The organism is Pseudomonas sp. NPDC087614, from assembly GCF_044743485.1.
In the GTDB taxonomy this organism is placed as follows: domain Bacteria; phylum Pseudomonadota; class Gammaproteobacteria; order Pseudomonadales; family Pseudomonadaceae; genus Aquipseudomonas; species Aquipseudomonas baetica_A.
In genome coordinates, this window is sequence record NZ_JBIUWN010000029.1 from 1 (window position 1) to 57,671 (window position 57,671).

Annotated in this window: 46 protein-coding genes and 2 pseudogenes (1 of these 48 running past the window's edge); 28 read left to right on the top strand and 20 right to left on the bottom strand. The window is 58.3% G+C overall.

Annotated features, from left to right (window positions below; translation table 11 throughout):
• On the bottom strand, positions 1–600 hold a 600-nt coding region (locus tag ACIOWA_RS13105), incomplete at its 3' end, for a pyruvate kinase (protein WP_401160146.1).
• A 192-nt stretch (positions 601–792) separates the two neighbouring features.
• Between ACIOWA_RS13105 and ACIOWA_RS13110 the strand changes: the two genes are divergently transcribed.
• Positions 793–1,179, top strand: coding sequence for a tetratricopeptide repeat protein (locus ACIOWA_RS13110; RefSeq protein ID WP_339431008.1), 387 nt, complete (start codon positions 793–795; stop codon positions 1,177–1,179).
• A 231-nt stretch (positions 1,180–1,410) separates the two neighbouring features.
• A complete protein-coding gene (locus tag ACIOWA_RS13115) occupies positions 1,411–1,770 on the top strand; it encodes a PilZ domain-containing protein (RefSeq protein WP_339431007.1) in 360 nt (119 codons plus the stop codon).
• 147 nt (positions 1,771–1,917) lie between these two features.
• Here the strand turns inward: ACIOWA_RS13115 and ACIOWA_RS13120 are convergent.
• Positions 1,918–2,055 (bottom strand): annotated as a pseudogene (locus ACIOWA_RS13120) (DUF6124 family protein); the annotation flags it as partial.
• Positions 2,056–2,281: 226 nt separating this feature from the next.
• Between ACIOWA_RS13120 and ACIOWA_RS13125 the strand changes: the two are divergent.
• The 4 genes from ACIOWA_RS13125 to ACIOWA_RS13140 all read left to right on the top strand — a co-directional run bounded on the left by ACIOWA_RS13125 (position 2,282) and on the right by ACIOWA_RS13140 (position 17,486).
• Positions 2,282–5,452 (top strand): hypothetical protein, encoded by a 3,171-nt coding sequence (locus ACIOWA_RS13125; protein ID WP_401160149.1) that lies wholly within the window; start codon positions 2,282–2,284, stop codon positions 5,450–5,452.
• Positions 5,453–5,596: 144 nt separating this feature from the next.
• Positions 5,597–9,334 (top strand): Tc toxin subunit A, encoded by a 3,738-nt coding sequence (locus ACIOWA_RS13130; protein ID WP_401160151.1) that lies wholly within the window; start codon positions 5,597–5,599, stop codon positions 9,332–9,334.
• A complete protein-coding gene (locus ACIOWA_RS13135) occupies positions 9,331–13,437 on the top strand; it encodes a neuraminidase-like domain-containing protein (protein ID WP_401160153.1) in 4,107 nt (1,368 codons plus the stop codon). Before ACIOWA_RS13130 ends, ACIOWA_RS13135 begins: the two co-directional genes overlap by 4 nt.
• Complete coding sequence (locus ACIOWA_RS13140; protein ID WP_401160155.1) at positions 13,434–17,486, top strand: hypothetical protein; 4,053 nt, start codon at positions 13,434–13,436, stop codon at positions 17,484–17,486. Before ACIOWA_RS13135 ends, ACIOWA_RS13140 begins: the two co-directional genes overlap by 4 nt.
• Before the next feature lie 25 nt (positions 17,487–17,511).
• Here the strand turns inward: ACIOWA_RS13140 and ACIOWA_RS13145 are convergent, their stop codons facing one another.
• From ACIOWA_RS13145 to ACIOWA_RS13170, 6 genes are read right to left on the bottom strand one after another with little or no spacing between them, the layout of a single operon-like run.
• Positions 17,512–18,843, bottom strand: a complete 1,332-nt coding sequence (locus tag ACIOWA_RS13145) for a DUF58 domain-containing protein (RefSeq protein ID WP_339495163.1) — start codon at positions 18,841–18,843, stop codon at positions 17,512–17,514.
• Complete coding sequence (locus ACIOWA_RS13150) at positions 18,840–19,841, bottom strand: AAA family ATPase (protein ID WP_401160157.1); 1,002 nt, start codon at positions 19,839–19,841, stop codon at positions 18,840–18,842. The genes ACIOWA_RS13145 and ACIOWA_RS13150 overlap by 4 nt, the downstream gene beginning before the upstream one ends.
• On the bottom strand, positions 19,838–21,001 hold the full coding sequence (locus ACIOWA_RS13155; RefSeq protein WP_339431000.1) for a DUF4350 domain-containing protein: 1,164 nt from the start codon (positions 20,999–21,001) through the stop codon (positions 19,838–19,840). The genes ACIOWA_RS13150 and ACIOWA_RS13155 overlap by 4 nt, the downstream gene beginning before the upstream one ends.
• On the bottom strand, positions 20,998–22,545 hold the full coding sequence (locus ACIOWA_RS13160; protein WP_339430999.1) for a DUF4129 domain-containing protein: 1,548 nt from the start codon (positions 22,543–22,545) through the stop codon (positions 20,998–21,000). Before ACIOWA_RS13160 ends, ACIOWA_RS13155 begins: the two co-directional genes overlap by 4 nt.
• On the bottom strand, positions 22,532–23,509 hold the full coding sequence (locus tag ACIOWA_RS13165; RefSeq protein WP_401160160.1) for a stage II sporulation protein M: 978 nt from the start codon (positions 23,507–23,509) through the stop codon (positions 22,532–22,534). The genes ACIOWA_RS13160 and ACIOWA_RS13165 overlap by 14 nt, the downstream gene beginning before the upstream one ends.
• Positions 23,506–24,231 (bottom strand): RDD family protein, encoded by a 726-nt coding sequence (locus ACIOWA_RS13170; RefSeq protein ID WP_401160162.1) that lies wholly within the window; start codon positions 24,229–24,231, stop codon positions 23,506–23,508. The genes ACIOWA_RS13165 and ACIOWA_RS13170 overlap by 4 nt, the downstream gene beginning before the upstream one ends.
• A gap of 181 nt (positions 24,232–24,412) precedes the next feature.
• Here ACIOWA_RS13170 and sbcB point away from each other — a divergent pair, with 181 nt between their 5' ends.
• Positions 24,413–25,843 carry an exodeoxyribonuclease I gene (gene sbcB / locus ACIOWA_RS13175; protein ID WP_401160164.1) on the top strand — a complete coding sequence of 477 codons (1,431 nt, stop codon included), beginning with the start codon at positions 24,413–24,415 and terminating at the stop codon, positions 25,841–25,843.
• Between the two features lie 97 nt (positions 25,844–25,940).
• On the opposite strand, the gene mvaT is transcribed toward sbcB, so the two are convergent.
• Entirely contained in the window at positions 25,941–26,318 is a 378-nt protein-coding gene (mvaT, locus tag ACIOWA_RS13180) for a histone-like nucleoid-structuring protein MvaT (protein WP_339430995.1), read from the bottom strand.
• 311 nt (positions 26,319–26,629) lie between these two features.
• On the opposite strand from mvaT, the gene purU reads away from it, so the two are divergent.
• Together purU and ACIOWA_RS13190 are read left to right on the top strand one after the other, a co-directional pair.
• Complete coding sequence (gene purU / locus ACIOWA_RS13185; protein WP_221730666.1) at positions 26,630–27,478, top strand: formyltetrahydrofolate deformylase; 849 nt, start codon at positions 26,630–26,632, stop codon at positions 27,476–27,478.
• A gap of 86 nt (positions 27,479–27,564) precedes the next feature.
• Positions 27,565–27,759 carry a hypothetical protein gene (locus ACIOWA_RS13190; protein ID WP_339430994.1) on the top strand — a complete coding sequence of 65 codons (195 nt, stop codon included), beginning with the start codon at positions 27,565–27,567 and terminating at the stop codon, positions 27,757–27,759.
• On the opposite strand, the gene ACIOWA_RS13195 is transcribed toward ACIOWA_RS13190, so the two are convergent.
• The 5 genes and pseudogenes from ACIOWA_RS13195 to ACIOWA_RS13215 all read right to left on the bottom strand — a co-directional run.
• Positions 27,725–28,723, bottom strand: coding sequence for a lysylphosphatidylglycerol synthase transmembrane domain-containing protein (locus tag ACIOWA_RS13195; protein WP_339465239.1), 999 nt, complete (start codon positions 28,721–28,723; stop codon positions 27,725–27,727). The genes ACIOWA_RS13190 and ACIOWA_RS13195 overlap by 35 nt on opposite strands.
• Positions 28,720–29,496, bottom strand: a complete 777-nt coding sequence (locus ACIOWA_RS13200) for a DUF2334 domain-containing protein (RefSeq protein WP_401160167.1) — start codon at positions 29,494–29,496, stop codon at positions 28,720–28,722. Before ACIOWA_RS13200 ends, ACIOWA_RS13195 begins: the two co-directional genes overlap by 4 nt.
• Positions 29,489–30,601 (bottom strand): glycosyltransferase family 4 protein, encoded by a 1,113-nt coding sequence (locus tag ACIOWA_RS13205; protein WP_401160169.1) that lies wholly within the window; start codon positions 30,599–30,601, stop codon positions 29,489–29,491. Before ACIOWA_RS13205 ends, ACIOWA_RS13200 begins: the two co-directional genes overlap by 8 nt.
• Positions 30,602–30,838: 237 nt before the next feature.
• Complete coding sequence (locus ACIOWA_RS13210) at positions 30,839–31,603, bottom strand: methyl-accepting chemotaxis protein (RefSeq protein WP_401160180.1); 765 nt, start codon at positions 31,601–31,603, stop codon at positions 30,839–30,841.
• A gap of 93 nt (positions 31,604–31,696) precedes the next feature.
• Positions 31,697–32,728: pseudogene (locus tag ACIOWA_RS13215) on the bottom strand (cache domain-containing protein); the annotation flags it as partial.
• Between the two features lie 188 nt (positions 32,729–32,916).
• Between ACIOWA_RS13215 and ACIOWA_RS13220 the strand changes: the two are divergent.
• Positions 32,917–34,404, top strand: a complete 1,488-nt coding sequence (locus tag ACIOWA_RS13220) for a helicase HerA-like domain-containing protein (protein WP_339465241.1) — start codon at positions 32,917–32,919, stop codon at positions 34,402–34,404.
• A 44-nt stretch (positions 34,405–34,448) separates the two neighbouring features.
• On the opposite strand, the gene ACIOWA_RS13225 is transcribed toward ACIOWA_RS13220, so the two are convergent.
• Positions 34,449–34,904 carry a DciA family protein gene (locus tag ACIOWA_RS13225; RefSeq protein ID WP_339430990.1) on the bottom strand — a complete coding sequence of 152 codons (456 nt, stop codon included), beginning with the start codon at positions 34,902–34,904 and terminating at the stop codon, positions 34,449–34,451.
• Between the two features lie 307 nt (positions 34,905–35,211).
• Between ACIOWA_RS13225 and secA the strand changes: the two genes are divergently transcribed.
• From secA to ACIOWA_RS13245, 4 genes are all read left to right on the top strand, one after another.
• Positions 35,212–37,947 (top strand): preprotein translocase subunit SecA, encoded by a 2,736-nt coding sequence (gene secA / locus ACIOWA_RS13230; protein WP_339430989.1) that lies wholly within the window; start codon positions 35,212–35,214, stop codon positions 37,945–37,947.
• 122 nt (positions 37,948–38,069) lie between these two features.
• On the top strand, positions 38,070–39,287 hold the full coding sequence (argJ, locus tag ACIOWA_RS13235) for a bifunctional glutamate N-acetyltransferase/amino-acid acetyltransferase ArgJ (protein WP_401160172.1): 1,218 nt from the start codon (positions 38,070–38,072) through the stop codon (positions 39,285–39,287).
• Positions 39,288–39,378: 91 nt separating this feature from the next.
• Complete coding sequence (locus tag ACIOWA_RS13240) at positions 39,379–40,011, top strand: glutathione S-transferase family protein (protein WP_401160174.1); 633 nt, start codon at positions 39,379–39,381, stop codon at positions 40,009–40,011.
• Positions 40,008–40,952, top strand: a complete 945-nt coding sequence (locus ACIOWA_RS13245) for a Nudix family hydrolase (RefSeq protein ID WP_339430986.1) — start codon at positions 40,008–40,010, stop codon at positions 40,950–40,952. The genes ACIOWA_RS13240 and ACIOWA_RS13245 overlap by 4 nt, the downstream gene beginning before the upstream one ends.
• A 118-nt stretch (positions 40,953–41,070) precedes the next feature.
• On the opposite strand, the gene ACIOWA_RS13250 is transcribed toward ACIOWA_RS13245, so the two are convergent.
• From ACIOWA_RS13250 to ACIOWA_RS13260, 3 genes are read right to left on the bottom strand one after another with little or no spacing between them, the layout of a single operon-like run.
• On the bottom strand, positions 41,071–41,655 hold the full coding sequence (locus tag ACIOWA_RS13250) for a cob(I)yrinic acid a,c-diamide adenosyltransferase (RefSeq protein WP_339465244.1): 585 nt from the start codon (positions 41,653–41,655) through the stop codon (positions 41,071–41,073).
• Positions 41,656–41,658: 3 nt separating this feature from the next.
• Positions 41,659–43,695, bottom strand: a complete 2,037-nt coding sequence (locus ACIOWA_RS13255) for an ATP-binding protein (RefSeq protein ID WP_401160175.1) — start codon at positions 43,693–43,695, stop codon at positions 41,659–41,661.
• A gap of 45 nt (positions 43,696–43,740) precedes the next feature.
• Positions 43,741–44,658 (bottom strand): putative 2-dehydropantoate 2-reductase, encoded by a 918-nt coding sequence (locus ACIOWA_RS13260; RefSeq protein ID WP_221730680.1) that lies wholly within the window; start codon positions 44,656–44,658, stop codon positions 43,741–43,743.
• A 140-nt stretch (positions 44,659–44,798) separates the two neighbouring features.
• Here ACIOWA_RS13260 and ACIOWA_RS13265 point away from each other — a divergent pair, with 140 nt between their 5' ends.
• Complete coding sequence (locus ACIOWA_RS13265; RefSeq protein ID WP_027619814.1) at positions 44,799–45,284, top strand: YajQ family cyclic di-GMP-binding protein; 486 nt, start codon at positions 44,799–44,801, stop codon at positions 45,282–45,284.
• A gap of 184 nt (positions 45,285–45,468) precedes the next feature.
• Positions 45,469–46,311 (top strand): mechanosensitive ion channel family protein, encoded by an 843-nt coding sequence (locus ACIOWA_RS13270; RefSeq protein WP_339430982.1) that lies wholly within the window; start codon positions 45,469–45,471, stop codon positions 46,309–46,311.
• Positions 46,312–46,467: 156 nt separating this feature from the next.
• On the opposite strand, the gene ACIOWA_RS13275 is transcribed toward ACIOWA_RS13270, so the two are convergent.
• The gene (locus tag ACIOWA_RS13275; RefSeq protein WP_401160177.1) at positions 46,468–47,739 is read right to left on the bottom strand and encodes an OprD family porin; all 1,272 of its coding nucleotides are present in this window, start codon (positions 47,737–47,739) and stop codon (positions 46,468–46,470) included.
• Positions 47,740–48,634: 895 nt separating this feature from the next.
• Here ACIOWA_RS13275 and ACIOWA_RS13280 point away from each other — a divergent pair.
• Together ACIOWA_RS13280 and ACIOWA_RS13285 are read left to right on the top strand one after the other, a co-directional pair.
• Complete coding sequence (locus ACIOWA_RS13280) at positions 48,635–49,060, top strand: HIT domain-containing protein (protein ID WP_339465270.1); 426 nt, start codon at positions 48,635–48,637, stop codon at positions 49,058–49,060.
• Between the two features lie 3 nt (positions 49,061–49,063).
• Complete coding sequence (locus tag ACIOWA_RS13285) at positions 49,064–49,270, top strand: SlyX family protein (protein ID WP_339430979.1); 207 nt, start codon at positions 49,064–49,066, stop codon at positions 49,268–49,270.
• A gap of 75 nt (positions 49,271–49,345) precedes the next feature.
• Here the strand turns inward: ACIOWA_RS13285 and ACIOWA_RS13290 are convergent, their stop codons facing one another.
• Positions 49,346–49,948, bottom strand: coding sequence for a cold-shock protein (locus ACIOWA_RS13290; protein WP_221730684.1), 603 nt, complete (start codon positions 49,946–49,948; stop codon positions 49,346–49,348).
• A gap of 311 nt (positions 49,949–50,259) precedes the next feature.
• Between ACIOWA_RS13290 and ACIOWA_RS13295 the strand changes: the two genes are divergently transcribed.
• The 10 genes from ACIOWA_RS13295 to tolQ form a co-directional block, all read left to right on the top strand.
• Complete coding sequence (locus ACIOWA_RS13295; protein WP_339430978.1) at positions 50,260–50,730, top strand: Dps family protein; 471 nt, start codon at positions 50,260–50,262, stop codon at positions 50,728–50,730.
• 182 nt (positions 50,731–50,912) lie between these two features.
• Positions 50,913–51,227, top strand: coding sequence for a ribbon-helix-helix domain-containing protein (locus tag ACIOWA_RS13300; protein ID WP_339465273.1), 315 nt, complete (start codon positions 50,913–50,915; stop codon positions 51,225–51,227).
• 156 nt (positions 51,228–51,383) lie between these two features.
• Complete coding sequence (locus tag ACIOWA_RS13305) at positions 51,384–51,605, top strand: FmdB family zinc ribbon protein (protein ID WP_064119106.1); 222 nt, start codon at positions 51,384–51,386, stop codon at positions 51,603–51,605.
• Positions 51,606–51,713: 108 nt separating this feature from the next.
• Complete coding sequence (gene aspS / locus ACIOWA_RS13310; RefSeq protein WP_038366634.1) at positions 51,714–53,489, top strand: aspartate--tRNA ligase; 1,776 nt, start codon at positions 51,714–51,716, stop codon at positions 53,487–53,489.
• A 129-nt stretch (positions 53,490–53,618) separates the two neighbouring features.
• Positions 53,619–54,365: a YebC/PmpR family DNA-binding transcriptional regulator gene (locus ACIOWA_RS13315; RefSeq protein ID WP_122589593.1), complete on the top strand. Its 747-nt coding sequence runs from the start codon at positions 53,619–53,621 to the stop codon at positions 54,363–54,365.
• A gap of 158 nt (positions 54,366–54,523) precedes the next feature.
• A complete protein-coding gene (ruvC, locus tag ACIOWA_RS13320; RefSeq protein ID WP_007962095.1) occupies positions 54,524–55,051 on the top strand; it encodes a crossover junction endodeoxyribonuclease RuvC in 528 nt (175 codons plus the stop codon).
• Positions 55,052–55,165: 114 nt separating this feature from the next.
• Positions 55,166–55,774: a Holliday junction branch migration protein RuvA gene (gene ruvA, locus ACIOWA_RS13325; protein WP_123467207.1), complete on the top strand. Its 609-nt coding sequence runs from the start codon at positions 55,166–55,168 to the stop codon at positions 55,772–55,774.
• A complete protein-coding gene (gene ruvB / locus ACIOWA_RS13330) occupies positions 55,775–56,836 on the top strand; it encodes a Holliday junction branch migration DNA helicase RuvB (protein ID WP_221730687.1) in 1,062 nt (353 codons plus the stop codon).
• 128 nt (positions 56,837–56,964) lie between these two features.
• The gene (gene ybgC / locus ACIOWA_RS13335) at positions 56,965–57,432 is read left to right on the top strand and encodes a tol-pal system-associated acyl-CoA thioesterase (protein ID WP_339430976.1); all 468 of its coding nucleotides are present in this window, start codon (positions 56,965–56,967) and stop codon (positions 57,430–57,432) included.
• Positions 57,422–57,671: the beginning of a protein TolQ gene (gene tolQ, locus ACIOWA_RS13340; RefSeq protein WP_007912733.1), read on the top strand. Its footprint extends 446 nt past the window's final position; 250 of the gene's 696 nt are visible here — the first part of the coding sequence; it begins with the start codon at positions 57,422–57,424; the stop codon falls past the right edge of the window. The genes ybgC and tolQ overlap by 11 nt, the downstream gene beginning before the upstream one ends.

The following is a 57,671-nucleotide window of genomic DNA, read 5'->3' on the forward strand; positions in this document are numbered from 1 at the left end:
GGCGGCGTCACGCGGGAAGGACACCGCCAGGTAGTCGACTTCCTTTTCAGCGGCGAGCTTGATGTCGGCCTTGTCTTTTTCAGTCAGGGCCGGAGCGGTCAGGCCGCCACCGCGACGGTTGATGCCTTTGTGGTCGGACAGCGGGCCGCCGATGGTCACGACGCAATGCAGTTCGGTGGCCGTGGCGGTTTCAACGCGCATCACCACGCGGCCGTCGTCGAGCAGCAGCTCGTCGCCCACGCCGCAGTCCTTGACCAGATCCGGGTAGTCGATGCCGACCACTTGCTGGTTGCCTTCGGTCAACGGATGGCTGGTGGAGAAAGTGAACTTGTCACCGATCTTCAGCTCGATCTTTTTGTTGGCGAATTTGGCGATACGAATTTTCGGGCCTTGCAGGTCACCCAGCAGGGCGACGAAGCGGCCGTGCTTGGCAGCGAGGTCACGCACCAGTTTCGCGCGAGCCTTGTGCTCGTCGGGGGTGCCGTGGGAGAAGTTCAGACGGGCAACGTCCAGGCCAGCCAGAATCAGCTGTTCGAGAACTTCCGGCGAGTTACTGGCCGGGCCAAGGGTAGCGACGATTTTGGTACGACGGACGGACATGCAAAGACTCCTGAGTTCAAGCGCTAGCGAAGGCTACTATGCTCGAGGGGTGTAGTCATTGTTCGTTTGCACTACTTTTTGCGAAGCGCTTCGTTCTAATCTTTTCTTTATTGAACTCGGCAACTTTGGGACAAACGCGCCTGAAGATTTCCGAGCAGGGGTCGATACAGAGCACAAGACAGGAGAACCCTCATGCGATTGTTGCCCATTGCCGCCCTTGCCCTCAGCGTCCTCGCCGTCACGGGCTGTACCCGTTGGTCGATGAACCATCATTTGAACAACGCCTACAGCGCCTATGATCGCGGCAATTGCGAGCAGGTCATGCTTGAACTGTCCAAGGTCGAACGCGCCAGCCGTGCCCGCCCGTACGTGTGGCCGGAAGTGTCGATGATGCGCGGCCAGTGCCTGGAACGTCAGAAAATGTTTGTCGACGCGGCGCAGACCTATCAGTTCATCATCGCCTCGTACCCCAACAGCGAATACGCCTACCGCGCACGCGCGCGCCTGGAAACCTTGCAGAGCCTGGGCCATTACCCGATCCCGGTCGCCACCCCCGCCGTGCGGCCAACCCGCTTTTAATGGAAGTTGTCAGACAAAATCTGGCTGTGTGTACAAGCTGAGCTATAGTCGATTAACCCGGGTTTAGAGCCGAATCTGTAAACCCGGAGCAACACCTGCGACTGGCAAGTGGTCAGGTGACGGCGACGTAGCGACCGTCACACCGGAAGCGGGGAGAGCGTGCCTGCGACTCAGGCACGTTCCGAAGCAAAGGTGCGGCTCTGTGACGGAGCCTTGCATGGCGAACTGCGCATGTTTACCGACCGCCGGATTGAACGGCATCAGCTGCCGTATTTCCTTAGAGTGTTCAATAGCGTTACCGACAAGCCCATCGGTTTTCTCGGCAACGTGTCCGCAGACGGGCTGATGCTGATCAGCCATTTGCCCATGATGGTTGGCGTGGATTTCCAGTTGCATCTGAAAATCCCCGCCAGCGATGGCTGCCAGCAAGTCATCGACTTCACCGCGTATTGCGTGTGGTGCCATGAAGACGCCACGCCGCTGCATTACGACGCCGGGTTCGTTGTGCAGCGACCGCCGCCGGAATATGGGGAACTGGTGCAGGCGTTGCAGCGTTATTTCAGTTTTCAGCCGTTGCCGGCTTCGGCTTGATTTCGGCGGCGCTCGCTGTTGCCATCGCTGGCAAGCCGCCTCCCACAGTTTTGCATTGTGCATGGATGTTGCTGTCGACGCAGACCCTGTGGGAGCGGGCTTGCTGGCGATGGCGTCTTCAAAGGCGCCCGTGATCCAAAACCAGGCCACCGCGATCGCCCGCTCCTGATCCAGCGCCTCTTCCGCCAGCAATAACCCCATCTCACTCATCTGATAGATCGCCATCGCCAGATGCCTTGGCCTGTCATCGAGGTTGTCGGCCAGGTCGAGCAGCAGAATGCTGACCGGGGCAACTTTAAAGCGCACAAGCCGGCGGATTCTGAGTGAGTTGTCGGCAACTGCGCAACCTGGTGTAGCCGGGTGTTAGTAGCTGAAGGACATCCGTATGTTGTAGCGTGAGAAAAGTTACCGTTGGTCGGGACTGTCAAAGTTGACAGGTGCGCGCGTAAGTCAGGCCGCCGTAACTTGGGACGACCCGCCACTAGCGACGCCGACAACTGGAGCCCCGTGAATGACTTCCGACGACAGCGACAAATCCAGTCTGGAAATTTCCGGGCAGCAAGACAAAGAACTCGTCAATCAAACTGATCTTCGCGAAGTAACTGAAGATGCATTGGTTTCTGGCGCGGGGCCGCAACAATCGAGTGATGATCTTGCTTCCTCTATGTCGAAACCTCCCCCAGTAGAGTTGTTAGCGCCATATAGCTCTGTCATTCAAGGATGGGCGTTCAAATTGGAGTTCCGAATTCCTTGGGACGGAACCCATCAAGTATGGATAGATTACATGGTCGATGGCGTCATTCATCATCAGGTTTCCGAGTGGTTTCCCGGGCGTGTTGTTAATGTCGTCAATACAGCGTATACGAGCGACGGCGCAAGGTCGCTACGCATCCAGTGGCGTCTCGGAGATGAATTTTCGGATTACAGGTATCTCGATTACTACATTATTCATGACGTTTTAAGTTTCGAAGATATTTCAGAAGACTTTACCATTCGCGGTTATGGGGGGGGCGGAACGACGGCTTTTGCGTTGGAGGTGGGTCCCGGGAGTCACAACGCACTTGGTGCTGAAGTGGATTGTGGTCAGACTTGGGTTGCGCCGCTTGATACGGTGTACCCCCCAGGAAAAAAATCCATTGGGATGTTCCAAACGGCTCGTTATAAGAATCGTCAGTACTTTCGCTTATCTGCAGTCAGAGAAATGTTTTATTTATATTTGCCAAAGCTGGAGTCTCCCCGGCAAGGGCAAGTCTTGCGAACGTCCGAGTTGAGTTTCAGTGGCAAGGGGCATCGCGGATTAAGACTTCAGGTAGTGAGTCGAGATGATCACTATGACGTATTAAGTGAAGCTTCAGTAACTGCTTCCGATTCTTGGAAGTTGGCACCATTAAAAGAACGCATCCGATCTGGGGAACTCACTGTTGAAGTACAGTATACACACCCCAATATCAGCCACGGATACTCAAGAGCGGTCACGTTTGTTGCCGTCGGCGTGCTTGAAGTGCTCAAACCAGGACCCTCTTCTACGCAGGAGCCGAATTTTGTGTTGGAAGGGGACAACGGTGTAAGCGGCGCCAGTATTTCGGTGTATTTGGATCTCACCAATTCGCTGGTCGGCTCGGCGGTTGTGCCTGAGAAAGGTAGTTCGTGGGTTGCTTCTGTCGCTGATTTGCCACCAGGGCCGATCAGTCTCGTTGTCGAACAGGATCTGGGCGGTGTGTCATCCGAACGCAGTGCACCGCGAGCCTTCAGAATCCGCCCTCCCGAACTGGAAAAACCTGATGTCACCTTTCTTCCTGATACAAGCTTGACGTTCTCCGGCACGGGCCATTTCGATCAAAACCTCTCCACCGAAATCCAGTTCTCTGCCAGCGACAGCTCGCTGCCTTTACCTCCCAACATCCGCGTCGATGGGCTGGGTCAGTGGGAAACCGCCCCCGTTGTCTGGCCTCTTGGCTCCTACAAGATGAAGGTGATTCAAAAAATCGCCGACAACGCCAATGGCTGGATCGAATCGCTGCCGCTTGAATTCGAAGTCCACAACAACATGCCGGATATCACCGAGGCGAGCTACACCGAGGAGTATCTACCCGTCTTCAGCGGTGAAGGTTACACAGGCGCCACCGTCTCGCTCAGGTTTCCCGATACAACCGAGGCTGCACGAAGTGTAGCGGTCGTGAACGGCAAATGGTCGACCCCGGCATTGGTGAAGTGGGGGCCAACCAACAAGCGGGAAGTCCACATTACACAGCATCTGGGAGACCATCCCTCGCAACGTCCTTTCATACTGCACGTCACGATTCCACCGCTGGCGCCAGGCCTGGATGATCCTTCCGAGGAGGGGCTGGAGCCGATGTTCAGTGGCACTTGTTGGTCTGAAGCGGTGGTGAAGCTCCGGTTCAGCGACGACGGCTCGGAGTACGAAGCGGATGTGGAGGGTGAGCGCTGGGCATTTCAGCGAACCAAAGCATTTGAACCGGGAGTCCTCCACCGCGTCACCGTTACCCAGATCGTTGTCGATGTCCCTTCAGTGCCGGCATCGAAAACCTTCACTGTCCACAGAGTCATGTTGCAACCGCTCATCGTCGCGCCGGCATCCGGCTCAGAAGTGGGGTACGACGTCACCATTGAAGGTGATAACGGCATGCAGGGCGCGATGATGCAATTGCATGACAGCCAGATGGGAGGAACGCTGGGTGCTCCGCTCGAATTGCTTGAGGAGGGCAAATGGTCGATAGGACTACGCGATCTGGAGCTGAGGCAGTACTTCCTCCACGCGCAACAGATACTTAACGGGCAAGAGTCGACCAACAGCGCTGTGCACGAACTCAAGGTGGTGGTGCCGCCGCCTCGATTCACGACGCCGATCCCTGGCGGGAAAGCGCCGCGCACCTCGAAAATTGCTGGCACTGGCCGACCTGGCGCGCGGGTGGAGGTCTGGCTGGAAGGCGCTACTGAGCCATTGCTGACGGATATTGAAGTGAACGCGTCAGACAGCTGGGAAGCCGAAGTGAGTCTGCCGGTGGGAAACACAACCATCTGGGCTTTTCAAACCTTCGTCCACAATGGCACTCCACAACGCTCTCAGCCCAATGAGCGTTTGCGTTACAAGGTCGTGCCGGCGGCTCCGTTTATCGAAACCCCGACTGCCGATGACCATGTCGGCCGACGGGTCGTGGTGTCGGGTTTCGCGACGCCCGGCGACACCGTGACCGTGACGCTGGGTAGCGACCAGGCAAGCGTCGAGGTGCGGGAAAACCGGACGTGGTCGGTAACGCTGAAGCCTGGGCAAAACGAAGGCAATCATGAACTCGAAGTTGTGGCGGCTTACGAAGGGTTTGAATCCGATAGCGCGAAACGCACGCTTCAGCTGGCAACTTATCTGCCCACCATTGAGATACCCGCGCCGGGACGCTGGGTCAGCAACCCGGTGCTGTTTGCCGGCACAGGCCGTCAAGGTGTCGGTGTTCTGGTCGACCCCTTCAACCCGGACAAGACATGGGCAGCGTCGATTCAGGTCGACCCTGACTGGCAAGGCCTGTCTGACCAAGCGCTACCGTTGGGTGGCAACTGGTGCCGTTTCAAGCTGCAACCAAGCGATAGCGATCCGCTGGGTTCCGACTGGGTCGCCAGTGAGCGGTTTGAAATCGAATCAGCACCGACGGGTAAATCACACTTGTAAAATTCCGATGAACGGGCATTAAACCTGTCATTTATGACAGTTGGCGGCTGCTGCGTTCAAGCGCTAAATCCTTATGGAACGCTGGGTCCGCCTGACACGACAGTCAGGCGGGCCGGGCCCGTTATCGACTCAAGGAATGTGACCATGGCTGATTCACTCCGTCCCGCTGCGCAGTTGTTCATTCAGCTGTTTGGTCAGCAAACGTCCACTGCGCAAAACCGGCTTTCGAAACTCTGGAGTTACGTTGAGGAAGGGGGATCGTTTTTCCCACTGGTCGAAAAGGGTATTCCGGTGCTGGTCGGCGAGTACGGACTTGAGCAGGAAGAGGCGCGACGTTTTTTGCGCCGGGCCAACAGCCTGGCGAGCTATGTGCGGCGTCGGTTTATTGAACATCACGTGGAGAGGGACAAAGCCGGGTCGATAGGACCGTCCAGTGGTTTGATGTCGCTCGTTGACGGGCCGCAACTGGAGCGAATATTCGATCTGCAATTGAGAGCCAAGTGCCCCTCGGATTCTCTGGAGTCCATGTTCGGGCCTTCGGCGTATCTGGTCTTTTTGTATCGCTTGATTCGCGACTTGATCGAATCCGTTGGTGACGACACCCAGCTGCCGTTGCATGAGCGTCGCACGGATTTGATGACGTTGACGGTCGACAGTAAAGCGGTGAACGCGCCGGAGTCATCAGTCGACGTGATCGTACGCGTGCTACAGGCGTTCATCGCTGCGAACACGGTAGTTCCAATTGAACAGGCATTGATCACAGCACGCTATCCCAACGGTCTGCCGTATTACCAGCATTGGGTCACGGTTGATGGGGTTGCGGGTTTCAGCGGACGATCAGTGGGGGATTTTGCCAACATCGTTGACAGGAAATTCCCCAACTTCTTGCACTCCGCGTCCCTGACCAGGCTTGCCGCTGCTGCTCTGGCTCATGCCTCTCGGCTGGGCCCTTACCAGCAGCAGCTTCTTACTGAGGAATACACATATCCCGAGGATATGTATCAGTTCTATCTGGAGAACTTTGGCACCGAAGACACTGAGTATCTGAATCTCAATCAGATATTTTATTTGGCTCAACGTACAAATCTTGTGGCCGAGGAGATTACAAGTCTTTTTTCGGTTGGGGACTACGCGCCGCGGCGTTCGGCCAATGTGAATTACTCCAGTGAGCCCGATGTCCCGGAAGGCGGCCGATCCGGCTCGGTTTACATCAATGATAATGCTCACCCCGCTATCGGTATCACCACGCAGTCAGGGAATAGTTTTCATCGGATAATCGTTAATCCCAATACCCCAAGAGGCTTGAATACATTTGATCGACTCAACCGCAAGTTGCGCCTGGACAAATGGCTGAATCTGTCCCCTGAGCAGACTGACGCCCTGTTGGTGGCAGCGATCAGGGCGCAAGCGCGTGGAGCCGAAAAGCCTGAGGTGTGGGCGATTTCGGTCAACGTGATCCATGCATTGGGCCTGTTTCAGCGACTGCGTGAACGCTACAACTGCACGGCAGCGGATTTCGCCGTGTTTCTCGATGAACTGTCACTGTACGGTCGCGGTGATGCACTGTCGCAGTTCGATCAGGTCTTCAACAATCAAGATAATTATCGCGAGCCGCTGAGACTCGACGGCACACCGTTTGCGCTGATACCGACATCGGACCAAGACAATCTGACGGTCAGCCAGCTATGCAGTGGTTTGGGCATTGATCTTCAGACTTACCACTACCTGGCGTTGGCGATAGCCCAGGCTCATGATCTTACCGATAGTCTGGTGCGCAGTTCGCCGGTCATTTCCAGTTTTTACCGTCTGGTAAAACTGCCCCGGCTGTTGAATATCACGCCGATCGAAGGCGTGTTGATGCTCAGTGTGCTGGGGGGAGAAACCTGGCTCAAAGGGCTGGCGGGCACGCCGTGTATTGTCGACGTGGCGGGTGATGACAGCCGCATTGACGCCACGGCTGGCGATCCGGGTGTGCTGAGCCTGATCGAAGCCATGCAGGCCTGCGTGCAATGGTGCGAGCAAAGCAACATGTCGGTGCTGTGGATGTTGCAGCACGTGAGTGCACCACTGCGTCTGAGCGATTTCTCCCAGCAGGACCAACAGTTCTTCGACAAGATCGGCACCCTCCTGCCCAGCGCGCGGTTATCCAATAATTCTTTTCTCGTAGCCGGTATTCCGCCGGCCGGAGAAAGCGACTGGCTGGATTTACTGTCGATTGACAGTGAGGGGCTGGCGCCGGTTGTCGATGTCAATGGGCTGATACTGGCCACTGCCATGACGCCGGAGGATTATTCGGCCTTTGCCCGCGAGAAGCTTGAATGGGCCGTCAGGAACGGCCTGGACATTGAGGACGCCCAGGTCAGCGTCTTGGCCGAGATCATGCTCGCCGTTCTTCTGCAGGCCAGAGACGCTCAAGTGTCGCTGGTCAGGGAGTCGCTGGCAGTCTACGCCGGCATTGAGGGCGAATTGGCCGTTCTGGTGCTGAACTGGGTCGATGCTTCGGTGTACCAACTGTTGCGCCAGGTGTATGACCGCACTGACCTCGAACCGCCAGCGACGCAGCGCAGGCGCGACGAACCTTCAGATCCGTTACTCCAATTGCTGGCTGTTGTGCGCCAGCGCGCCGAAGTCGTTTCAATGCTGGGTTTGAGTGCGGCCCTGCTCCGGGATTATCTGGATTATGGATATGAGGCGTGGGTCGACCAAAGCATCATCGATCCCTCTCAAAAATATGAGTTCTCGGTGCGCATACTTTACGCGATGACCACGCTGACCCGCGCGTTCAGCATGAGTGCACAGCCGGAGCAGAAATTGCTGGACTATCTGCGTCAGGTCCATTCGCTTCCTGCCCGACCCAGCGAGGATGCATTGCGGATGGTGCAGCAGGCAGCAGCCATCAAACTGGCTGAATTCTTTGCCTGGAGCGCGCAGGAAGTCAGCGAATGTGTTCGCCATATCGATCCTGAAACCCAAGTGTTGAAAACCCTGGAACAACTGGATCTGCTGATACGCGTTTACCAGTTGTCGATGCAGACCGGTATGGATGCCCGGACCATTTTGCGGATCGGTACCTTGCCGGAGACAACCGATGCCAGCGAGGCCTATGCCCAGGCAGCTGAACTGGCTTTGCTCAGTCAGACCCAGACGCCTGTGCCTGTCGTGCAAGCACCGGGCGAACTGAAGCAGTTGGTCAGGATGACTTGCGCAGTAGAACCGACGGAAGTCTTCGCTAGTAAAAAAGATGAGAAAGCGATCATTACGATGACGCTCACCGACGCCCGAGGCGCAGCGTTGAAAGGCATCGCTGTTGATTGGCACTCCGAGCTAGGGACCATCAAATCGGGCATCACCGATCCCAATGGAGTCCTCACGGCTGAGTATTTTCCGGGCACAGTCTTGGGCACGGACAGCCTTTATTTTTCCATGAGCCTGCTCGAGCCTGAGTGGGCAGTGAGCATCAACGTCATCGCTCACGCCGAGAGCATGAGTTTCCCGACCGGGCTGATGTCTCCGGTGCCAACGGAGGTCGTGCCGCTTGGTCAGGAAATCACACTCTACGCCACGATGGTGGACCAGTACGCAAACCTTGGGGCCAACATGCTGGTGGACTGGGCCTGGGAAGGAGATACAGATCCCGAAGAACGACCAACGATCCGTCCGGCACAGGGTTTCACCAATCAGCAAGGTCAAACCACGGTTTATATCACCAGCGATTTCAGCGGTGAATTCGAAGTCGGTATACGCAGCCTGGCAAGCGGGTTGGGGACACTCTTCGAACCCATCAGGTTTGGGGTGACGCAAGGCCGCAGCCACTCGCTTGAACAAGCGTCAACGCCTTCCGCCAGTGACTCGGGAACCTCTTCCACGGAGCAAGGATCATGACATCGAACAACATTGGTCTGTTGCAGGAAAAACGTCGTACCGCGTTGCTTGAGTATTGCATCGGGCAAGTAAAGGCTGAGCGTTACCCGCCTTTGCGGACCCCGGAGGACGTGTTCGAATTGCTGCGCATCGACCCGTTGGACAGTGCTCGAGTGCAGACGTCGGGGGTGGCCGAAGCGATCAGTTGTGCGCAGCAATATATCAGTGCGGTGTACAACAAAATGGAGCCCGGTTTCGAAAACCACGAGTTTCCCCCTGAACAGCTGGAAAACTGGGCGCTGTACAACAACTACTCGGACTGGGCCGCAGTGCAGATGATCGCGCTCTACCCGGAAAACTACATCAATCCGTTCGTCCGTCAGCGTAAGACGGATCTGTTCAAGGCCCTTGAAAACAACCTCAACCAGGCCCGTTTGAACAGCGATTCGGTTCAAGCCGCGCTACAGCATTACTTGCAAGCCTTCGAACAGATCTGCGATCTGGATGTTGTCAGTGGCTACATGGACGGCACGACCCCGGAGCGCGCCGATTATTACTTTCTCGGGCGTCAGCGGGTGCCGCCGTTCCAGTACTTCTGGCGCAAGGCGCAAATCGAGATCACGCCCACATGTGTGGCCGTCAACCCGGCGGCGTGGAGTGAATGGAAAGCGGTGGATGTTCAACCTGCCGGGCGGGTGCTGGATATGCGTCCGGTGGTCTGGAATGGCCGACTGTGTCTGGTCTGGGCGCAGTGGCGGGACAAGGTCGGCGAGCTCATCAAAGCCGTCCCCGCGGATCCCTCAAAGGACGACAGATCCCGATTCGTGCCCCATCAGCTGGATATCAATGTGGCCTTCATGAGGCAGAACGGCCAGTGGTCGGCGCCTTTGAATTTACGCCATGGCGAGTTTGATGAGGATCTCTCTGCGGGTGCCCGGTTGATTGCAACCGTGTGGGTCGACTCTCAGAATCCCAAAGGCAAGCTCGGGGTATTGCTGGACAATGATAAAACCGGCACAGCTGCCTTGAAAGAGACCGCGATCATCGATGTGCTGATGCGCCCCGTTGTTGAAGACGGTGGTAACTGGCTGGAGCTGGCCAAGACTGAGCGATTTGTTTCTGCCTTGACGGTTCAGCACCCCTTGGGTCTTGAGGTTACTGTGGTCCCAAGTGAGTCACCGTCAGGCTCCATGGCAGCTTTTCTGGGGCTGAACGTCTTCGCCATGCGATCGGGTAGTAATGATGTGCTGACGGTTGAGGGTTTTTGCCGGCCCACAGGTTTGTCAGAGAAAAATACAAACTTTACCTTGCAGTTGGAAAATCCCGCCAATGGCGACCCCACGCCGGTGAAGCGTGCGGTGTCGACAGCCGGCGGTTGGACAATGAATTTTTTGGGTACTTTCACTCGACCAAAGGGGACGTGGAGCAACGTCAGGTTCACTCTAAAGAACGATACTGACGGCTTTGGCGGTAAACAGTTTGCCCTGACGATTGTCGACCTCCCGTATTTCCTCCCGCCAACGCTGCTTAAAAACACCACGGATGCCGCCCAGTTCCTCGACTTTCAACTGGGTGATGACTGGGCGTTGCGATACGTTCGGCTCAATTCGCTGTTCGGCCCCGAGCTGGTCACGCGCTCCACTGTCTCTGCGGCGACTCTGATTAATTTGGACTCCCAGCATCTGTCAGAGCCGCCGCCTACCAATGTTGATTTCGAGGAGCGCAACGGCGCTTTCGACGGTGCCAACGGGCTGTTTTTCTGGGAGCTGTTTTTCCATCTGCCGCATTTGATCGCGACACGCTTGCGTGATGAAGAGCGGTTTGCCGAAGCCCAGACGTGGTTGCATTTCATTTTCGATCCCCGGGCCCCTGCCGACAGCAGCTCGGTACCCGAGAAACCACGTTTCTGGCGCTGCCGCCCCTTGATCAACGATCTGGGGCATGCCGGTTGTGAAGCCGCAGCGCCCGCCGACCCGGATGCGATTGGATATTCGGCGCCTGTGCATCTGAGGCTGCTGATGTTCATCGAATATGTGAAGAACCTCATGGCCTGGGGGGACTGGCATTACCGCCAACTGACCCGCGAAAGCCTGGTGGCGGCGAAGCTGTGCTATGTACAAGCGGGATCATTGATGGGCAAACCGCCTCTGACTCAAACGGTGAACTTGTGGCAGACCGCGACGCTGGGGAACCTTCTGGCCCAAAGTTGCACGCGTACGGCACTGGAAGCGTTCGAGCAGACATTGAATTACAGCCTGGCAGATGTTCCGGGCGGCTCCGATACGGCTCCCATGCTGGGCATGTTGGGGTGTCCGCCGTTCAGGGCACCCATCAATGATGAGTTGTTCGCGTGGTTCAACGAGCCGCAGTACCGCATGAACAACTTGCGCAACAACTTGACCATTGATGGCAAGCCCATGCTCCTGCCGTTGTTCAACCCACCGACTGACCCGAACCAATTGCTGCGCGCTCTGGCCGCAGGTGGTGTCGGTGGTGCCAGACCGATGGGCGGACGGCTGGTGGTGATTGCGTTTCGCTGGCGTACGATCTTCGAGGTTGCCTTGCGTGCGGTGCAGGTCTTGCAGGATTACGGCAGCCAAGTACTCAATCTGCTTGAGCGGCGTGATCGTGCCGAGCAGGAAGAGCTGCAGCAAAACCATCTGGTGGAGTTGGGCAACTACGCCAAAACCGTGCAGGAGCAATCCATCGCTCAGTTGGAAGCGAGCATGACGGCGCTCGAGCAGAGCCGGACAGTGGCCCGGGAACGGGCTGCTGCTTACGCAGCCCGCTATGACGAAAACGTGTCGGCTGTCGAATATCAGGTCATGGCAAACCTGGACCAGTCCAAAGAGCTGGCGCTGACTGCCAAAATCCTCAAACCGGTAGGCGCGGCCTTGGCGGCCGCGCCCAATATCTTCGGTATGGCGAACGGCGGGTTTCGTATCGACAAAGTTACGGATGCCATCTGCTTTGGCCTGGAGATAGCTTCGTCGATGCTGCAAATCGATGCCGACAAGCAAGCCACCACCGAAGGTTATCGCCGTCGCCGCAATGAATGGGGGCTGCAACGCGATCAGGCGCTGGCAGAAATCGCGGCCATCGATGCGCAAATCGTCGCGCAGAACCATGCGGTTGATGCGGCTAGAACCAACCTTGCGCAAACGCTGCGAGCTAACGCTCAGGCGCTGACGATGTACAACTATCTTAAAAAGCGCGCAACCAATGCCGAATTGTTCGGCTGGATGCTGGGCCAGCTCAAGGCCTTGCACTATCAGGCTTACGACGCGGTGGTCAGTCTTTGCCTCAGCGCGCAAACGGCGATGAGCGCCGAAACCGGCGATTACGATTCACATATTCCCTTGCCGCAGGTCTGGCAGGATCAACGCCACGGTTTGACTGCTGGCGAGCATCTGCGCGCGCACCTGCTGCGTATGGAGCGTGAGTACTTGCAACGCACCGAGCGACGGCTTGAACTGGTGAAAACCATCTCGTTGCGTCGCCTGTTCAATGACGCAACTGACCCTCAGGGCGTTGGTGGTTGGGAGGCTGCATTGGCGCAATTGCAGACGACCGGCTCGCTGGAGTTCAGACTGACGCAATTGCTGTTCGATCGGGATTATCCGGGACATTACTGCCGGCAGATCAGTTCGGTGGAAGTCGACTTGCCAGTGCTGACGGGGCCTTTCGAGGACGTGCGCGTGACCTTGCTGCAGGTTGGCAGCATGACCGCCAGCCGGGCTTCGGTGCAGTCAGTGCAGTACTTGCATAAACCTGATCCTGGGGAAGTGGCCCCTTCCGATGTGCTGTTCAACTTGCGTCCGGGCCAGCAGATCGCCCTGTCGGTGGGGATTGCCGACAACGGCATGGCGGCGGCGAAGCCAGACGAAGGTTTGCTCTTTCCATTTGAAAATACCGGTGCGGTGTCTGCCTGGGAGCTGAAATGTCCATGGCATAACGAACCGCCGCAGAAGGCCATGCTGCGCTCGATGAACGATTGCATCTTGCGCATTCGCTATACGTGCAAGAGCGGAGATCAGTCGTTTACCGATTCGGTGAAGGAGTTGGTCAATGCAGCACAAGCAAGAGCGTCTGGCCGGCAAGGGCAAGGGAGTGCGCAGTCATGAATAATCCTATCGTTCAGGTCAATGAAAACCTGGTGTGCAACGGTGATTTCGAAGAAAGGTTCGAATGTTGGGCAAGGACGGGTGCGGTTGCCATAGGCCTGGCGTATTACGACAACACGCCTGTCAAACACATCAAAGCGCCGAAGGGCACGGGTGTCACGCAGGACGTCACACTTCCAAGAGATCCTGATGGCAATGGTGCTTATTGGCTGAGTTTTCTGTGGGAAAGCAGTTTCAGCCAATCAGGCTGGGTGAGGATTTCTCAGGGAGAAATCGAGCATTACCGCATCGAACTCAAACCCGTCGGTAAACCTGATCAGGCACAACATCGCGAGGGTCTCGGATCAGGGCCAGAGAGGCGATTCAGTCCGACCCTGCATGAAGTGCAACTGACATCGGACATCTCAAGCTCAAAGCCGCTGCGCATCGAAATATACAGCTCGACAGAATCTTCAAGTCCATTTGGCGAACTCTGGGTTACACGCGTCAAAGTCGAGTTGAAACTCGCGCCACTTGAGTTGCAGGAAATTGAGCTGGACGGCGTGTCGTTTCTGCCCTTGCGCAAAATGTACCTGTGTCAGGGCGCTAGCAGGGGCGGAGCTTTTGGCAGCAATGCATTGATCACGCCCCACGTACTCGGTTTTGTACCTGTGCCGGATAACCCTTGGGACGGCACCCCGGTTGAATTGAGCATCGACAATAACCCGCAGGGCGCGATTGTCGCGACGCCTGCTTGGGACACCCAGCAATCGCTGGACGTGCCATGGACGCTCGATTGCCCGTTAATCGATGATCAGGACTACGAATTCACCCTGAGCTTGCGCAACCGTTACACCGCGCAGGCCTACGAGATCCCCGTATCGCTGGGGCATCATCGACTGATTTTTCGTGAGGTGGTCGAGGCCGCTTACTACCCGTTGATTGAGCAAAGTGTCCGTTTGGGTGTGCAAGTAGCGTCGTATTACACCGGCCAGCCATTTGCCGGGCTTACGGTGAACTGGGCGACCGCCGAGCATGGGGTGTTGGCGGCTACCGTTACTGGTGAACAAGGTTGGGCTTACTTCGATTATGAGGCGAAGGCAGCAGGGGACTTCGTTATTGAAGCCTCTGTGGTCAGCCTTTATTACCAGCAGGGTGTGTGGACTCAGACGTTTGACGTACTGGTACTGGGCGAGGATCCATGGGCACGGTTGACTGTCCGTGAAAACAACGAAATCAGGGACTGGATTGATAACAGTTATCCGAACCGGGGTTCTACCCATTTCATTGATGTAATGCTAGAGACCAACAGTCGTCTGCGAGGCAGCGACTTCTATTTGCATTGGCACGGTGACAAGCCAGGGCAACTGGGTGTCGTGGTCAGTCCGCCACTGGAAACATCGGTGCCCATGCCGATCGATGGAGGGGGCACTGCATCCTGGACGCTAAACTGCGAAGACCGGCGCGACGGGATATTCGAGTTGTCACTGGTCTGCTCGAAGCTGTTGTTGCCGTCGCCCAGAAAACGCATGTCGCTGGCGCGCAACAGGATCAGGATCAAAGAGGTACGCCAGGCCGAGAATAGTCCGGTGGTGGAGGAACACGAAAGTGCGTACCTGCGCTTGCAAGTGGTGCATGTTACTGATCAGGGCGACGGCGAACCGGTGATCGGTGCGCTGGTCGAGTGGCAAACCGCCGACAGCGTCGTGCAAAGCCAAACGGGAAGCGGTGGTTGGGGGAGCCTGAAGTTTTACACCAGAGAACCCGGGACTCATGCGATCACCGCAGCGGTCCGGGCGCATGAATCTGCTGCGCCGCATGAGTGCGAATTCAGCGTGACCGCGATGGCCAGGAGTTCTTGGAAAGACAAGGTCAACATCACATTTGATCGTGGTCTGATCAACCAGGATCGAGGGGTTGCCTGCAAACGAGGTCTCACCCATTCCCTGGAGGTCACTGCCCTCGCCGGCAGTCCTCTTATCGGCAAGGAAATTACGTTGGCATGGGGTATCGACGAACCAGGCATCGGGCTGGTGGTGAGTGAACTTGGCGAGCCCAGGGTATTGCGGGCAGATGAACCGCTGATCTGGACCCTGAGCTCTGAATTCGCCAAGAGCCGCAGCAGCATGTTCGGACTGCGGTTGTTGACCAATTCACTGGAAGATCGAGAGTTGCTCGGCCGCTTGGTTTCACCGGACATTTACGATGAATTCACTCTGGAACTGGATCATATGAGCACCGACCGAGGTCAGTCGCTGTATCCCTGCCTGGGGGCCGTACACCGGTATATTTTCAGAACTAACGCACTGAGTGCCCTGGTGGGGCTTGCCATGGATTTGCAATGGAACGGAACTCCAGCGTCAGAGTTGGATATCGTTCTCGACCCGCCTCCACATAGCCACAATGTTATTGATGAAAGTGGCATGACCTGGACACTGGATTGTTCAGATAGTCGGGGGGGCGGGGCGTTCGGTCTGAAATTCTTGACGTGGGATGGCTCGACGGATGTCACCAGAATGCACTTGGGCCACAACAAACTCAGCATTGAAACCGTACGTGAGTCTGCCGTTTTCCCGATCGTGGGTCAGGATCCAGCATGGATGTGGGCGAAAGTACGTTCGGATTTCTCGCAAGCTGCCATGGTTCAAGTGCCAACTCAGTGGAAGGTGGATGGTCATTCTGAAGAACATGTGACTGCTGACGATGGCTGGGCAGGCTTTGCGTATGGGGCAACCACAGGCGGATCGGCAACGGTTGAGGTGTCTGTCAGCAGTCCGTATGACAATGCTACAGATACACGTTCGATGGAGATCTGTTCGCTGGCCGACGATCCATGGGCTCGATTGCAGTTCAGTATGGACAACGGGCCTGCACAGCCTTTCGGCCAGGACACCGGTTTTGCGCGACGCAAACTGACCCATAGAATCGACGTAACTGCCCCGCAAGACACCTTCTTGTCCGGTCGAAATTTGACGCTGGGCATGGTCGGCACCGGGCCTGAGGCACTCGGCATTCGTTTTACTCAGCCAGTACTCGGTTTGCCAAGGGTCTTTAGCCGCGAGGCGGGATTCACCGATTCCTTCATGGTCGATGACAAGCGTAACGGCAGTTTCGGCTTGTTTCTGGCCTGCGAAAGCCTGGCTCGATGGTCACCTGTCAATGCAATGTCGGTGGGTGAAGGCGCGCAAGTGGTGAAGATCGCCGAGCGTTCGAGGGTTAGCCAGACGCTGTACTGGGGCGAGGCTGTGTCCGAGCAGATCACCGTTGTTTCGACCATCAGCGGCAGGCCGATGGCGGGGATGAATGTTGTCTGGCGCACTCCGGATCTTGGCGAGGTGACGACGACCACCAACTTCTACGGCGAGGCGCGGATCCGCTTTGTGCCCAGGACTCCCGGAGCGGCGCAACTGACCGCGACGGTGGGGGATGCGCAGTATTCGGAATCGATTTCATTGCCGTATTTCCTGCATGAACCTCGACAGATCAAGGAACTGTTCAGCGATGATCTGACCGGTTATCCGGGGCAGGAAGTTTCAGCCCGGGTTTACGTCGTCTCGGCCATTACCGGTAATCCCTTGGCAAACGTTGAGGTCAATTGGGAATTCCCTGGAGTCGACATCGCGCCGACGACAACCGATAGCGAAGGTATCGCCAATGTTGTGTTCCGACTTTCGGCTCTTCAACCCGGTCTTCTCGATGCAGGCGTTCGGGGGGGCTTGGCTGGATGGGAGGTCAGTTCGATTCCTTTTACGCTTAAAGCGCACGAGCGAATGATGACTGAGATCAGAGGCAGTGGCAGTTACCCGGTGGATCAATCTGTGCCTGTCTCGTTCAGGATCGTCTCGATCCCCGACGGCAAGCCGATTGTCGGTCAGAAAGTTCTCTGGGGACTGAACAGTGTTCCCGATGGCTCATCATTTTCAACGGAAGATGGATGGGTGAGAAAAAGTTATTCGTCGCAAGGAATGGTTGGCTACAAGACCATTCGTGCTTCTGTTGTCGATGAGCAGGGGGCGGTACTTGATGAGGAAGTATTCCGGCTTCAATTCTTTGACTCGGAGTTGCCTTGAACCTCGTACAGAAATCAGTAGGGGGTCATGCGGTTCCGCTCCTTTTCCAACTGAGATACTGCGTCACCAGTTCGGCCCCCAACTCTGCGGGCCGGACATCCACCACCGGAACGCCATGAGCGCTCAACCGCTCATGGAGTTCTGCCCGCTCATTCAGGTAACTCACCGTGCCGCAGTAAGCCAGCGCTTCGGGCAGCGTTTGCACCGTGGTCTGGCGTAACGTGTCCAGCGTTTCTTCGCGCAGACTGGCGACCAATACCCGATGTTGTGCGCTCAGGCGTTTGACCGCGCTCAGCAGTTCCTCATCGTCCTCATCGCGCAGGTTGGTTACCAGCACCACCAAGGCCCGACGCTTCTGTCGCGTCAGCAGTTGATTGGCGGCGGCCTGATAGTCGGCAGGGCGCTGCGTGCTGTCGAGGTCATAAACCGTGTTCAGCAGTACGTTCAGTTGCGCGCTGCCTTTGACCGGCGCGAGATGGCGTGGGTGATCGCTAGCGAAGGTACTCAAACCCACCGCATCGCCCTGACGCAAGGCCACATAACTGAGCAACAGGCAGGCATTGAGCGCGTGGTCGAAGTGCGACAGTTCATCGTCCTGGCTGCGCATGCGTCGGCCACAGTCGAGCATGAGGATAATCTGCTGATCGCGCTCGTCCTGATATTCACGGGCAATCGGTGAGCGTTGGCGTGCGGTGGCTTTCCAGTCGATCTGGCGCAGGCTGTCGCCTTCACGAAATTCGCGCAGTTGGTGAAATTCCAGGCCCTGACCGCGACGTTGCCGCTGGCGCACGCCGAGCTGGCTGAGCCAATTGTCCACCGCCAGCAGTTCGCCGCCATAAAGTCTGGCGAAATCCGGATAGACGCGGGTGTTGTCGATCACGTCGAGCAAGCGCTTGCCTGACCATAATCCCAACGGGCTCGGCAGGTTCACTTCGCAATGCTCGAAGCTGAAATGGCCGCGTTGCAACGGGCGCAGGCGATAGCTGATCTGGCTGGTTTGACCGGGCTGCAGCTCGACGTTCAGTGGCAGGTTTTCAAAACTCAGGCCATCCGGCACATGGTCGAACAGCTCAATGTTCAGTGGCATGGCAAAGTCATGTGCAACCTTGAGTTGCACCTCACCCCAGCGCCCGAGCGCCAGACTGCCGGGCATCTGCCGTGTGATGCGCAATGCCGGCAGACGCTTGAGGCGCAGGGCGTCGAGCGTCGCCAATGCCAGCAGTGCCAGCAGCAATCCCCAGTTGATTGAAATCAGGCTGGCCGGGAGGTCGATCTGCAATGCCTGCAAGGTGCCCAGCAGTGTGCCGATGAGCAGCAGCAGAGCCAGCCAGATCAGCAGCAGGCGCGAGGGTTTCACAGGCGCGGCGCCGGAACTTGGTCGAGCAGTTGCAGCAGTACCTGATCGACTTGCAAACCTTCTATGTCCAGTTCTGGCGCGATGCGCACGCGGTGGCGCAGCACGGCCAGTGCGCAGCCCTTGATGTCATCGGGAATCACGAATTCGCCGCCGCGCAACAAAGCGCGGGCACGGGCGCAACGCACCAGCGCAATCGAGGCGCGTGGCCCGGCGCCAAGGGTCAGCCCCGGCCAGGTGCGCGTGCTGCGCGCCAGACGCACGGCGTAATCGAGCACCTGATCGTCCAGCGGCAAATCGCTGGCAATACGCTGCAAGGCCTGCAAGTCCTTGGCTTGCAACACCGTGCGCAGCGGCTGCACATCGAGCATGTCGGCGCGGGTCGAGCGGCTGACCTGACGCACCATGTTCAGCTCCTGATCGGCGTCGGGGTAGTCCATGCGCACCTTGAGCATGAAGCGATCAAGCTCGGCTTCGGGCAGTGGGTAAGTGCCTTCCTGTTCGATCGGGTTTTGCGTGGCAAGAACCATGAACGGTTGCGCGATGGGCAGGGCACGACCTTCGAGTGTGACCTGACGCTCCTGCATGGCTTCGAGCAGTGCCGCCTGGGTTTTCGCCGGGGCGCGGTTGATTTCGTCGGCCAGTAACAGGTTGGTGAACAACGGGCCTTTGCGCAGCTTGAACTGCTCGGTGTGCAGGTCGTACACGGCGTGGCCGGTGACGTCGCTGGGCATCAGGTCCGGGGTGAACTGAATGCGCGCGAACTCACCGCCGAAACACCGCGCCAAGGCACGCACCAGCAGGGTTTTGCCCAGACCGGGAACGCCTTCAAGCAACACATGGCCGCCGGCGATCAGCGCGGTCAGCACGTCGTCGATCACCGCGTTCTGGCCGATCACGGCTTTGTGCAATTCGCCGCGCACCGCTTGAGCCAATTGACTGGCGCGCTGGCGTTGCTGGGCGGCGTGGCTGGCGCTGCCGGGCTCGATCTGTTCAGTCATAGCGTGTTCCTCAAGGTTTGCAGGTGGGCGACCTGGCGGCAGAAATCGGCACTGGATAAGCGCCGATCCGACACCGGGCTCAGGGCCTGGCTGATGGCGCGGGTGGGTTGTCGGGTCAGGCGCGACAACGCCAGCCATTGTTCGGCAACGTTCAATTGATCAAAGCCGGGGTGACGGCGACGGGCGCGGCGCAGCACATCCTGTTGCAGTGCTTGCAGCAGCGCCTGCTGGCCGTTGTGGCGCAACAGAAAATCGGCGCTGGCGCGCAGGTGTTCCTGCAATTGTCGGCGTCCACTCGGGGCGGGTAATTGCAGTGGGCCGTGACGCACGCCGACATGCCAGAGCCACAGACCGATCAACGCGAGCAAGGCGACAATGGCTTGCGGGAAGTAGCGCCAGAGCAAGCTCAGCAGGCCATCGTGCTCGGTGTTGTAGATCAGCGTGACATCGGTGTCAGCGCTCAGATACCAGAGCAGCCAGGCATTGTCGTATTGGCTGATGGTCTTGTTCTTCCACAACTCGGCGTCGGTGACCACGGTGATCGTGCCAAGGCTATAGGGCAGTTGCATCATGTGCGTGGCCTTGGCGCTGTTGGCCCAGGCTTGCGCGAGGTTCTTCGGGTCGTCGAGGTGGAAGTCGGTGTCGAAGCCGGCGTAGGCCGGTGCGTTTTCGTCTTCCAGATAGAGTTTGGTCAGTTTCGGGAAGCGCTCTGGTTCAGCGTCTGCGGGTACGTCTTTCAGATCCTTGCTCAGGGATTGATGCAGTTGCACGCGATCGAGCAACAGATCGTTGCTTTGTTTGCTCTGCTCATCCCACAGCGACTCGGCGACGAACACCAGTCGCCCACCGGCCCGGGTCCAGTTCAACACTTGGTCAACCTGACGCGGGGTCATGCGTGAGCGGTCGTTGAACAACAGCAACGTGTGGCGGCGTGGATCGATATCGGGGAGAGCCGCGAGGCTTTCGGCATGGCTGACGTTGAGCCCGCGTTCACGTAAAAACAGCTCGGCGGCCAGATACGGATTGGCTTGCGCGGCGGGAGAGGGGCCGTGATCGACTTCTTCCTGATAAGGCGTGGCGTTGAGGTAGAGGAACACGCTCAGCGTGCCGATCAACAGGGCGATCAACGCAGCCACCCACCACAGTGTCCGGCGATTCAACGGGCGGCTCCGGGACCAAACAAGGCACGCCAGCCATCGCACAGCTCCTGCTTCAAGGGGGCTGCCGGGACGCGATGCCCATAGGCCATGTTCTGCCAATGGGTGGTCAGGCTGCGGCTGAAGGCGAGCAGTTCCGGGCGTTGCAATTGTTCAACGTGCGCGAGTACCTGAAGTTCGGTATCGGCGGGTTTCAGGGTCATATCGAAGTCGTGGAGCAGATGGCTGAGCAGCCCTCGATACAGCAGGCCCAGCGCTGCACGGGGTTGGCTTGGCCAGAGTTGTTCGGCGCTGCCTGCAATGTCGTCAGGCAAGGTGTCGCGGTTCAAATCCAGGCCGAAGGCTTGTTGCGGCAGCGCGCGTTTCGGTTTGGCAGACAGTCTGGGGCGGCGGCTGACGAACGCTTGCAGATAGTCGCGATAACGCCAGATCAGCCAGCCGAACGCAGCAATCACCGTGCCCCACAACAGCACTTCAATAATCTTCGCCAGTCCATTCAAGTGTTGCCCGTCGAGCCAGCCCAAAAGGGTTTTCAGCCACTGCGGCGCTTCACCCGGTGTTTGCGCTTGGGCAGGTTTCGCCGGGTCGTCGCTAAAGCGATAGCGGGTGACGGATTCCTTGTTCTTGAACGGCGGTTGCTCAAGCAGTGCCTTGATGCTGTCCCGTGAGGCCTGACTGGTCAGAGGCTGATTCAACAGTCGCGGTGCCTGTGGACTGTCATCCGGTTCATCAGCCCAGGTCGAAGGCACATTCGGCAGCACCAGAAAAACTGCCAGCAGCACTCCCAATACACCGTTGTTCAGGCGCTGTCGCAAGCGACGAAACACCAGTTCGATATCCCAGGCTTCCAGTTGTGTGCGCCGGTTCAGATAAAGACTGAAGCCGCAGGCGACATAGATCGGCTCCCACACCACCAGCACCAGCGCGTAGAAGGCATTGGTCAGGTGTTCGAGCCAGCGCCAGTCTTGATCCGCCGCGAGTATCAGCGACTGCCAGCTCCAGTCCGTTTCGATTTGCTGCGGCAGCAGCATGTAGAACAGCACCATCAGGCCGATCCACAACGCGGTTTCCAGGTGCACGCCGATGATGGTCAACCACTGCGCTTTACCTGCGTTGCGTTGCAGGAGCACGTGCAGACGCTGTTGTCTGGCGCTGCCGTCGAGGCCCTCGAGTTGTACCACCGGCAGCAGGAAGCTGCGGCTGAAACTCAGACGGCGCCAGGTCAGGCTGGCCAGCAGTTGCGGTTTGAGCAGGCGCGGCCATTCGCGCAGGGCTTGCTTGAGTGTCGGCGTTTCGCCAAACAGCGCTTTCGACAGGATATACAGCGGCAGGCGTTCATACGCCGGTTTCAGCCACCAGAAGATAAACACCGCCAGTGACGGCGAATCCCACAGCAACAGACTGAGCAAGGCGAACAGCGGCAGGGTGACAATCGCCCAACTGGTCATCAGCAGACGCCGATGTTGCTGGCTCATCAGCACGCCCAGGTCCATGGCTTCCCAGGTCGTGCGCGGGCGAATCACCACAGTGGCGTCACTCAGGCGCATGGCGGGTCCTTCCGGCGAACAACAGATAGACCGCGACCAGAGCCCAAAGCGCGGCGCCGACCAGATACTTGGTCAGTGGTGTGACGCTGGTTTTCGACGACCAATAAGCTTCGATAAACGCGGCAATCAACAGGAACAACATCACGCCGCAGACCAGCAACACGCTTTTGCGTGCGGCGCGTTTCAGCGCTTCGCTGCGGGTCAGCCGCCCGGGCGCGATCAATGCCCAGCCGAGTTCCAGGCCGGCGGCCCCGGCGAGGGCGATGGCACTGAGTTCAAAGGCGCCATGGGCGATGACGAATGACCAGAAGGTCTGGCCGAAACCGATCTCGCTGAGGTGCCCGGCCACCGCGCCGATGACCATGCCGTTGTAAAAAAGAAAGAACGCACTGCCGACGCCTAGCAACAAGCCACTGGCGAAAGTCTGAAAGGCAATGCCGATGTTGTGCATCACGTAGTAACCGAACATCACCCAGTCTTCGCTGGCCGCGCGTTCGGCGGGGCGCCCGAGGTGTCCGGCGACCGGGTCGTACATGCCTTGCATCTCGCGCACCTGATCGGCGGGGATCAGGTTGTAGACCAGTTCGGGAAAGAAATACACCAACACGCCGACGCCCATCAGGCTGCCGAAGAACAGCAGGCTGGCGACCAGCACAAAGGGCCATTCGGCACGGACCAGGCGGGGGAAGTCGGCGAGGATGAAACTCAGCAGATTGGCGCCGAGTCGACTGCGGTGACGGTAAAGCTGTTGATGCCCGCGCAGCACTTGTTGTTGCAGCGAATCAATGAGGAAACTGCTGTAGCCGCGTTCCTGCGCCAACGCCAGATGCTGGCAAAGCCGGCGGTAGGCTTTGGGGAAACCGGCGACTTGCGAGGTCTCCTTGCCGCGCTCAAGGCGTTCAAGGGCCAGTGCAAAACGGTCCCATTCGGCCTTGTGCCGCGTTTCGAAAAGGCTTTGTTTCATGTCGGGCCCAACAAGCCGCGAGCGATGCCATTGAGTTCAGCCACAGCCTTGGGCGCAGAAATGTGCAATGGCTGGGCGAGCAGGGCCGCCAGTTCATTGACCCGTGCAGGCGATAACTCTCCTTGGCGCTCGGCAAAGCCCAGCACGGCGCGTTGTTCGGCGAGTGTCAGGGGCACCGGTGAGCGTCGAGGTTCGGCATCAGACAGTTGCGGACGACTGAGCGGGCGTTCGCTGTAGACCACCAATGTGCCGGCTGCGATGTCGCCCAGACGTTTGAAGGTCGGGTGTTGCAGGCAACTGATGGCGCCGAGGAAGTAACCGAATGGCAGCAGATCGACAAAGCGCAGCAGGTTGCGCAGCAGGGAGGCCGACCAGCCGATGGGGGTGCCGTCATCGTGCACCACGCGAAGCCCCATCCATTGTTTGCCCGGCGAACGTCCCTGACGCAGCACTTCAAAGAGCACCATGTACCACCAACTGATCGCGAACAGCAAAAGCGAGCCGAGGCCCATGCCGAGCTTGCCGAGAAATGCCAGCACGATAAACAGCACGCCCATGAGCACGCCGCGGAGGCCCAGATCAATCGCGAAGGCGATGGACCGCACCATCAACCCGGCCGGACGCAAGGGCAAGTCGATGCCTTCCGGTGTTTCGACCTGATGCCGCGTATCCAGCGGCGGGGCCAGCGATGCTTTCCTTGGCGGTGCTGTGGGTTCGAGCATGGGCTACCTGATGTTCGCCTGTTCGGGGTGCAAGGGAACCCGATGCTAGCAGCCTCTCGGGGGAAAACGACATAACTATGTATTGCACCGCGTGTGGCGCGAAGTGCTTGAATGACGCAAGGCTGGCCGCCACCGCGGTTGAACGCCTAGACTTTGCCGATCTTCAGTTCAGGAACCGCCCGTGACTTCCATCTTCTGGTACGACTACGAAACCACTGGCATCAATCCCCGTTGCGACCGTCCGCTGCAGGTTGCGGGGATTCGCACCGACCACGACCTCAACGAAATCGATGAGCCGGTCAACCTCTACTGCCAACTCAGCGAAGACATCCTGCCGCACCCGGCGGCGTGCGTGATCACTGGCATCACCCCAGGCCAACTCGCCGAAAAGGGTTTGAGCGAAGCCGATTTCATGACCCGGGTGCACGCGCAACTGGCCGCCCCTGGCACTTGCGGTGCGGGTTACAACACCTTGCGCTTCGACGACGAGATGACGCGCTACAGCTTGTATCGCAATTTCTTCGATCCTTACGCCCGTGAATGGCAGGGCGGCAACAGTCGCTGGGATCTGATCGACGTGGTACGTGCCGCCTGTGCGCTGCGCCCGGAAGGCCTGGTCTGGCCGACCGATGAAGAGGGGCGGGTAACGCTCAAGCTCGAACGTCTGACGGCCGCCAACAATATTGATCATGGCAATGCCCATGAAGCGTTGTCGGACGTGCGCGCGACCATCGCCCTGGCGCGGTTGATCCGCGAGAAACAGCCAAAACTGTATGACTGGCTGTTCCAGTTACGCAGCAAGCAAAAAGTCATGGATCAGATTCGCCTGTTGCAGCCTTTGGTGCACATTAGCGGGCGATTCTCGGCGGCGCGCAGTTATGTCGGTGTGGTGCTGCCGCTGGCCTGGCACCCGAAAAACCGCAACGCCTTGATCGTCTGCGACCTGCACCTTGATCCGCAGGGCCTGCTCGACCTGGATGCACACGCCTTGCGGCAGCGTCTGTACACCCGTCGTGACGATTTGCTGGAAGGTGAGTTACCAGTGCCGCTCAAGCTGATTCATATCAACCGTTGCCCGGTGGTGGCGCCACTGTCGGTATTGCGTGCACAGGATCAGCAACGGTTGGGGTTGGACATGGCGCTTTATCAGGCGCGAGCGCTGCGACTAACTGACGCACAACAAGTTTGGAAAGATAAAGTGGCGGCAATTTATGCCAGCGAAGATTTCACCCCGAGCGAGGATCCGGAACAACAGTTGTACGACGGATTTATCGGTGACCGCGACCGGCGTCTATGTGAGCAAGTGAGAGCGGCCGATCCTGCTCAATTAGCGCAAGAGCAATGGCCTTTCGATGATGAACGTTTGCCTGAATTACTCTTTCGCTATCGAGCACGCAACTTTCCTGAAACGTTGACTTTTGAAGAGCAAGAGCGCTGGAGAATATTTTGTCAGCAACGGTTGTCCGAGCCGGAATGGGGCGCACCGAATACCTTTCAATCTTTTACAGAGAGCGCAGAGCAATGGACGCTTAATGCCACGCCGGAGCAGAGAGTGGTTCTCAATGAATGGCAGAATCATGTCCAGGCATTACGCAAACGATTGAATCTTTGAAATCGAACATGACCGGGTCTAAATCCCAGGCATAAAAAAACGCCAGCATTGGCTGGCGTTTCTTTTTTCGCGGATCGCTCTGCGAAGGCGCTGCGGCTTAGCCCAGCAGGGTAGCCCAGCCTTCAACCACGTCACCGCCCCACTTGAGTTTCCACTCTTTCAGAGTCTTGTGGTTGCCACCTTTGGTTTCGATGACTTCTCCGTTGTGCGGGTTTTTGTATTGTTTAACTTTGCGAGCACGCTTGGTGCCGGTAGTTTTTACTGCGCCGCCGCGTGGGGCTTTGGTTTTCGAATCCGGATCCAGCAGCGCGATGATGTCACGCAGGGATTTGGAGTATTCGCCCATCAGGGTGCGCAGCTTGCCTTCGAATTCCAGCTCGGCTTGCAGTTTGTCGTCTTCGGACAGGTTCTTCAAACGGGCTTGCAGCTCTTTGATAGCTTCTTCGGTGGCGCGATATTCGTTGATCAAGGACATGATTACTACCTTAGTAAAGTGCTGAATGGCAGGGACAGTGCCGCAATAATAGTCAGGCTGTTTCATCAAGTAAACATTTAACCGGCGTTTTTATTTAAATTAGTTACGGGATTTAGCTGCAGATTGAATGTTCAGTTAAATAATGTGATGCAGTCATCACGGATATTCACAGTTATCTGATCAAACAATGATCGCCCTGCGCACAAAAATGTGCGTCAGGGGCCGCGTCGATGCCTGCGTTCATCAATACTGCAGTTTTCCTGCGCAGTCGCTAGAATGGCGGCCTTTGCGAAGTTCTGGAGTTCCCCCTCATGCGCACTTTTCGGCTGGTGATTTCTTGCCCGGACCGCGTTGGCATTGTTGCCAAAGTCAGTAATTTTCTGGCAGCCCACAATGGCTGGATCACTGAAGCAAGCCACCACTCGGATAATCAGGTCGGCTGGTTCTTCATGCGTCACGAGATTCGTGCCGATTCGCTGCCGTTCGGTATCGACGTATTGCGCGAGAAGTTTGCGCCGATCGCCGAAGAGTTCTCGATGGACTGGCGCATCACTGACACCGAGCAGAAGAAGCGCGTTGTGCTGATGGCCAGCCGCGAATCCCATTGCCTGGCTGACTTGTTGCACCGTTGGCACAGCGACGAACTGGACTGCGAAATCTCCTGCGTCATCTCCAACCACGACGACCTGCGCAGTATGGTCGAGTGGCACGGCATTCCTTATTACCATGTCCCGGTCAATCCACAGGACAAGCAACCGGCGTTCGCCGAAGTGTCGCGTCTGGTCAAACAGCACGACGCTGAAGTGGTGGTGCTGGCGCGCTACATGCAAATCCTGCCGCCGGAACTGTGCCGTGAATACGCACACAAGGTCATCAACATTCACCACAGCTTCCTGCCGTCGTTCGTGGGCGCCAAACCGTATCACCAGGCCTCTCTGCGCGGCGTGAAGCTGATCGGTGCGACCTGCCACTACGTGACCGAAGAGCTGGACGCCGGTCCCATCATCGAGCAGGACGTTGTCCGCGTCAGCCACAGCGACAGCATCGAAGACATGGTGCGTTTCGGTCGTGACGTCGAGAAAATGGTATTGGCTCGCGGCTTGCGTTATCACCTGGAAGACCGGGTGCTGGTGCACGGCAACAAGACCGTGGTGTTCTGATCGAACTCACGCATGCTTGAATATCGAAGGGCCTGGGCGTTCAATCGCTCCAGGCCCTTCGCCGTTTCAGCCCTTGAGGAAATGCCATGAGCGATCCACTGGACAAAGCCACTTCCAAAGCGCCTGCCACCTTGGGGGAAGGTTGTTTGAGCCGTTATGACCCGGATGACATGAGGGAGGAGGATGGGACGGAGTTTCCCGGCGCCGCCGAGTTGTGGGAGCAAATAAAAGAAGAGCAGGATGGGCCTAAGAAGCCTGCCGCGCCTTCATCAGCTTCTTGAGCAGTGGTCTGCCTAGCATCAACAGAAACACCGGGCCGCCGACCAGTAGATAGAAGTAGTACGTCACCACCCGCCAGATCAGAATGGCCGCCGCCGCGGTGGATTTTCCCACCATTGGCGCCAACAGTGCCGCCGAGGTCAACTCCGCAGCGCCCGCGCCACCGGGTAACAGACTGAGCTGTCCGGCGCCCAGCGAGAGCATCTGCACCAGAAAACTCCAGGCCCACTGCAAGTCCGCGCCCAGTCCACGCAACGCCAGATACAGCACGCTGTAGCGCAGCAGCCAATGCACGCAGGTGAGGGCGAACACTTTGCTCAACGTCTGCCAGGGCAACTTCAGAGCATTGATGAAGTCGGCGAGAAAGTGCAGCACCTTGCGCGTCCAGCGACGGCGCGTGCTCGCGGGCACGTTCATTCTGGCCAGTAGCCGTCCGCTCAGGCGAATCAGTGGGCGGTGGTATCGCGCCAGCAGTACGCAACTGAACAGCCCGCCGAACAACGATACGGCGCTGACGATCAAAAGCCATTCGAGACGATCACTCAGGTGCCGGAACACGGCGTAAATCAGAATTCCACTCAAGGCGCACAGAAAGAACAGCAGGTCACTCAACTGATCCATGGCAAACACGGCGCTGCTGCGGGACGGGCGCACGCCGCAGCGGCCCAGTAGGGCCATGATCGTCAGGGGGCCGCCACTGCCGCCCGGTGTCGCGCAGTAGGCGAATTCAACGGCCATGACCACGCCCAGGCTCTTCATCGGCGTGATGCGATTACGCTGATCGCCGAGCAATAAGCGCAGACGCAGGGTGTTGATGCCCCAGCAAAGCAGAATCATGGCGAACATGATCAGCAGCCATTGCAGCGGAAAGTTTTGCAAGCGCGCCCAGATTCCGCTGCCGCCGAGCAGCAGCGGGATCAGCACGGCTGCGAACAGACCAAGCAACAACACAAGGCCGCGACTCATGCGGCGCGTTCCCGTTGACCGCGCTGTTGTGCAAGCCAGTTCACCTTGGTCATCGGCACTCGTCCTGACGCCAGCAGCCGCAGGAGGGTATTGAGCCAGTAATCGCGGGAGTAGCCATGACGCATGTCCACCGGGTGCAAGCCTAGACGAATCACTGGGGCGTGACGCCAGCGGTGTTCGCGCTGATCGCTGACCATCTTCGACAGACCACGACGCCAGGCGCTGCGCGCACTCCATACCAGCCCCGGCGCATCGACAGGGGTGAAGTCCGGGAGACGATAAAGGTGCTGAGGATCGCTGGTGTAGCGCAGCGGTAATTGGCGCAGAGCTTGTCGCGTGCCTTCGCTCATCAACCAGGCTGGAGCAACGAAGCCGTGCAGCGGCCAATCGTAGCGCTGGAACAGTTCAATGCCGGTGCGCAGGCGGGCGAGCGCGGCGTTGTGGGATAAACGATAGAACTCGCCTTCATGGGTATAGAGACGGCGCATGAACCAATCGCGTGGCGTGGTCGGGTCAGGTTCCTGGTCATCATGAAAATAACCGTGCAAAGCCAGTTCATCGCCGCGTGCGAGGCGGATACTCAGCAGTCGACGAAAGTCCGGGTGAGCGTCAAGGGCATCACGGCGATGAAAATCCGGTACCACCAGCCAGGTCATCGGCACGTTGCCTAAAGCATCGACTGTTTCTACAAAAGGTCGGTAATCCGCCCAGGTAGAAGGGGCCACGTCGTGCAGCGTCAGCAGTACGGCGGGGCGATTCAGGGAATCAGCCATTGGCCACCTTCCGTGTCACATGGCCGAGGACGGCGTGGTAGTGGCTCAGCAAACTGTCGACCACGGTGTCCCAGGCGTAATGCCGTTCGACATGTTGGCGCGCCTGTTGGCCAAGTCTTGCGCTGTCGCGACTGAACAACTCGTGCACGGCGTTGGCCATGGCTTGTGGGTTGTTCGGTGCGCACAGCAGGCCGCAGGATTCTGGCACGATCTCTTGAAAAGCCCCGGCCGCCACCGCCACAACCGGAATACCGCAGGCCATGGCTTCGAGGATCACCAGACCGAAGGTTTCCTGATCGCCGGCATGCACCAAGGCATCGGCACTGGCCATCAGTCGGGCAACGGTCGGTGCCGGGCAGAATTGATTGATGACGCTGACGTTGTCCGGCACCACGGCGGGCATCGATGAACCCACCAGCAGCAGGTGATAGCGCGGGCCGAGGCGTTGCATGCATTTGAGCAGGACCGGCAGGTTTTTCTCTTTCGAGCCGCGCCCGGCGAAGATCAGCAGGCGCGTGTCTTCGGCGATCCCCAGTTGGGCGCGCAAGCCTGGATCAGCGGCGCCCGGGTGGAAGTTTTGCAGGTCAACGCCCAGCGGTTGCACGAAGACGTTGCGCACCCCCAGGCCCGTCAGCTTGTCAGCCATAACCTGGCTCGGCGCCAGTACCCGATCAAAGTTGCCGTAGAGCTTGGTGACATAGGCCTCGACGTTGGGCGTAACCCAATGTCCCATGCGGTTACTGGCCAGCAGCGGCAGGTCGGAATGGTAAAAACCGATCACCGGTACATCCAGTTGGCGCCGGGCATCCAGTGCGGCCCATGCGGTGAGGTACGGGTCGCCCACTTCAATCAGATCGGGCTGCAAGTCCTGCAGGACGTTTCGCCAAGGGGCCAAACGCACGGGGAAGCGGTAGCCCTTGCCAAAGGGCAGGGCGGGAGCGGGAACCGTATAAACACCATCGTTTTCGCCGAAATGCGCGCCGGGGATCAGCAGACTGTGACGAGTCCCGGGTTTGACGCCCAACCGGCGGTGTTTGGCGTCAAGATAAGTGCGTACGCCACCGCTGGCCGGGGCATAGAACATGGTGATATCGGCGATGTGCACAGTGATCGTCCCTCCGCAGCGTTGCTCTCCTTTGGTTGACCTTTATCCACAATAGATGTTCGGTCGGGATTTGTGCGGTGCAACGAAGCGCAGCCCTCTCCCGGAAGGAGAGGGCTGCGCGAAGTGTTTGGGCTTGATACATCGACCTGAGAGTTTGAGCCCAACTCAGGTTTGAAACGCTTGAAGATCGGCGCCCTTTTCCCTCACACCTTGGGGTGAGGGGGGAGGTTTTTGATCTTAAATGCGGAAACTGCCCACCAACTGCGTCAACCGCGAAGCCTGCTGCTCCAGATCCGAACAGGCACGCAACGTCGCCTGCAGGTTCTCAACGCCTTCCTGATTCAGCGTGTTGATTTCGGTGATGTCCACGTTGATCGACTCGACCACCGCCGTTTGCTCTTCGGTCGCGGTGGCCACCGACTGGTTCATCCCGTCGATCTCGCCAATGCGCTGGGTCACACTGTTCAAACGCTCACCCGCGAGGTTGGCAATCTCCACGCTGTCCTGGCTGTGACGCTGGCTGTCACTCATGGTGCTCACCGACTCACGGGCGCCGACTTGCAACTCCTCGATCATGGTCTGCACCTGTTGCGCTGATTCCTGGGTGCGGTGTGCCAGGTTACGCACTTCATCCGCCACCACGGCAAAACCACGACCGGCCTCGCCGGCACGCGCCGCTTCGATCGCAGCGTTGAGTGCCAGCAGGTTGGTTTGCTGGGAAATGCTGGTGATCACTTCGAGAATCTGGCCGATGTTCACGGTTTTGCTGTTCAGCGACTCAATGTTGCTGCTCGATGCGCTGAGCATGCTCGACAGTTGATTCATCGCCTTGATGCTGCGATCCACCACTTGCTGGCCGTCCTCAGCGAGGCCGCGGGCATCGCTGGCCTGATTCGAGGCTTGCGCGGCATTGCGGGCGATTTCCTGAGCCGCGGCACCTAGCTCATTGATCGCGGCGGCGACACTGCTGGTGCGCGAAGCTTGCTGATCGGAGTTGTACATCGACGAGTTCGACGCGGCGACCACGCGCAGCGCGACTTCGTTGACTTGCCCTGTGGCCGACGACACTTCGCGGATCGAGCGGTGGATGCGCTCGACGAAGCGGTTGAACGCGGTGCCGAGGGTGCCGAACTCATCGTTATTGACGATGGTCAGGCGTTTGGTCAGGTCGCCTTCACCATCGGCGATGTCTTCCATGGCGCGGGTCATGACGTGCAGCGGCTGGATGAGGATACGGATCAGCATGCCGAGCAGGGCAATGATGATGGCGACCGCGATAACCGTCGCAATCACTGCCGAGGCGCGGAATTGGCTGAGCATCGCGAAGGCTTTGTCCTTGTCCACCGACAGGCCGATGTACCAGTTCACCGACGGCAGGCCTTTGATCGGGGCAAAAGTGACGATGCGGGTTTTGCCATCGACGGTGATTTCACTGAAGTCGCTGCTGATGCGCGGGGTGTCCTGCGGATACGCTTCTTTCAGCGATTTCATCACCAGCGCTTTGTCCGGGTGCACGAGGATCTTGCCATCGGCGCTGACCAGGAACACATAACCCATGCCGTCGAAGTCCCGGGCGGCGAGGGTGTCGACCAGCGATTGCAGGCTCAAGTCGCCGCCAACCACGCCGACGCTCTGGCCGGCCTTTTTCGAGGCGGTGGCAATGGAAATGATCAGTTGGCCGGTGGCCGCGTCGATGTAGGGCTCGGTCAGGGTCGGGGTACTGCTGCTCTCGGCACCTTTGTACCAAGGGCGAACCCGTGGATCGAAACCGTCCGGCATCTTCACGTCCGGGCGGATGGTGAAATGACCGGTAGCATCGCCCAGGTAGGTGGCCATGAACGTCGAGGTCAGGGCCTTCTGGTCCAGCAGATTGGCGACATTGGCGGGTTCGGGGTTGATGGCGATGTTTTGGGCGGCGTTCTCGACCAGCAGAATGCGGCCGCTGAGCCACGTCTGAATATTGCCGGCGGTGACTTCGCCCATTTCGTTGAGGTAGTTGTTCAGGTCATCTCGAATCGCATTGCGCTGGAGCCAGTCGTTATACAGCGTGAACGAGGCGAAGGCAGCAATGACGATGAGGGCGGCGGCAAGCAATATTTTATGGCTGAAGCGCAGATTTTTGTTCATGGCTTGGGGTTCCGCTAAGGTCTTAATGTCCAGGGCGTGCTTTTATAGAAACATGCGCAATGGGCAAGGATGAAAGTAAGCTGATATTTCCGTCTCTCCTTAGGGAAATGTCTGTCCTGACTTTTGGTCGGGCTCTCACCTTTCTTTATCGGCCATGCAGAATCAAAGATTAACCAACGGGTGACAAAATGCCTGACTCATCGCAACTCGTAATCGGCGCCGATCTCGCGGGGCAACCGATCGCCCAGGCCATGCGTCTGGCGAATCGACACGGGCTGGTCGCCGGCGCGACCGGTACGGGTAAAACCGTCACCTTGCAGCGTCTGGCCGAAGCCTTCAGCGACGCGGGCGTGGCGGTATTCGCTGCCGACATCAAGGGTGATCTGTGCGGCCTTGGTGCTGCCGGCACCCCCCAGGGCAAAGTCGCCGAGCGCATTGCCGGGATGCCTTGGCTCAACTACAAACCGCAGGCTTATCCGGTGACGTTGTGGGACATCCACGGCGAGTCGGGCCATCCGCTGCGCACCACGTTAAGTGAGATGGGCCCGCTGCTGATCGGCAGCCTGCTGGAACTCACCGACAGCCAGCAAGCGGCGCTGTATGCCGCGTTCAAAGTCGCGGATCGTGAGGGGCTGTTGTTGCTGGATCTGAAGGACCTGAAAGCGCTGCTCAATCACCTCAAAGACAATCCGCAAATGTTGGGAGACGACGCCGCGCTGATGACCACCGGTTCCAGTCAGGCGCTATTGCGTCGGCTGGCAACCCTGGAACAGCAGGGCGCAGAAGCCTTGTTTGGCGAGCCGGCACTGCAACTTGAAGACATCCTGCAACCGGCCGCCGATGGCCGTGGGCGCATTCATCTGCTTGACGCCAGCCGTCTGGTGCATGAGGCGCCGAAGGTCTACGCGACGTTCTTGCTGTGGCTGCTGGCCGAGTTGTTCGAACAACTGCCAGAGCGCGGTGACGCGGATAAACCCCTGCTGGCGCTGTTTTTCGATGAGGCGCATTTGTTGTTCGGCGACACACCCAAAGCCTTGCAAGAGCGCCTGGAACAGGTGGTGCGGTTGATTCGGTCCAAAGGTGTCGGTGTGTATTTCGTCACCCAATCACCGGCTGACTTGCCGGACGATGTGCTGGCGCAGCTTGGTTTGCGCATCCAGCACGGGTTGCGCGCCTTCACCACCAAAGAGCAGAAATCCCTGCGCGCAGTGGCGGACGGGTTCCGGCCCAACCCTGCGTTCAACAGTTTGTCGGTGCTGACTGAGTTGGGTATCGGCGAGGCGCTGGTCGGCACACTCGCGGACAAGGGCACGCCGCAAATGGTTGAGCGCGTGCTGGTCGCGCCGCCGCAGTCACGAATCGGGCCGTTGTCGCAAACCGAGCGCACGATGCTGATAGCCGGCTCACCGTTCAAGGGCCGGTATGACAAACCGATTGACCGGGAGTCGGCTTATGAAATTCTCATGGGACGCAAAAACCTGGCGCCGGAGCCTGAAACACCGGCGGGCAAGCCAGCAGTACCAGAGCCTGGTCTGGCCGACAGGGCAGGGGAGTTTCTTGGTACGGCGGCAGGGCAGGCGCTGAAATCGGCCATGCGCCAGGCTGCCAACAACCTGGGCAAGCAACTGGTACGCGGCCTGATGGGCTCCCTGCTCGGCGGCAGCAAACGCCGCTGATCAACCGGTGGGAGCGGGCTTGCTCGCTCCCCGTCAGATCGATGTCAGGTCTTGGCTTTGGCGTGCGCGGCAAGGCGCTCCAGCGCTGCGCGCAAACCCGGATCAGTGATCCCGTCCGCCGTCGCCTGAATCGTCGCCGCTGCATCCGTCGACAGGTCCATGGTATGCCCGCTCGCGCCACGCTGAACCGTTGGCGGTTGCACCTTGAACAGAATCCGCGTCAGGCTGGCGAACTCGTCGAACATTTGTAATTGCCGTTGCAGACGCTTTTGCTGATAACGCAGGCGTGTGGCCCAGTGGCCGTCGGTGACAATCAGCAACAGACTGCCTTCACGCCACGAAGCGACATGGCAGTGTTCGCGGGCAGCGGGTTGCAGTTGGCTTTCAAGTAGACGCTGCAAATGACCCAAACGCTGGGCATGGCCGAGGATGGCTTTGAGCGGCTTGGCTTCGCGCAGTAGAACGGCGGGTGCTCTGGCCGTAAGAGGGCGAAATGCCATGATCGAACACCTGAAGTAACAGAAGCGCCATGGTAGCAGAAAGCAGCGAGATCACTCGCCCATTGCTTTTGCCCCTGCTTTGCCCATTAAATCAACCACTAGCTTCTTTTCTGCATGACTTGAAGTTGAGCAAAACGCCCCTATTTCAAGTGAGCCCCGTCAAAGCGCAGTGCCAGCATCGTGGAACATCGCCACTTTCCTCACCACCGTTTCCGGGTAGAATGCTCGTTCGCATGCGGCCATGAGGGCTGCACGGGCGACTCACGGGGCCGCCCTCCATCCCTTTAGTGTGGAAGATCCTGCCGATATGTTTGCGCCTTTGTTAAAGAAACTTTTTGGAAGCAAGAACGAGCGTGAAGTCAAACGCATGCTCAAGACGGTGCAGCTCGTCAATGCCTTCGAAGAGCAAATGGTGGCCCTTTCGGACGATCAATTGCGCGCCAAGACCGATGAGTTCAAGGCCCGCATCGCCAAAGGGGAAACCCTCGACAAGCTGTTGCCAGAAGCCTTCGCGGTCGCCCGTGAAGCCGGCAAGCGCATCATGGGCATGCGCCACTTCGACGTACAACTCGTCGGTGGCATGACCTTGCATGAAGGCAAGATCGCCGAAATGCGTACCGGTGAGGGTAAAACCCTCGTGGCTACCCTGGGTGTTTACCTCAACGCACTGTCCGGCAAGGGCGTGCACGTTGTGACCGTGAACGACTACCTGGCCCGCCGTGACGCCAACTGGATGCGTCCGCTGTATGAGTTCCTCGGCCTGACTGTCGGCGTCGTGACGCCGTTCCAGCCGCCGGAAGAAAAACGCACGGCTTACGCTGCCGACATTACTTACGGCACCAACAACGAATTCGGTTTCGACTACCTGCGCGACAACATGGCGTTCAGCATGGAAGAAAAATTCCAGCGCGAACTCAACTTTGCCGTGATCGACGAAGTCGACTCCATCCTTATCGACGAAGCGCGTACCCCGCTGATCATTTCGGGTCAGGCCGAGGACAGCTCCAAGCTGTACATCGAGATCAACAAACTGATCCCGCAGCTGGAACTGCACGTTGAAGAAGTCGAAGGCGAAGTCACCAAGGCCGGCCATTACACCGTCGATGAGAAGACCCGTCAGGTCGAACTCAACGAAGCCGGTCACCAGTTCATCGAAGACATGCTTACCCGCGTTGGCCTGCTGGCTGAAGGCGAGAGCCTGTATTCGGCACATAACCTGGGCCTGCTGACCCACGTCTATGCCGGTCTGCGTGCGCACAAGCTGTTCAATCGCAACATTGAATACATCGTGCAGGACGGCCAGGTCGTACTGGTCGACGAACACACCGGCCGTACCATGCCGGGCCGTCGTTTGTCCGAAGGCCTGCACCAGGCCATCGAAGCCAAGGAAAACCTGAATATTCAGGCCGAGAGCCAGACCCTGGCCTCGACCACGTTCCAGAACTACTTCCGTCTGTACACCAAGCTGTCCGGCATGACCGGTACCGCCGACACCGAAGCGTTCGAATTCCACCAGATCTATGGTCTGGAAGTCATGGTCATTCCGCCGAACAAACCGTTGGCGCGTAAAGACTACAACGACCTGGTATTCCTCACCGCCGAAGAGAAATACACGGCGATCGTGGCGGATATCAAGGAAAGCATGGCCGCTGGCCGTCCGGTGCTGGTGGGTACTGCCACCATCGAAACCTCCGAGCACATGTCCGCACTGCTCGTGAAGGAAGGCATCGAACACAAGGTTCTGAACGCCAAGTTCCACGAAAAAGAAGCCGAGATCATCGCGCAGGCCGGTCGTCCGGGCGCACTGACCATCGCCACCAACATGGCCGGTCGTGGTACCGACATCCTGTTGGGCGGTAACTGGGAAGTTGAAGTCGCTTCGCTGGAAAACCCGACCCCTGAGCAAATTGCCCAGATCAAGGCCGACTGGCAAAAGCGTCACCAGCAAGTGCTGGAGTCCGGCGGCTTGCAGGTCATCGCCTCCGAGCGTCACGAATCCCGCCGTATCGACAACCAGTTGCGTGGTCGTGCCGGCCGTCAGGGTGATGCCGGTTCCAGCCGCTTCTACCTGTCGCTGGAAGACAGCCTGATGCGCATCTTCGCCTCTGACCGGGTGAAGAACTTCATGAAAGCCCTGGGCATGCAGCCGGGCGAAGCGATCGAGCACCGCATGGTGACCAACGCGATCGAGAAGGCGCAGCGCAAGGTTGAAGGGCGTAACTTCGACATTCGTAAACAACTGCTCGAGTTCGATGACGTCAACAACGAACAGCGTAAAGTGATTTATCACATGCGTAACACGTTGCTGGCCGCCGACAACATCGGTGAAACCATCGCCGATTTCCGTCAGGACGTGCTCAACGCGACCATCAGCGCCCATATTGCGCCGCAGTCGCTGCCAGAGCAGTGGGATGTGGCCGGTCTGGAAGCAGCGCTTGCCAGCGACTTCGGGGTGAAACTGCCGATCCAGCAATGGCTCGATGAAGACGATCACCTGTACGAAGAAACCCTGCGCGAGAAGCTGATGAACGAGCTGATCGCTGCGTACAACGAGAAAGAAGATCAGGCCGGTGCCGAAGCACTGCGCTCCTTCGAGAAGCAAATCGTTCTGCGCGTGCTGGACGATCTGTGGAAAGATCACCTGTCGACCATGGATCACCTGCGTCACGGCATCCACCTGCGTGGCTACGCCCAGAAGAACCCGAAGCAGGAATACAAGCGCGAGTCGTTCACGCTGTTCTCCGAGCTCCTCGATTCGATCAAGCGCGACTCGATCCGCGTGCTGTCGCACGTTCAGGTGCGCCGCGAAGATCCGGAAGCCGAAGAGCAACGCCTGCGTGAGGAAGCTGAAGCATTGGCTGCCCGCTTGCAGTTCGAACATGCCGAAGCTCCTGGTCTGGATCAACCGGACGCGTTGGGTGAAGAGGTCGATGTGGCCCTCGCCACTGCCCCGGTGCGCAACGAGCAGAAGCTGGGCCGCAACGAACTGTGCTACTGCGGTTCGGGCAAGAAATTCAAGCATTGCCACGGGCAGATCCAGTAAAACCCGTTACAACGGCTGAAATACCCGCGCCGCGACCGGCTTCTGCCGTCGCGGCGTTTTGCCATTCAAGCCACCGTCCCAACGATGGGCGGTGCTGACATCATTGAGTAAGGAGCGCATTCATGGCTGTTGGTCTTGGTCCTTTGCCAACGTTGCACCCGGTTGCCGGTTTTGAACTCGGTATCGCCTCGGCCGGCATCAAGCGCCCCGGGCGCAAAGATGTTGTGGTGATGCGCTGCGCTGAGGGTTCGACCGTGGCGGGCGTGTTCACGTTGAACGCTTTTTGTGCTGCGCCTGTGATCCTGGCGAAACAACGCGTGCAGAACGCTGTGCGCTACTTGCTGACCAACACCGGCAATGCCAACGCAGGCACCGGCGAGCCAGGCCTGGCCGCGGCTGAGCGCACTTGCGCCAGATTGGCTGAGCTGACTGGCGTCGACGCCAATCAGATTCTGCCGTACTCCACCGGTGTCATCGGCGAGCCACTGCCGGTCGAGAAAATCGAAGGTGCGCTGCAAGCCGCGCTGGATGATCTGTCGGAAAACAACTGGGAAGCGGCCGCCACCGGCATCATGACCACCGACACCCTGCCCAAGGGTGCCAGCCGCCAGTTCCAGCATGACGGCGTGACCCTCACGGTGACCGGCATCAGCAAAGGCGCAGGCATGATTCGCCCGAACATGGCGACCATGCTCGGCTACATCGCGACAGACGCCAAAGTCGCCCGCGACGTGCTGCAAAATCTGATGCTCGACGGCGCCAACAAGTCGTTCAACCGCATCACCATCGACGGCGACACCTCGACCAACGATTGCTGCATGCTGATTGCCACCGGCCAGGCGGCTCTGCCGGAAATTACCCGTGCCGAAGGCGAACTGTTTGCCAAACTCAAGCAAGCGGTGTTCGACGTGTGCATGGACGTGGCCCAGGCCATCGTGCGTGACGGCGAAGGCGCGACCAAGTTTGTGACCGTTGAAGTCAACGGCGGCGGCAATCATCAGGAGTGTCTGGACGTCGGTTACACCGTGGCACACTCGCCGCTGATCAAGACCGCGCTGTTCGCCTCCGATCCGAACTGGGGTCGCATCCTGGCCGCTGTCGGCCGTGCCGGCGTGCCGGAACTGGATGTGAGCAAGATCGACGTGTTCCTTGGTGATGTGTGCATCGCCAGCCGTGGCGCTCGTGCTGAGACCTACACTGAAGCGCAAGGCTCGGCGGTGATGCAGCAGGAAGAGATCACGATCCGTATCGAGCTGGGTCGCGGCGATTGCAGCGAAACGATCTGGACCACCGACCTGTCGCATGAATACGTGAAGATCAACGCCGAATACCGGACCTGATCCACAGGCCGGGTATGAGCTGCCCGCGAAGACGGCAGTCCAGACACCACAAGTCCCAAAGCTTTTCCTCTGACGAAAAGGCGCCAAAACCATGTCCCTGCACCTGATCATCGGCGACAAACTGCTTTCCTCATGGTCGCTGCGTGCTGCGCTGGCTGTTGAGCTGACCGGCGCGCCTTACAGCGAAGAACTGATCAAACTCGGCAAGCCCGACACCCGTGAGCAACTGCTCAAGCATTCACCGACGGCCAAGGTGCCGCTGCTGAAAACCGCGCGCGGTACCATCGCCGATTCGCTGGCGATTGCCGAATACCTCGCTGAGCAGTTCCCGTCCGAGTCACTCTGGCCGACTGACATCGCGGCCCGCGCCCAGGCCCGATCCGCCTGTGCACAAATGCACAGCGGCTTCTTCGCCATGCGTAACCACATGCCGTTCAACCTCAGCCACGATGCGCCGCTGAACCCGGTGCCGCCGGAGGTGAAGGTCGATATTGAACGCATGCTCGCGTTGTGGGCCGAATGCCGTGCTGTCGCCACAGAAGAAGGGCCGTACCTGTTTGGCCGCGTGAGCCTGGCCGATGCGTTCTTCGCTCCGATTGCCGTGCGTCTGCGCACCTATCAGGTGAAGCTGCCCGCGGCTGACGAAGCCTATGTTGAAACCGTCTACCAATGGCCGGCCTTCAAGGCCTGGCAGAAGGCTGGACTGGAGGAATTGAACCCGTGAAGCGTGTACACGTCGCTGCTGCCGTCATCCGTGACGACAGTGGCAAGATTCTCATTGCCCGCCGTGCCGATACCCAGCACCAGGGGGGCTTGTGGGAATTCCCCGGTGGCAAGGTCGAGGCTGGCGAATCCGTTGAAAGCGCGCTGGCCCGTGAGCTGCAGGAAGAGTTGGGTATCGTCGTTGGCGCTGCCCGGCCATTGATCAAAGTGCGCCATGACTATCCGGACAAGCAGGTGCTGCTGGATGTCTGGGAAGTCTCGAGCTTCAGCGGCGCCCCCCATGGCGCCGAAGGCCAGCCATTGGTCTGGGTGAGCGCCAAGGAGCTGGCGAATTATGAGTTCCCGGCCGCCAACCAGCCGATCGTTGCGGCGGCGCGGTTACCTGCTGAGTACCTGATCACCCCGCAAGACCTGGAAACTGCGGCGTTGTTGCGCGGCATCCAGAAGGCGATTGCTGGCGGGATCAAGCTGATCCAGTTGCGCGCGCCCAATGGCTATGACCCGAAGTACCGCGATCTGGCAGTAGACGCCGCCGGTCTGTGTGCCGGTAAAGCGCAGTTGATGATCAAAGGGCCGTTCGAATGGCTCGGTGATTTCCCGTCTGCGGGTTGGCATATCACTTCTGCGCAGTTGCGCAAATACGCCGCGGCGGGTCGCCCGTTGCCGGCGCAGCGTTGGTTGGCGGCGTCTTGCCATAGCGCAGAAGAGTTGGCTCTGGCCGAGCAGATGGGGGTGGATTTCGTGACCCTGTCGCCGGTGCAGCCGACGTTGACTCACCCGGATGCGACGCCGCTGGGCTGGGAGCAGGCTTCAGCGTTGATCGAAGGTTGCAGCAAACCGGTGTTCCTGCTCGGCGGCGTTGGTCCGGCGGAGCGGGAGAAGGCTTGGGGGGTTGGTGCTCAGGGTGTGGCGGGGATTCGGGCGTTCTGGCCAGAGAGCTGAAATATGTGGTGATGCTGCTGGCCTCTTCGCGAGCAAGCCCGCTCCCACAGTTGATCGGGTTCCTTTAATTGGAATGCAATCAACTGGGGGCTTGCTCACGAAGGCGTTCGCTCAGGCGCTACTGTCCTGAAGGTTTTGCAGCAGGCTGCCAAAGAATCTCCGCCACCCCCTGCCGCCGCGCAATCAGCCGCGCCGCGACAAACAACAAATCCGACAGCCTATTGATATATGCCAGCCCAACCCCGGCCAACGGCTCAATGGCGTTCAAATGCTGACAGCGTCGCTCGGCACTCCTGGCCAGGCTTCGGCACGCATGGGCCTGAGCGATCAGCATCGAACCGCCCGGCAGAATGAAATTCTCCAGCGGCCCCAACTCCTCATTCCACACATCAATCGCCGTTTCCAGCCGTTCGATTTCCGCTGCGTTGAGCGCCTGATATTCCGGCATTGCCAACTCGCCACCCAAGTCGAACAGCCGATGCTGACAAGGCGCCAATACCTCGATCAGTTCACTCAGGCTCGGATAGGCCTCGCGCTCGGCAATCAGTCCGGCCAGCAATACGCCGACCTGGCTGTTCAGCGTATCGACTTCGCCAATCGCCTCGATGCGTGGGTGATCCTTCGGCACGCGGCGGCCATCGCCCAGGCCGGTTTCGCCAGTGTCACCGGTGCGGGTGTAAATCTTCGACAGGCGAAAGCCCATGGGTTACCTCGATAGTTGATGGGTTTGAGCCGCAACGGGCGCAGGTTGGGCCAGCGGAAGGCGCAGGGTGAAGCAGGTGTCCTGGCCCGGCGCCGATTGCACCTCCATCTGCCCTTTGTGGTTATTGGTGATGATGAAGTACGACACCGACAACCCAAGGCCTGTGCCCTGGCCGACTTCCTTGGTGGTAAAGAACGGTTCGAAAATGCGTTTACGCACGTTCTCGCTCATGCCGATGCCGTTGTCCTCGACCTGAATCTCGGCCCACGGTGGATTGAGCCTGGTACGCAGAATGATTCGCCCCGGTTCGCTGTCGTCTTCGCGTTGGTGAATCGCTTGCGCGGCGTTTTTCAGCAGGTTGAGCAGGACTTGTTCCAGTTCGTTGGCCGTGCCTGGAACCGGGCCGAGCGCAGGGTCGAACTGACGGATGATCGCCTGTCCCTTGAAGTCAAAACCGATGGCCAGATCGAAGTCGTTGCCAGCGATTTCCACCGCTTGATCAATCAGCGCCGGCAAATCACACGGGGCCAGTTGCCGGGTGCTACGACGGCTGAAGCTGAGCATGTGGGTGACGATTTTCGCCGCCCGGGCGCCGGCCTGCTGAATGCCATCGAGCAATTTCGGGACTTCTCGGCCCTGCAGGTAGCGGTTGACCGTGTCGAGTTCAATGCCCAGCTGTTCGGCGGTTTCGAGGTTCTTCGGCAGGTCCGGCGACAGGCGCCGGCGGATGTTCTGCACGTTGTGCAGGATTGCGCCCAGCGGGTTATTGATTTCGTGGGCCATGCCTGCGGCGAGGCCGCCGACCGAGAGCATTTTCTCCGACTGCACCATCATTTCTTCCAGCGACAGGCGTTGGGTGATGTCGTCGATGCGGATCACCACGCCACGCCCGGCGCCGCCCATCAGCGGGTAGAACGTCAGGGCGTAGTGCTTGGGCTCGTCGTCCTTGAACCAGGTTACGCGCTCGATTTTCGCTACCGTGTGTTGCTCTACGGTTTCCTTGAGCTGCGGCAGAAACGGCTTGAGCGGTTCGAACGCCAGGAAGATCGGCTGGTTCAGCGCTTCGTCGAGTCGCGTGCCGGACAGGGCACTGGCTTCCTGGTTCCACTGGGTGACGTAGAGCTGCTCGTCGAGGGCGATCAGCGCCGAGGGCATGGAGTCGATGATGCTGTTGAGGTAGTTCTGGAAACCGGTGAGTTTTTTCTCGATCTTGCTGCGCACCTGGACCTCCAGTTCCAGTTTGCGGTTGGTGTGGCGGGTTTCTTCGGCCAGCCCCTGAGCTTGATCGAAAGCGGCTTGCGAGTCGTCGCGGGCGCGTTTGAGCTGCTGTTCGCGGGCTTCGATGCGCGAGAGCATGGTGTTGAACGCCTCGGCAAGACTGCCGATTTCGTCGTGGTTACCGCGCGAGGCGCGCAGGGCGTAGTTCTCTTCGCGGGTGACCTGGCGCGAGAGTTCTTCAAGTTCGTGAATCGGGCGGGTGATCAGGCGTTTGATCTGCCGGGCAATCACCAGCCAAAGCAGCACACTGAAAATCAGGATGCCGAGACTCGCGGTGAGCGTGCCGGTGTAGAACGCCATCGGCAATTCGCTGCTGGCCACCAGCAACAGATGACCGGGTGAAGTGCCAGGGCGGGGCAGGGTGATCAATTGATTGCTGCGAAACTCGGTCAGTTGCCAGGCTTCGATGTGCCGATCGTGTTCCGGCAAGTTGAGCTTGTCACCATGCTGCACTTGCGCCAGTCGCTCGCCATTGCCGTCATACAGGGCGGCGGCGCGCAATGGTGAATAGCTGTCGAGCTCCTTGAGCAGTCGTTCGGCGCTCTGCGGTGATTGCAGGGCTTCGCTGACCAGACTTGGGTTGGCAATCAGCCGGCCGATGGTCTGCAAGGCTTGCGGGGCCATGCTTTCCTGGGAGATGTAATAAGCGGCGCTGATAAAAGTCAGGTTGGCGACGAGCAAGACAGTGGTCAACAGCACCAGCAGGGCGGCCAGCAGTTTCTGGCCGACGGGCAGGTTTTCGAGGCGCTGGCGCAATGGCATCAGGTTTATCGCAGCAAAGGAACAAGTGGCCAGCGTAGCCGCTGCTCAGTCGCTGGGCAATCCGAGGCTGCGCAGATGAGCGACCAGTCGATGCTGCAATTGGCTGAGGTGCGGCAGATTCAATTGGTGGCGTGCGGCGACTTTGCAGGCGTGGCCCAATAGATAGCTGATCTCGGTGCGGCGCATGTTGGCCACGTCCTGATACATCGATGAGTAATTGGCGGCGGTGGCCTGGATCACTCGTTCCACTTCCTGTTGCAGGTTGTCAGCGGCTGCCGGTTGGCCGCAACGCTGGAGCAACTCCGCCAGTTCTGCGCACAACGTAGCCACTTCGCAGTGGTGCTCCTGCAAGCCGCCGTTGCGGCAGTTGTGCAGCACGGTCAGCGGATTGATCGCGCAATTGAGCGCCAGCTTGCGCCACAACCGGGTGAGGATGTCGGTGCTCCATTCATGGGGGATGTTCGCTGCGTCCAGATCATCCAGCCAGATCGGCGCTACCGGGTGAGCGGCATCGCCGAGCCAGGTGTAACCGTGGCCGGCAAACACCACGCGCCAGTCGCCATCGCGGAACGCGCCTTCGGTGCTGGAGGCACTGATGCAGCGTGCTTGCGGCACTTGCGCGGCGACAGCGTCCTGGCTGCCCAGGCCGTTTTGCAGCAGGATCAGTTCGGCATCCGGCGCCAGGCGCGGGGCGAGCAGGGCGACAGCGCTTTCGGCATCGTAGGCCTTGCAGGCCAACAACAGGCGACGGATCGGTTCTGGGCTGTCCGGCGTTTCGCCGGGAACTGCATAAGTCTTGGCTTGTCCTTGTTCCACGAGGGTTAATCCGCCGGCTGCCTGATAGCTGTGCAAGCGCATCGCGTCCCGCACGATCAGCCGGACCGGCAAGCCAGCGCGAGCCAGCCGCGCAGCCCAAAGGGTGCCGAGACTGCCGGCGCCAAGAACATGCCAAGGGATAGACATCAGTTTTTTGCTCGATTGGTTGCAGGCATGTGCGGCTCGCCGTGTCGGTAAGAAAAGACCCGTTATAATGAGCCCGATTTTAACCGCAAGCCAAGCGCGCTCCATCCTCATCGAGCGCGCCTTTTTATTGGAGAGATTACATGCCGTCGTTCGACGTGGTATCCGAACTGGACAAACACGAACTCACCAACGCGGTCGAGAACGCCGTGAAGGAACTCGATCGTCGTTATGACCTGAAAGGCAAAGGCAGCTTCGAGTTCAAGGAAAAAGACCTGACCGTCAACCTGACCGCTGAAGCCGATTTCCAGCTGGAGGCGATGATCGAGATCCTCAAACTGGCCTTGGTCAAGCGCAAGATCGATGTGCAGTGTCTTGAGGTCAAGGACGCTTACGCATCGGGCAAGCTGATGAAACAGGATGCCGTGCTCAAGGAAGGTATCGACAAGGAACTGGCGAAGAAGATCGTCGGCCACATCAAGGACGCCAAGCTCAAGGTACAGGCCGCCATTCAGGGCGAGCAGGTGCGCGTTACCGGCAAGAAGCGTGATGACCTGCAAGAAGCCATCGCGGCCCTGCGTGCCAAGGAGTTCGGCATGCCGCTGCAGTTCAACAACTTCCGCGACTAAGCGCTATCCGCACAATCTGTGGGAGTGGGCTTGCTCACGAACGCGGTGTGTCATTGAGCAATAAGGTTCACTGAGACACCGCTTTCACGGGCAAATCCTCTCTCGCTCGGATTTATTTTCCCCGGCGGATTTTTGCGCTACTTATTCTTTGCGTGCCGCGTAGCCGGAAATCAGGAGATAGAACATGGATTTGAATGCTGAAGTGGATAACCTGGTCAAGGCATCCCAAGCGTGGATCCCGATGATCATGGAATACGGCAGCCGCGTGCTACTGGCAGTGATCACGTTGGCCATCGGCTGGTGGCTGATCAACAAGGTCACGCGCAAGCTCGGTGGCTTATTGGCTCTGCGTAACGCCGACCTGGCGCTGCAAGGTTTTATCAGTACGCTGGCCAATGTCATTCTCAAAGTGCTGCTGATCGTCAGCGTCGCTTCGATGATCGGTGTGGAAACCACCTCGTTTGTTGCAGCCATCGGTGCTGCCGGCCTGGCCATCGGTCTGGCATTGCAGGGCAGCCTGGCTAACTTTGCTGGCGGCGTGCTGATTCTGCTGTTCCGTCCGTTCCGTATCGGTGACTGGATCGAGGCGCAAGGCGTGTCGGGTACGGTCGACAGCATCCAGATTTTCCACACCGTGCTGCGGACTGGCGACAACAAAACCATCATCCTGCCGAACGGCAACCTGTCGAACGGCATCATTACCAACACCAACCGTCAGCCAACCCGCAAGGTTGTGTTCGATGTGGGTGTGGATTACGAAGCCGATCTGCAGCAAGCGCGTCAGGTGCTGCTGGATCTGGCCAAGGATGAGCGTGTTCTGCAAGATCCAGCGCCACAGGCGGTGATTTCGACCTTGGGCGACAGTTCGATCACGGTCTCCCTGCGAGCGTGGGTTAAAACCGCGGATTACTGGGATGTGATGTTCATGTTTAACGAACAATCACGGGATCGCTTGAAGGCTGCAGGGATTGATATTCCGTTTCCACAGCGAGTCATTCGTGTGGTTCAGGAAACCGCGCCGCAATAACATCTGGGTTACAACCTGAAGGTTTCGTCGGTGTTGCATTGTTAGGTTGCTATCTAACTAGCAACAATTAAAGACTGTATGAAACCAGATACAAAAAAAACGCTCACCTGGATCAGGTGAGCGTTTTTTTGTTGCCGTGTTCGAACTAGCGCTGAATTACAAAATGCTCAGCGGGTATTCGATGATCAGGCGGGTGTCGTTGTTGTCGTTGCCGTTGATGCCGTTATAAGAGGAGTTTGCACGGTAGATCGCGCTACGCAAGCGGAAAGACAGGTCTTTGGCCGGACCGCTTTGCATAACGTACTTGGTTTCGAAGTCGAACTCGTGTTCTTTACCTTCTTCGGCGCCAGTGGTGATGTTGTCACCACGGACGTAACGAGTCATGAAGCTCAGGCCAGGAACGCCGTAGGTTTTCATGTTCAGGTCGTAGCGAGCCTGCCAGGAACGCTCATCTTGGCCGTTGAAGTCGGAGTATTGGATGGAGTTGGCGAGGAAGATAGTGCCACCGCCGTCAACGCCGTAAACATAACCTGTGTCACCGGTAGAGCGCTGGTGAGCCAAGGTGAACTTGTGAGCGCCGATGCTATAGGCAGCTGCGAGGGACCAGATGCGGTTGTCAACATTGCCGCTCAGTTCTTGACCCTGGCTCTTGGAGCGATAGCCGTTGAAGTCGAAGTTCAGGGACTGATCTTCGTTGATCGGCAGGGTGTAGTTAGCGTTTATGTATTGCTTCTTGAAGTAGTCATCTACATCGGAAGCAGCCACGCCAGCTACAAAGTTGTCGGTGAACTGGTAGGTAGCGCCGGCAATGTTGGCGCTGGTCAGGCCTGGGTTGTGCGGTCCGTTGATGCTGTCGCGGCCCATACCAGTCTGCGAACTCAGAGCGGAGAAGCGACCGGCGGTCAGTTCCAGACCTTTGATTTCTTTACTGGTGATGATGGTGCCGGTAGCAACTTCTGGCAGCACGCGGCTGTCGTCTGTCGAGAAGACAGGGCTGGCAACGTATTGGTTACCATATTTCAGGACAGTGTCGGACAGACGGAACTTAACTGCACCGCCAACCTTCGATTGGGTGTCTTCTGGCCGGCCTTCGCTATCACGACCGAACATGCTGTTACCGGTACGGCCACGGCCACTGTCCAGTTTGATCATGCCATTGGCCAAGGCATCTACACCGACACCTACGGTGCCCTGGGTAAAGCCCGACTCGTACGTAGCACGTAGGCCGAGCCCCGTCTCTTCGCGATAACTTTGCGAAGTGCTAGGGTTATTTTTGAAATCACGGTTCATGTACAGCATACGGCTGTGAACATTCAGGCTCTGATCTTCAAAAAAGCCCTTGGATTCGTCTTGGGAAGACGCCATTGCGAACTGCGAGGTGCCTGCTGCAACAGCCAGGGCGATCATGCTCCACTTCATCACGCGCATCGTGATTTGCTCCTTTGGTTTTTAGAAGAGTACTGCCGTCCCACCTGTTTTATTATCTGGGCGGCTCTTTCTTTTTGTGTCGGCGCAAACTTATATCACGCTGACAATGTTGGCGATACTTGCGAGTCCAACCTTTCACCTTCTTTACGACTCTGTCGCAGATGGCTGGGTAGATGTCGCAAATTCACAGTACCGATGCAATCGGACCGACAACTTTTCGCTGTTTTTCTAGCCTTTTGCATCGCTAAAAAAGAGTCCCTGGCAAAACACTTGAATCTCCATCGGGCAGCCTTGCCACTGTTTTTGTTGGTCTTAAGGCTCCCACGTCCCGTGGTGCGCTTAGAGTCCATATGAGTACGAATGCAACAAGCGTGCACAAACCGCAATTTCGGTGTGGCTTTTTTTCTGAACGCCTGTTTTTACCTGTAAAAGCCTCATAAACACTGGGCGAAAAGCCCCTCGGTTCTCAGGACTTGACGCGATTGTTCTTATGGTGTTGCCGTGCCGTTGCAAGCGCGTGACAACCAAAAACGTTACCGGTTCACCCCACAGGTGAGTATTTGGCGGATGCCTTGCGCATTGAGCGTAGACGCATTGTGCGGTTTTGGTGCAAAAAATTTTACGGCTGTACCAGATTCATACCGTTCGGGTTGAGGTTGGTCTCAAGTGCTTCAGGGTTTTCGGTCATTTTCGTGTGCTGCTCTTCAATCCGGGGCCCGCGTTGGTGCAGGGTGTCGATAAATGTCCCATCTCGGGGCGTTCGGAGAATGCCCAACGGCATTGCCGTCGTGAAGGCGGGCGCATTCGCAGGTATGCTGCCTGTCTGTCGCTTGGCGCGCCGCCCTCGGGCGAGGCCGCTAAGCTCAATTATGTAGATCAGCCGGGAGTGCGCGCAGTGTTTGCTTTAGATTCACGACTACAACAGGACACCCTTGCCATCGGCGACTTCCCGCTCTGCCGGCTGCTGCTGTCCAACGACGCCAGCTACCCGTGGTTCATCCTGGTACCTCGTCGTGACGATATCAGTGAGTTGTTTCAGTTGGATGTCGCCGATCAACAGCAATTGTGGTTGGAAACCACCGCATTGGCCGAGTTGCTCAAAGACTTGTTCGATGCCGACAAAATGAATGTCGCAGCGTTGGGTAACGTGGTCAGCCAGTTGCACATGCATGTGATAGTGCGAAAACGCGATGACGCCGCCTGGCCAGCGCCTGTGTGGGGCAAGCACCCGGCCAAGCCTTATGGCAGCGAAGAGGTGGCCGCTATTCGCGATCGATTGCGTGTCGTGCTGACCGATGATTTCACCTTTTTGGAGGGCTGAGTCATGAGTCTGGAACAACGCGTTAACGATCTGGAAAGCCGTTTGGCGTTTCAGGATGACACCATTCAGGCCTTGAACGATGTGCTGGTGGCGCAGCAACGGGTGGTCGAGCGCCTGCAATTGCAAATGGCCGCACTGCTCAAGCGTCAGGAAGAAATGGTCGGGCAGTTCGAATCCTTTGAGGAAGAGGCGCCACCCCCGCACTATTGAGCCACAGCACTGTTTTGTGCAGGCATAAAAAAACCGCGAACAGTCTGGCTGTTCGCGGTTTTTTATTGCCTGGGATCAGCGACGCGGCAAAGCCGCGATCACGTCCTCGGCTTGCAGGCCCTTGTCCCGGTTCATCACCGAGAACTCTACGCGCTGGCCTTCGACCAGAACGCGGTGGCCTTCGCCACGGATCGCGCGAAAGTGCACGAAAATATCATCACCGGAATCCCGGGAGATAAAGCCGAAGCCTTTGGACGTGTTGAACCACTTGACGGTGCCGGTATCGCGGTTGGTCATGTCGTAGCTGGTTGGCGCGGCGGCAGGTGAAGATCTATAGAAGCTGACGGCCAGGTGCAGGATTACGGCTGTCAGGGCAATCACCAGGCTGAACAACACCGCTGGTTGGCCGGCGATGACGGGCATCGGCGCGATCAGGGTCAAGGTTTGCAGGACGACAGTCAGCACCAGAAGCGCGCTGACCAGGTTTTGCAGATGCTGGCGCGGGCCTTTGTTCCAGTAAGGAATTACTGGAGCAATCACCAGGTTCAGCAGGCCGAAAAAGGCCAGGTAAAGTGCATCGGGTTGTTGCAGGTAAGGAACGGCTTCGGATTTCAGGCTAGGTATGAACGACAGCAGCAATGCCGCTGCGCCCATCAGCAGGTGGACGATTTTCAACATTTTGAATGGCTCACTTTATAACGGCTCACAAGGAAGAGCTGAAGATGCACGGTTCGCTTCGGGACAAAATAAGAGGCGGTGGACACGTACACGGCATCAGCCTATGCGCGAAACCCCGAAAAACGGGGCGTAGCGACACACTGCCTATTTAACAGCAAAGCCTGCTGCTACTCAAATCAGCCCGGCCAGCGGCACAGCGCCGGTCTTTTTGTCGCAGCCTGTTCAGGTTTTCGAGGCTGCGGGCTGGCGACAGCCTTGCTAGAGTGGGCCTGCACCTGTTGGATGAATTCAATCGCCGTTAGGGGGTAAACATGGCAATCGATATCGGTATCAGTGAAGAGGATCGCAAGTCCATCGTCGAGGGGCTGTCGCGTCTGCTGTCGGACACCTACGTGCTGTATCTGAAAACCCATAACTTCCACTGGAACGTCACAGGCCCGATGTTTCGTACGCTGCATTTGATGTTCGAAGAGCAGTACAACGAACTGGCGCTGGCCGTGGATCTGATCGCCGAACGCATTCGCGCGCTGGGCTTTCCGGCACCGGGCGCCTATGCCACTTACGCACGTCTGTCCTCTATCAAGGAAGAGGTGGGGGTACCGAGCGCTGAAGACATGATCAAGCAACTGGTCGATGGGCAGGAAGCCGTGACCCGCACCGCGCGCGGCATCTTCCCGTTGCTCGACAAGGTCAGCGATGAGCCGACTGCCGACCTGTTGACCCAGCGCATGCAGGTTCACGAGAAAACCGCATGGATGCTGCGCGCTTTGCTTCAAGCATAACCCTGGCATGCGAGCAGGTCTGCGGACTGCTCGCGTGCTGTCCGGATTCGTACCTGTGTCGTTGGCTTATCCTACGGTGATGGTCACCAAGTCATCTGGATATAACTTTGCGTCTGCGCTTTTATGAAGTCACAGGATGTGGCTTTGAAAACAAGCAGAGATGGCAAAGGAGTGTCACCGATATGGTAGAAGGAGACAGGCGGGGCGACAGGATTGTCGGCTTGCCACATGAGTTGAAAGTCGATCCGTTCGTCAACGAATTCGACATGTCATTGATTCAGCCGTTGTCCCGATCCGTGCGTTTGAACGGATACGCGACATGCCTGCGACTTGAGCAGGTTTACTGGAATATCCTCGGCGATATGGCCGCAGATAATTGTTGTTCGATCAGTTCGCTGTTGTCCCACGTTGATCGTGAGGTGCATCTGCGTCATGGCGGCGTGAAAAATTTCAGCGCTCTGGTGCGAGTGGTGTGCGTCATGAACGGGGTCAAGTAAGCCACACCGGTCAATTCGCTTTGACACAGTGGTTGCAAACGAGGTCGCGGCCTGTGCAGTCTTACGGCTGCACAGGCCGCATTTAATGGATATAATCCCGCTCTTTCGCCGCAAAGCCCTGCGCGCGGTGGCAATCTGATCGCCGAGACACCCCCCATGCCGATGTACGATTACCAATGCGCTTCCTGTGGTCATCAGTTGGAAGCCATTCAAAAGATCAGCGAGGCACCGCTGGTCGACTGCCCTGCCTGCCAGGCACCAGAGCTCAAGAAGCAGCTGTCCATGCCCGGCTTTCGCCTTAGCGGCAGCGGTTGGTACGAAACCGATTTCAAGACCGGAACCAAGAAGAATCTGGCCGGTGGCGACAAATCTGACTAGGGTTCAAACCCCGGTCGAACGACACGCGTGAGTTTCCGTCAGTCGCACAATGCTTGAGTGCGGCGGGATCTCCACCGAATTTCGAATTACGAGAAGCGAACCACTACCATGATGCGCAGCCACTATTGCGGCCAACTGAACGAAAGCCTGGAAGGCCAGGAAATTACCCTTTGCGGATGGGTTCACCGTCGTCGCGACCACGGCGGGGTGATTTTCCTCGATATCCGTGATCGTGATGGTCTGGCTCAGGTGGTATTCGACCCGGATCGCGCCGAGAGCTTCGCCGCCGCCGATCGCGTGCGCAGCGAATACGTCGTCAAAATCACCGGTAAGGTTCGCCTGCGTCCGGCCGGTGCCACCAACGCCAACATGGCGTCGGGCATGATCGAAGTCCTGGGCTACGAGCTGGAAGTGCTGAATGAGTCGGAAACCCCGCCGTTCCCGCTGAACGAGTTCTCTGACGTTGGCGAAGAAACCCGCCTGCGCTATCGCTTCCTCGACCTGCGTCGCCCGGAAATGGCCGAGAAGCTGCGTCTGCGTTCGCGTATGACCACCAGCATCCGTCGCTTTCTCGACGAAAACGGCTTCCTCGACGTCGAAACACCGATCCTGACCCGTGCTACTCCGGAAGGCGCGCGTGACTATCTGGTGCCGAGCCGTACCCATGCCGGTTCGTTCTTTGCCCTGCCGCAATCGCCGCAACTGTTCAAGCAACTGCTGATGGTGGCCGGCTTCGACCGTTACTACCAGATCGCCAAGTGCTTCCGTGACGAAGACTTGCGCGCTGACCGTCAACCGGAATTCACCCAGATCGACATCGAGACCAGCTTCCTCGATGAAAAAGAGATCATGGGCCTGACCGAAGAAATGATCCGCAATCTGTTCAAGGAAGTGCTGGGTCTGGAGTTCGGCGATTTCCCGCACATGACTTTCGAAGAGGCCATGCGTCGTTACGGTTCCGATAAGCCAGACCTGCGTAACCCGCTGGAACTGGTCGACGTTGCCGATCAGTTGAAAGAAGTCGATTTCAAGGTGTTCAGCGGCCCGGCCAACGATCCGAAATGCCGTATCGCTGCGTTGCGCGTTCCAGGCGGGGCGAGCATGCCGCGCAAGCAGATCGACGATTACACCAAGTTCGTCGGCATCTACGGTGCCAAGGGCCTGGCGTACATCAAGGTCAACGAGCGCGCTGCTGGTGTTGAAGGTCTGCAATCGCCGATCGTGAAAAACATCCCGGAAGACAAGCTGAACGTGATCCTCGATCGCGTTGGCGCAGTCGATGGCGACATCGTGTTCTTCGGCGCCGACAAGGCCAAGATCGTCAGCGAAGCGCTGGGTGCACTGCGCATCAAGCTCGGTCACGACCTGAAGCTGCTGACCTGCGAGTGGGCGCCAATGTGGGTCGTCGACTTCCCGATGTTCGAAGAAAACGACGATGGCAGCTTCTCCGCGCTGCACCACCCGTTCACCGCGCCGAAGTGCACGCCGCAAGAGCTGGAAGCCAACCCGGCTGGCGCTCTGTCCCGCGCCTACGACATGGTGCTGAACGGCACCGAGCTGGGTGGCGGTTCGATCCGTATCCACCGCAAGGAAATGCAGCAGTCGGTATTCCGTCTGTTGGGTATCGATGAAGCGGAACAGGAAGAGAAGTTTGGCTTCCTGCTCGACGCGCTGAAGTACGGTGCTCCGCCGCACGGTGGTCTGGCCTTCGGTCTGGACCGTCTGGTGATGCTGATGACCGGCGCCCAGTCGATCCGTGAAGTGATCGCCTTCCCGAAAACCCAGAGTGCTGCCGACGTGATGACGCAAGCACCGGGTGTGGTGGATGCCAAGGCACTGCGCGAACTGCACATTCGTTTGCGTGAAACGCCAAAGGCTGAGTAAGACGGGCCTGAAGGCGCATCTTTGGATGCGCCTTTTTTCTTTCTGTAGAAAGCAGGTCGAGATTTTTTTGTTTGCTGGCTGCGCGACATGCGCGGCGGGCGACGTTTCAAAGAGAATTCGGAGCGAGTTATGGCAGGTCATTCCAAGTGGGCGAACATCAAGCACCGCAAAGAACGTCAGGATGCCAAGAGAGGCAAGATTTTCACCAAGTGGATCCGCGAGCTGACCGTTGCGGCCCGTCAGGGCGGCGGTGATCCGGGTTCCAACCCGCGTCTGCGTCTGGCCCTGGACAAGGCGCTGAGCGCGAACATGAGCCGCGACATCATCGATCGTGCCGTTGCGCGTGGCGCCGGTGCGACCGAAGCGGACAACGTCGAAGAGCTGACCTACGAAGGTTACGGCCCTGGCGGCGTGGCGGTGATGGTTGAATGCATGACCGACAACCGCAATCGCACAGCAGCAGCGGTACGCCATGCGTTCAGCAAATGTGGCGGTAACCTCGGTACTGACGGTTCGGTGGCGTACCTGTTCGAACGCAAGGGGCAGATCAGCTTCGCGCCGGGCGTTGACGAAGACGCGTTGACCGAGGCGGCTCTGGAGGCCGATGCCGACGACGTGGTCACCCACGAAGACGGATCGATCGACGTTTTCACCTCGTTCACCAGCTTCTACGCCGTACGAAACGCGCTGGAAGCGGCCGGGTTCAAGGGTGATGACGCGGAAATCGTCATGCAGCCGACCACCAGCGCCGAACTGGATCTGGATGGTGCGGAAAAGGTGCTCAAGCTGATCGACATGCTTGAAGACCTGGATGACGTGCAGAACGTCTATTCCAACGCGGACATCCCGGAAGACGTGGCCGCTCAGCTCGGTTAAGAGCGACCAGGCTTGAATGTGGGAGCGGGCTTGCTCGCGAATGCGGCGTATCGGCAGATTTACATGCTGAATGACACACCGCTTTCGCGAGCAAGCCCGCTCCCGTATTGGTTATTCGTCGTTTTGAAATTCGTGTTTTCACCGAACCTGCAGGCGTTATGACTTTAATTCTTGGTATCGACCCCGGTTCGCGTATCACCGGTTACGGCATTGTTCGCGATACCGGACGCGGCGGCTGCATTTATGTGGCCTCGGGTTGCATTCGCACCGGTGCTGGCGAATTGCATGAGCGTCTGCAAATCGTCTATCGCGGTGTGCGTGAAATCATTCAGACCTACGGCCCGGTCACCATGGGCATCGAAAAGGTGTTCATGGCGAAAAACGCCGATTCGGCGCTGAAGTTGGGGCAGGCCCGTGGAGCCGCGATTGTCGCCGGCGCAGAAGAATGTCTGGAGATTGCCGAATACACGGCGACCCAGGTCAAACAGGCCGTAGTCGGCACTGGCGCGGCGAATAAAGAGCAGGTGCAGATGATGGTCATGCACATGCTAAAGCTGACCAGCAAACCGCAAATCGATGCATCCGATGCCCTGGCGATTGCCATTTGTCACGCGCACACCCGCTCCAGCCTGTTGCCGCATGGCCTGGGAACAGCACGCAGTCGTGGCGGGCGCCTGCGTCTCTGATAGCATCAGCATCAAATTTACGGAGCGAAAGGTTTGGCGCCTGTGTTGTCGGCCCGACGTCTTCGCTCTGACTGTCGCCAGCCCACGGCTGGCCAACGCTCAAGGATCTGAAACGTGATTGGACGCTTGCGCGGCACCCTGGCTGAGAAACAGCCGCCGCACCTGATTCTGGATGTAAACGGCCTCGGGTATGAGCTGGAAGTGCCCATGACCACCCTTTACCGCCTGCCGTCGGTCGGTGAGCCGCTGACCCTGCACACCCATTTGGTCGTACGCGAAGACGCGCAGTTACTCTATGGTTTTGCCGGCAAGCGTGAGCGAGACTTTTTTCGCGAGTTGATCCGTCTCAATGGTGTCGGGCCAAAACTGGCGCTGGCATTGATGTCGAGTCTGGAAGTCGATGAATTGATTCGCTGCGTGCAGTCCCAGGACACTTCGGCGCTGACCAAGGTGCCCGGCGTCGGCAAGAAAACCGCCGAGCGTTTGTTGGTCGAACTGAAAGATCGCTTCAAGGCCTGGGAAACCTCGCCGGCCATGTTTGCCCTGGTGCCGAACCAGCCGGATGGCCCGGCGCCGGTCAATACCGCCGAAAACGATGCGGTCAGCGCACTGATTTCCCTGGGTTACAAGCCGCAGGAAGCCAGCAAGGCCATTTCCGCGATCAAGGACAAGAATCTGAGCAGTGAAGACATGATCCGCCGCGCCCTGAAGGGAATGATTTAAGTGATTGAAGCTGATCGTCTGATCGCTGCCGCGCATAGCCCGCGTGAGCGCGAAGAAGTCCAGGATCGGGCCATTCGTCCGGTCAGCCTGGCTGACTACATTGGCCAACCGACCGTGCGCGAGCAGATGGAACTGTTCATCCAGGCTGCCCGTGGCCGTAGTGAATCGCTCGACCACACGCTGATTTTCGGTCCGCCGGGTCTGGGTAAAACCACGCTGGCCAACATCATTGCCCAGGAAATGGGCGTGTCGATCAAGAGCACTTCGGGCCCGGTGCTTGAGCGCCCCGGTGATCTGGCCGCGTTGTTGACCAATCTTGAACCGCACGATGTGCTGTTCATCGACGAAATCCATCGCCTGTCGCCCATTGTCGAAGAAGTGCTGTACCCGGCAATGGAGGATTTCCAGCTCGACATCATGATCGGTGAAGGGCCGGCGGCCCGTTCGATCAAGCTCGACCTGCCGCCGTTTACCTTGGTCGGTGCGACCACCCGCGCCGGCATGCTGACCAACCCGCTGCGGGACCGCTTTGGTATCGTCCAGCGCCTTGAGTTCTACAGCACGGCGGATCTGTCGACGATTGTCAGTCGTTCGGCGAATATCCTCGGCCTGCCGCTGGATCCGGAAGGCGCCTTCGAAATTGCTCGTCGTGCCCGTGGTACGCCACGCATTGCCAACCGCCTGCTGCGCCGGGTGCGCGATTTTGCTGAAGTGCGGGCCAAGGGGCATATCACCAAATCGGTTGCCGATCTGGCGCTGAACCTGCTGGATGTCGACGAACACGGTTTCGATCATCAGGACCGGCGTTTGCTGTTGACCATGATCGAGAAGTTCGATGGCGGTCCGGTCGGGATCGACAGCCTCGCGGCAGCGATCAGCGAGGAGCGCCACACCATTGAAGATGTGCTGGAACCGTACCTGATTCAGCAGGGCTACATCATGCGCACACCGCGGGGCAGGGTAGTGACGCGCCATGCGTACCTGCATTTCGGTTTAAATGTTCCGTCACGAATGGGTGAGATGCCCGTGGTAGACGAGTTTCTCGATGCCGTGGACGATTAATACACATTTGTTGTCGATTTATTCAGGGTTTGTACTGTCAGAGGACGGTACTTTTACGGTAAAGCCTTTGAACAACGAAAAAACAGTTGCCTGGCCGGATTGGCAACCTGAGGAGTAAGCACTAGAGTATGCGCGCGCAAAACGGGCTTGAGCCGTTCGCACATCGTTGTCGCGTTTATTACGAGGACACCGATGCGGGCGGCATCGTGTATTACGTTAATTACCTCAAGTTTATGGAACGGGCTCGAACCGAGCGGCTCCGCGAGCTGGGCTTTGCCCAATCGCAGCTGGCAGGGGAGGACCTGTTGTTTGTCGTGCATTCCAGCGAAGCGCGTTACCACGCGCCGGCGCGACTGGACGACGAACTGCTGGTAAGCGCTGAAGTAATCGAATTGAACCGTGCCAGCCTGCGCTTTAAACAGCAGGTCAGGCGGGCTACGGATAATGTGCTGCTCTGTGAAGGGCAGTTTTTGGTGGCCTGTGTGCGCACTAACAGTTTGAAACCCCGGGCCCTTCCCGAAGACCTGCGTGCGGCCTTTGCCGACGTGGGCGGCCCGGGTACACACTCTAAGCAGGAGATAAAGCGTGGAAGCTAACGTCGTCGACCATTCCTCCATGTGGAGCCTGGTCAGCAATGCCAGCATCGTGGTGCAGTTGGTAATGTTGACCCTGGTGGCCGCATCGGTGACCTCATGGATCATGATCTTTCAGCGCAGTAATCTGCTGCGTGCCGGTCGACGTGCCCTGGAGAGCTTCGAGGAGCGCTTCTGGTCGGGTATCGATCTGTCCAAACTGTATCGTCAGGCCGGCAGCAACCCGGATCCGGATTCCGGCG

Bases quoted from the DNA above. Each gene is read 5' to 3' on its own strand.
- ACIOWA_RS13125 (WP_401160149.1), top strand. From the start codon at position 2,282: ATGACTTCCGACGACAGCGACAAATCCAGTCTGGAAATTTCCGGGCAG.
- ACIOWA_RS13135 (WP_401160153.1), top strand. From the start codon at position 9,331: ATGACATCGAACAACATTGGTCTGTTGCAGGAAAAACGTCGTACCGCG.
- ACIOWA_RS13285 (WP_339430979.1), top strand. From the start codon at position 49,064: ATGAGTCTGGAACAACGCGTTAACGATCTGGAAAGCCGTTTGGCGTTT.
- ACIOWA_RS13300 (WP_339465273.1), top strand. From the start codon at position 50,913: ATGGTAGAAGGAGACAGGCGGGGCGACAGGATTGTCGGCTTGCCACAT.
- ACIOWA_RS13190 (WP_339430994.1), top strand. From the start codon at position 27,565: ATGAGCGATCCACTGGACAAAGCCACTTCCAAAGCGCCTGCCACCTTG.
- mvaT (WP_339430995.1), bottom strand. From the start codon at position 26,318: ATGTCCTTGATCAACGAATATCGCGCCACCGAAGAAGCTATCAAAGAG.
- ACIOWA_RS13295 (WP_339430978.1), top strand. From the start codon at position 50,260: ATGGCAATCGATATCGGTATCAGTGAAGAGGATCGCAAGTCCATCGTC.
- ACIOWA_RS13150 (WP_401160157.1), bottom strand. From the start codon at position 19,841: ATGACTGAACAGATCGAGCCCGGCAGCGCCAGCCACGCCGCCCAGCAA.
- ACIOWA_RS13240 (WP_401160174.1), top strand. From the start codon at position 39,379: ATGTCCCTGCACCTGATCATCGGCGACAAACTGCTTTCCTCATGGTCG.
- ACIOWA_RS13225 (WP_339430990.1), bottom strand. From the start codon at position 34,904: ATGGCATTTCGCCCTCTTACGGCCAGAGCACCCGCCGTTCTACTGCGC.
- ACIOWA_RS13110 (WP_339431008.1), top strand. From the start codon at position 793: ATGCGATTGTTGCCCATTGCCGCCCTTGCCCTCAGCGTCCTCGCCGTC.
- ACIOWA_RS13140 (WP_401160155.1), top strand. From the start codon at position 13,434: ATGAATAATCCTATCGTTCAGGTCAATGAAAACCTGGTGTGCAACGGT.
- ACIOWA_RS13210 (WP_401160180.1), bottom strand. From the start codon at position 31,603: ATGTACAACTCCGATCAGCAAGCTTCGCGCACCAGCAGTGTCGCCGCC.
- ACIOWA_RS13270 (WP_339430982.1), top strand. From the start codon at position 45,469: ATGGATTTGAATGCTGAAGTGGATAACCTGGTCAAGGCATCCCAAGCG.
- ybgC (WP_339430976.1), top strand. From the start codon at position 56,965: ATGCGCGCGCAAAACGGGCTTGAGCCGTTCGCACATCGTTGTCGCGTT.
- aspS (WP_038366634.1), top strand. From the start codon at position 51,714: ATGATGCGCAGCCACTATTGCGGCCAACTGAACGAAAGCCTGGAAGGC.
- argJ (WP_401160172.1), top strand. From the start codon at position 38,070: ATGGCTGTTGGTCTTGGTCCTTTGCCAACGTTGCACCCGGTTGCCGGT.
- ruvC (WP_007962095.1), top strand. From the start codon at position 54,524: ATGACTTTAATTCTTGGTATCGACCCCGGTTCGCGTATCACCGGTTAC.
- ACIOWA_RS13220 (WP_339465241.1), top strand. From the start codon at position 32,917: ATGCCTGACTCATCGCAACTCGTAATCGGCGCCGATCTCGCGGGGCAA.
- ACIOWA_RS13265 (WP_027619814.1), top strand. From the start codon at position 44,799: ATGCCGTCGTTCGACGTGGTATCCGAACTGGACAAACACGAACTCACC.
- ACIOWA_RS13255 (WP_401160175.1), bottom strand. From the start codon at position 43,695: ATGCCATTGCGCCAGCGCCTCGAAAACCTGCCCGTCGGCCAGAAACTG.
- ACIOWA_RS13115 (WP_339431007.1), top strand. From the start codon at position 1,411: ATGTTTACCGACCGCCGGATTGAACGGCATCAGCTGCCGTATTTCCTT.
- ACIOWA_RS13275 (WP_401160177.1), bottom strand. From the start codon at position 47,739: ATGCGCGTGATGAAGTGGAGCATGATCGCCCTGGCTGTTGCAGCAGGC.
- ACIOWA_RS13250 (WP_339465244.1), bottom strand. From the start codon at position 41,655: ATGGGCTTTCGCCTGTCGAAGATTTACACCCGCACCGGTGACACTGGC.
- ACIOWA_RS13165 (WP_401160160.1), bottom strand. From the start codon at position 23,509: ATGAAACAAAGCCTTTTCGAAACGCGGCACAAGGCCGAATGGGACCGT.
- ACIOWA_RS13130 (WP_401160151.1), top strand. From the start codon at position 5,597: ATGGCTGATTCACTCCGTCCCGCTGCGCAGTTGTTCATTCAGCTGTTT.
- ACIOWA_RS13260 (WP_221730680.1), bottom strand. From the start codon at position 44,658: ATGTCTATCCCTTGGCATGTTCTTGGCGCCGGCAGTCTCGGCACCCTT.
- secA (WP_339430989.1), top strand. From the start codon at position 35,212: ATGTTTGCGCCTTTGTTAAAGAAACTTTTTGGAAGCAAGAACGAGCGT.
- ACIOWA_RS13305 (WP_064119106.1), top strand. From the start codon at position 51,384: ATGCCGATGTACGATTACCAATGCGCTTCCTGTGGTCATCAGTTGGAA.
- ACIOWA_RS13195 (WP_339465239.1), bottom strand. From the start codon at position 28,723: ATGAGTCGCGGCCTTGTGTTGTTGCTTGGTCTGTTCGCAGCCGTGCTG.
- ACIOWA_RS13170 (WP_401160162.1), bottom strand. From the start codon at position 24,231: ATGCTCGAACCCACAGCACCGCCAAGGAAAGCATCGCTGGCCCCGCCG.
- ACIOWA_RS13290 (WP_221730684.1), bottom strand. From the start codon at position 49,948: ATGTTGAAAATCGTCCACCTGCTGATGGGCGCAGCGGCATTGCTGCTG.
- ACIOWA_RS13160 (WP_339430999.1), bottom strand. From the start codon at position 22,545: ATGCGCCTGAGTGACGCCACTGTGGTGATTCGCCCGCGCACGACCTGG.
- ACIOWA_RS13200 (WP_401160167.1), bottom strand. From the start codon at position 29,496: ATGGCTGATTCCCTGAATCGCCCCGCCGTACTGCTGACGCTGCACGAC.
- ACIOWA_RS13315 (WP_122589593.1), top strand. From the start codon at position 53,619: ATGGCAGGTCATTCCAAGTGGGCGAACATCAAGCACCGCAAAGAACGT.
- purU (WP_221730666.1), top strand. From the start codon at position 26,630: ATGCGCACTTTTCGGCTGGTGATTTCTTGCCCGGACCGCGTTGGCATT.